This is a genomic window from Desulfomicrobium salsuginis (assembly GCF_054657795.1).
The window spans coordinates 1,104,854-1,160,424 of the sequence record NZ_BAAHYA010000001.1 but is presented as its reverse complement, the minus strand read 5'-3'; the positions used below and the strand labels follow the sequence as shown (position 1 = coordinate 1,160,424).

Below are 55,571 nucleotides of genomic sequence, written 5' to 3'. Positions count from 1 at the left end.
CCGACAGCGCCGAAGCCAGGGCCCTGCACCGCGAGATGTGCGCGAAGCTGGGGCTTGAATGCAGTTCAAAGGTGAAATCATGAAAATTCTGAAGATATTTCTGGTTCTGGCAGTCCTGGGCGCCTTGCTGGCGGGCGGAGCTGGGGTGGGCCTGTACTACTGGGCCCAGGAGGATCTGCCCGGGTTCACGAAGCTGAGCGACTATTCCCCGGCGCTGGCCACCACGGTCAGGGCCAGGGACGGGCGGATTCTGGGCTATTTCTATCGCGAGAAGCGTTTTCTCATCCCGCTGTCCATGATGAGCCCCATCACGGTCAAGGCCTTCCTGGCCGCCGAGGACTCGGGATTCTACCAGCACGAGGGCGTGGATCTGCCGGGCATTTTCAGGGCCGCGGTCAAGAATCTCGTGGCCGGGGGCATCGTCCAGGGCGGCAGCACCATCACCCAGCAGGTCATCAAGTCCATGCTGCTCACGCCGGAACGCAGCTACGAGCGCAAGATCAAGGAGATCATCCTGGCCTACCGCCTGGAGAAATACCTGAGCAAGGACGAGATCCTGACCATCTACCTCAACCAGATCTACCTCGGGGCCAAGGCCTACGGCGTGGAGGCTGCTGCCAGGGAGTACTTCGGCGTGAACGCCTCCCAGCTGACCCTGGCCCAGGCGGCCCTGCTGGCCGGCCTGCCCAAGGCCCCGTCGCGCTACTCGCCCTATGGCAACCCCGAACGGGCCAGGGAGCGGCAGCTCTATGTCCTCTCTCGTCTGCGGGAGCTGGGCTGGGTCGATCAGGCCGCGTACGAGGCCGCCGTCAACGAGCCGCTGGTCTACGGCGCCCAGGAGGACCCGTCCTGGAAGGTCGGACCGTACTACCTGGAGGAAGTCCGCCGCCAGCTCGTCGAGATGTACGGCGAGGACAAGGTCTACGCCGGAGGCTTGCAGGTCCGAACGGCCATGGACATGGACCATCAGGTCGTCGCCGACCAGGTCCTGCGCGAGGGCCTGCGCGAAACCTCCAAACGCCACGGCTGGCAGGGGCCCGTCACGACCATCGAGCCGGGCGGTTACGAGGAATTTCTGCGCGGCCAGAACATCGGCGACCTCAAGGTCGGGGACCGGACTCAGGTCCTGGTGACCGGCGTGGAAAAGGTCGGTGCCAAGGTGCGCTTCGGCGGTCATGCCGGCGTGCTGCCCGTGTCCACCATGTCCTGGGCCAGGCGCCCCAACCCCAAACTCGCCCCCGAGGAGGCGGGCAAGGTGGGCGATGCGGGCAAGGTGGTCAGGCCCGGCGACGTGGTCTGGGCCGTCGTGGACGCGACGGGCAAGGATAAGCCCTGGCAGCTTTCCCTGGACCAGGAGCCCAAGGTCGAGGGCGCCCTGGTGTCCATGGACCCGCGTTCGGGAGAGGTCCTGGCCCTGTGCGGCGGCTACGATTTCTTCCGCAGCCAGTTCAACCGCGCCACCCAGGCCCTGCGCCAGCCCGGCTCGGCTTTCAAACCCATCGTCTACTCGGCGGCCCTGGACAACGGCTACACCGCGGCCAGCATCGTCCTCGACGCCCCCATCGTCTTCGAGGACGGCAGCGGCGAGACGTGGAAGCCCGAGAATTTCGAGGGCATCTTCTACGGTCCCACGCTGCTGCGCACGGCACTGGTCAAGTCCCGCAACCTGGTGACCATCCGCGTGGCCCAGGACATCGGCATCGGCAAGATCATCGAGCGCGGCAAGGCCATGGGCCTGACGGGCATCATGGAGCCCAATCTGTCCCTGGCCCTGGGTTCCGGGCAGTTCTCTCCCCTCAACATGTGTGAGGCCTACTCGGCCTTCGCCAGGGGCGGCACGTCCATCAAGCCCCGTTTCATCGAGAACGTGGTCTCGCCCTGGGGCGAGCAGCTCTACTCCTCGACGCCGGAGACGAGGGAGGCCATGTCGCCGGAAACCGCCTACGTCGTGACCAACCTGCTGCAGCAGGTCGTCCAGGAGGGCACCGGCGCCCGGGCCAAGTCCCTGGGTCGGCCCGTGGCCGGCAAGACCGGCACCACCAACGATGAACAGGACGCCTGGTTCATGGGCTTCTCCCCATACCTGCTGACCGGCGTCTGGGTCGGCTACGACCAGGTCAGGCCCATGGGCAAGTTCGAGACCGGGGCCCGGGCCGCACTGCCCATCTGGATCGATTACCGCGCCAAGGTCGAGCCGGGATATCCCGTGGAGAACTTCACGGTGCCGCCGGGCATCGTCATGGCCCGTGTGGACGCGCGCACCGGACGGCTGGCCGGGCCGGACGCGGCCGAAGCGTACATGCTGCCCTTCGTCAACGGCACGGAGCCGACCATGACCGCCATGCCGGATGAACTCGACGCGGCGCCTGGCTCCTCCAACGCCGGCGGGGAAAGCCTGCTCAAGCAGATATTCTAGACGGCTGCTGCTTTGGTCCGCTCGGGACCGGGGCCGCAACCGCAATCTCCATTCAGACGGGAAGAGCATGCACCTCCTCGAAGAAGCCAAGGCCGTGCTGCGGCGTTCGGTCAGCATCAGCCTCGAACTCTACAAGATCATGATCCCCATCGTGATCGCGGTCAAAATTCTGCAGGAACTGGGCCTCATCGCCTGGCTGGCGCTGCCGCTGGCGCCCGTCATGCATCTGGTCGGCCTGCCCGGCGAGATGGGTCTGGTCTGGGCCACGGCCATGATCAACAACATCTACAGCGGCATGATCGTCTTCGTGTCCCTGGCCGGACAGCACGAGCTGAGCGTGGCCCAAGTCACGGTGCTGTGCACCATGATACTGGTGGCCCACTCCATGCCCGTGGAACTGCAGATCGTGCGCAAATCGGGCCCCAGGATCGGCTTCCAGGCGCTGCTGCGCATCGGCGGGGCCCTGGTCCTCGGTTTTCTCCTGGCCCGCGTCTATGCGTGGGGCGGATGGCTGCAGGAGCCGAACGTGCTCATGTGGCGGCCCGAGCCCGAGAGCGCAAGCCTCGTGGCCTGGTCCGTGGAACAGGTCCGCAACCTGGCCATGGTCTTCGTCATCATCACGGCCCTCAACGCCTTCATGCGGGTGCTGACGGCCGTGGGCCTGACGGCCCTGTGCGTGCGGCTGCTTTCCCCGGTGCTGCGGCTGCTGGGCATCGGGCCCGAGGCCGGGACCCTGACCATCGTCGGCATGGTCATGGGCCTGTCCTACGGCGGGGGCATGATCATGCACGAGGCCCACTCGGGCAAGGTCCCGCCCAAGGACATCTTTTCCTCCTTGAGCCTCATGAGCCTGTCGCACTCGGTCTTCGAGGACACCTTCCTCATGGCCGTTCTCGGCGGGCACTCGTCGGGCCTGCTGGCGGGCCGTGTGGCCTTCACGCTGGTCGTCGTGGCCCTGCTCGTGCGCGTGGTGAACCGGCTGGGGGACGAGTTTTTCTTCAGGCGCCTGTTCAAGCCCGTGGAGGTCTACACCCCGCCCGGTCCCTGCTGTCCGGGCGCGCCGACGGCGGACAGGCCGTGACGGGTATTTCGGATTTTTCCAAAGGAGAGGACATGCCGCAACGCATCGACGCGCTCAAGGAGCTCATGCGGCGGCAGGGCGTCGGCGCCCTGCTCGTCATCCACCCGGCCAACCGCTTCTACCTGTCCGGCTTCGAGCTGCATGACGGGCAGTGCAACGAGAGTTCGGGCTGCCTGCTGCTGCGCACGGAAGGTCCGGACTGGCTGCTGACCGACGCCCGTTTCACGGTTGAGGCCTGGAGGCACTGGCCCGAGGAGCACGTGCACGTCTACGGCTCGCCGCGGGTGGAGAAGATCGCGGAGTTCGTGAAGAGCCTCGGACTGCGCGAGCTTTGGGTCGAGACCCACGCCATGTGCGCCGAGACGTATCTGGAGCTGGGGAAATCCCTGGAGTTGCGCACCGCGCCGCGCCTGGTCGAGGAGCTGCGCACGGTCAAGGACGAAGGGGAGCTGGCTGCGCTGCGGGCGTCCTGCGCCCTGAACCACCGTGTCTACGAAGCGCTTGAATCGGCTTTGGCGCCCGGCATGACCGAGCGCGACGTGGCCTGGATGCTGGAGCGGCTTTTCCGGGATGGCGGGGCCGAGGCCCTGAGCTTCGCGCCCATCGTCGGTTTCGGCCCCAACGGGGCCCTGCCCCACGCCACGCCGGGCGAGGCCCGTTTGCAGCCCGAGACGCCGGTGCTCATCGACATGGGCGGGCGCCTCGGCGGTTACTGCTCGGACCAGACCCGCACTTGGTGGGTCGGCGAGCGACCCTCGGACGAGTTCCGGCGCACCCTGGACCTGGTCCGCGAGGCCCAGGGTCTGGCCATCGCCAGGGTTGCGCCCGGCGTGTCTACGGACGAGCTGCACGCCACGGCCAGGGAACATTTCGCGCGCCACGGCGTGGCGGACCGTTTCACCCACTCCCTGGGCCACGGCATCGGCCTGGAAACCCACGAGGCCCCCGGCGTCGGTCCCGTCCGGCCGACGATCCTGCGGCCCGGCATGGTCATCACCGTCGAGCCCGGGCTCTACTACCCGTCCTGGGGCGGCGTGCGCTGGGAGCACATGGTGGTCGTGACCGAGGACGGCCATGAGGTGCTCTGACACGAGGGGCGGGCGCAGGCGAAAGCCGCGCGACCGCGGCCTTCTTCCCCCCTGCACGCAGAGCCGGGTGCTGTACGCCGAGATCCCGCGCCGCCAGATCGCCCTCTACCGCTTCCTGCTCGAAGGCTACGACAACCTGGCCGTCATGAGCGTGGTGGACCGCTACCGCGCGGTCATCAAGCTGCGCTTCACGCCCGACGCGGAGCATACCCTGCGCGGGATGCTCCTGGCCCAGGGCGCGAAGCTCGTCGAACCGCCGATTCTTTCAGATTAGGCCGAAAAATTCCCGCGCGTTGTCCCCGCAGCGTTGCCACAATTCCCGCACGTCCTCGCCGCGCAGGAGGGCGATCTCCCGGGCCGTGAAGCCGAGCAGGGCGGGTTCGTTGCGTTTGCCGCGCCAGGGTTCGGGGGAGAGGTAGGGGCAGTCGGTCTCCAGGAGCAGCCGGTCGGGGGGGATGATTTTCACGGCCTCGCGCAGCTCCTGGGCTCTGGCGTAGGTCACGGTGCCGGGCACGGAGACGTGCCAGCCCCGTTCGACGATGAGTCTGGCCCAGTCGGGCCCGAGGCCGAAGCAGTGCCACAGCAGCGGGCGTCCGCCGAAGCCCATGGAGTCGAGGGTGGCCAGGCAGTCGTCCTCGGCGTCGCGGCAGTGGATGACCACGCGCTGGTCCAGTTCTCTGGCCAGGGACAGCTGCCGGCGGAACCAGCGCTGCTGGTCCTCGCGCGGCGAGAAGTCGTAATAGTAGTCCAGGCCGATCTCCCCCACGGCGCGCAGCCTGGTGTCGGCCGTGAAGGCTTCGCGCATCCCGGCCAGGTCGTCCTCCGTCATCTTGGCCGCGTCGTGGGGATGCACGCCGAGCAGGAAAAAGACGTCTGGATGGCCCTCGAAGAGGCCGCGTCCTTCACGGTAGGCCGCGGGGCCCAGGAAGACGTTGCCCACGGTGCGCACCCCGCAGGCCAGGGCTCGGGCCAGGACTTCGTCCACGTCGTAGTCCCGGCCGTCGAGGTGGGTGTGGCTATCCGCGCCCACGGGCGGAAGGTTCAGGGTCTCGGGGAGCTCGCGTTCCCGCTTTTTGCTCACGCCTTGTTCTCGCGCACGCCCTGTTCCCATTTGGCCACGGGCACGGCTTCATCGACGAGCATGACCGGGATCTCCTCGCGCACGGGGTAGACGAGGCCGCAGGCGGCGCATTTGAGGCCTTCCTCGCGGTCCAGAAGTTCCAGACCGCCCTTGCATTTGGGGCAGGCCAGGATCTGCAGCAGTTCCTTGTTCAGAGCCATGTTTCCTCCGGTGTGCATGGTGTGATGATGGACACGGCCTTACCCCGATCGATACCGCGTTACAAGCGCGCAAACGCCACCCGGTTCTTGAGTTTTCGAACCAATGGGGTACAAACGCACCCATGATGCACGGCGCAAAGAATCCATCCGCGGGACCTGTCCTGCTCTTCGACGTGGGCAACACCAACGTGAAGCTCTGCCTGGCCGACGAAAACGGCCTCGGCCGGACCTACTCCCTGCCCTCCACCAACCGCGAGACCGCGGATTCGCTGGGGCTGACCATCGCGGGCATCTGCGCCCGCGAGGGCGTGGCCGAGGGCGCGGTGCGGGCCTGGGTGCTGTCCTCGGTGGTGCCGCCTCTGAACAGCCTGCTCAAGGCGGCCTGCGGCAGCTACTTTTCCTGTCCGGCCCTGTTCGTGCCTGGCGATATCGTCCTGCCCCTGGAAAACCGCTACGCCCGGCCGCAGGAGGTGGGCGCCGACCGGCTGCTCGGCGGCTTCGCGGCGCGGCAGCGCTTCGACGACCCGACCCTCATTGTCGTGGATTTCGGCACGGCCACCACCTTCGACTGCGTGCAGGGCAACGCCTATCTGGGCGGCCTCATCTGCCCCGGCGTGCTCAGCTCTGTCACGGCCCTGGGCACCCAGACCGCCAAGCTGCCGCAGATCAGCCTGGAGCTGGACTCGGACGAACTGGACATCGGCACCAGCACGCGCCAAAGCCTCAACCACGGCGTGCTTTTCGGGTTCGCCTCCATGCTGGAGGGGCTGACCGCGCGGCTCAAGAAGCGCCTGAACGACCCGCACGCCCGCGTCGTGGCCACGGGGGGCTTCGCCCGCCAGCTGGCCGCCATCACCGACTGCATCGACGACCTGGCCCCGGACCTGCTCATGCAGGGACTGGCGGCCGCATATTTCCAGAAACATTCACCGGATACATCCAGGGAGCAATCATGAGCACCATCACAGGCATTTGGGCCAGGGAAATTCTCGACTCCAGAGGCAACCCCACCGTCGAGGTCGAGGTCACCCTCGAGTCCGGCGCCACGGGCCGCGCCGCCGTGCCTTCGGGCGCGTCCACCGGCACCCGCGAGGCCCTCGAACTGCGCGACGGCGACGCCGACCGCTACCTCGGCAAGGGCGTGGAGCAGGCCGTGCGCAACGTCATGGAGGAGATCGCCTCCGAGGTCGTGGGGCTCGAAGCCATCCGCCAGGTGGAGGTGGACCAGGCCCTCATCGACCTCGACGGCACCGAGAACAAGTCCCGCCTGGGCGCCAACGCCATGCTCGGCGTGTCCATGGCCACGGCCAAGGCCGCGGCCGAGTTCCTGGGCCTGCCGCTCTACAAGTACATCGGCGGCATCAACGCCAAGGTCCTGCCCGCACCCATGATGAACATCATCAACGGCGGGGCGCACGCGGCCAACAACCTGGACATCCAGGAGTTCATGATCATGCCCCTGGGCGCGGCCAGCTTCCGCGAGGCCCTGCGCATGGGCGCCGAGACCTTCCACTCCCTGAAGAAGATCCTGCACAAGGACGGCCTGGCCACCTCCGTGGGCGACGAGGGCGGTTTCGCTCCCAACTTCGCCAGCCACGAGCAGGCCTTCAAGTACATCATGAAGGCCATCGAGGAGACCGGCTATGAGCCCGGCAGCCAGATCGCCCTGGCCATCGACGCAGCGGCTTCGGAGTTCTACAAGGACGGCAAGTACCACTTCGTCGGTGAGAACAAAATCCTGACCGCGCGCGAACTGACCGACTACTACGCCGACCTGGCCGGCAAGTTCCCCATCGTGTCCATCGAGGACGGCCTGGCCGAGGCCGACTGGGACGGCTGGGAAGTGCTGTCCGACGTGCTGGGCGACCGGCTGCAGCTGGTCGGCGACGACATCTTCGTCACCAACCCCGCGCTTCTGGCCGACGGCATCATGCGCGGCGTGGGCAACTCCATCCTCATCAAGCTGAACCAGATCGGCACCCTGACCGAGACCATGGACTGCATCGAGATGGCCAAGGAGGCCTCCTACGCCACGGTCATTTCCCACCGCTCCGGCGAGACCGAGGACAGCTTCATTGCCGACCTGGCCGTGGCCGTGAACGCCGGGCAGATCAAGACCGGCTCCCTGTGCCGCTCGGACCGCATGGCCAAGTACAACCAGCTCCTGCGCATCGAGGAGGACCTCGACTCCCAGGGCGTGTACTTCGGACCGGCCATGGCCGCCAACTGGTTCGACGAGGAAGAGTAACCGAAAGGGCGCACCTCGGTGCGCCTTTTTTCATCAGCAGAGGACACCATGCGCATCATCGACGGAAAAAAGACGGCCGCCATCATCCGTCAGGAACTGAAAGACCAGGTCGCGGTCCTGGCCGCTCGGCACGGCAGGGCCCCTGGGCTGGCCGTGATCCTGGTGGGCGACAATCCGGCCTCGCAGGTCTATGTCCGCAACAAGGAGCGCGCCTGCGCCGACGTCGGCATCGTCTCCAAGGGCTTCCGCCTGCCGGCGGACATCCCCCAGGAGCAGCTCGAAGACACCATCACCTTCCTGAACTCCGACCCGGCCATCGACGGCATCCTGCTGCAGCTGCCGCTGCCCAAGGGGCTGGACAGCCAGCGCTGCCTGGACCTCATCGACCCGTCCAAGGACGTGGACGGCTTCCACCCGGTGAACATGGGCCGCCTGGCCCTTGGGCTGCCGTGCCTGCGCTCCTGCACCCCGGCCGGCATCATGACCCTGCTTGACCGCCACGGCATCGACGTGGCCGGCAAGAAGGCCGTGGTCATCGGCCGCAGCAACATCGTCGGCAAGCCCCTGGCGCTCATGCTCCTGCAGAAGAACGCCACGGTCACGGTCTGCCATTCCCGGACCAGGGACATCGCCGAGGAGGTCCGCACCGCCGACATCGTGCTGGCCGCCGTGGGCATCCCCAAGTTCGTGACCGCGGACATGGTCAAGCCGGGAGCCGTGGTCATCGACGTGGGCATCAACCGCACGGAGCTCGGCCTGGTCGGCGACTGCGACTTTTCGGGCCTGCAGGACACTGCCTCGGCCATGACCCCGGTGCCGGGCGGCGTCGGCCCCATGACCATCGCCCAGCTCTTGGTCAACACCCTCGAAGCCTACGTCGAACACGTGGGCTGACGGCAACAAAAAAGGGGGCTTTGGCCCCCTCTTCATGACCGCTTTCGGCGCGGCACCTATTCGATGATGACCCCGGCGTAGCCCACCACCCTCGACATGTCCCCGTTGACGTCGCCCGACGTGGCGTAGGCCACGAGCTCGGCCTTCTTGGCGCCAAGGATGTTGGCCAGGTGCATGCCCATGGTCATGGGCAGCACGCCGCACATGGAGATGTTGTCCTCGCGCACCGTGCCGTAGAAGCCCATGGGATCCAGGGCCAGGATGCGGTCCAGGGCCTTCTGGTCCACGATGCGGGTCACGGCGTCCGAGGCGAAGTGGTTCATGTCCGAGCTGACAACCACGGAGACGTCCCGGCCCAAGGCGTTCAGCACTTCGGCGATCTTGGCGGCCGCCCCGGCGAGCTTGTGGGGACGCGGGTCGCCTACGGCGATGGGCACGATGCGCATGTCGGGGTTCTTGGCCCACAGGAAGGGCAGGACCACCTCCAGGGAATGCTCCTGCATGTGGGCGGCGCGGTCGGCCGTCAGGGCCGGCTCCGCCGCCAGGATGGCCGCGGCCAGCTCGGCGTCGACCGCAAGGCCGGCCCCGGGCAGATGCCATGTCCCGTCGGGCCACACGGCCAGGGGCGCGCCCATGCCGGTGTGGTTTGGGCCCAGCAGCAGCACGGTGTCCGTCAGCCGGGCCCGGGCCAGGGTCTGTCCCGCCACGCCGCCGGAAAACACGTGCCCGGCGTGGGGCACCATGGCCAGTCTGGTCACCGCCTCGCGCTCCGTTTCCCCGCGCATGCAGGACCTGACCGAGGCCAGCCACTGGTCGTGGCGTCCGGCGTAAAACTGTCCCGCGACAACGGGCTCGCGATCAATGCTCATCTCTCCCTCCTAGCGAAATTTCTCGACTTCCCGCTCGATGCGCACGCCTTCGAGCTCTGCGGCAGCCATACGGCCATACAGCGTGTTTGGGAAGCGCTCTTTGAGGCCCAGAAGCGTTTCCCGCCACCTCTTCATGTCGTCATTCCTGCGGAAAAGGACGGCCTTGCGGTAGGTGTGCGCGGGCCAGTCCCGGTCCTCGGGCGTGACGTAGCCGTCGTATTCGAGGCTCCAGGCCAGGGCTTCCTGGTTCCGGCCGCGCCGTTCGGCGGCCTGAACGAGCAGTTCCAACGTCTCCTTGAGCTTGGGGATGTCGTCCTTTTCCTTTTTCAGCAGTTCCAGGGCCTCCTGGCCCAGGATGGTGGCGCGTTCGAACTCGCCCGCGGCCAACGCAGCCCGGCCGAGAAAATAGTGGGCGTAGCCGCGCTGCGTGTCCGTCAGGCCCAGGTCCGTGGCCAGCCGGTCCCACAGGGGCTTGGCCATTCCTGCCTGGTTCAGCTTCTCGTTGGCCAGGGCCGCGGCATAGTCGACCTGGCGCCGACGCTCGGCGTTCAGGTTCCAGGGCGCAACCCTGCGGGCCAGTTCGAGGATGTCCTTCCATTCCTGTAGTTCCACGAGCATGGCCAGGGTCAGGTCCATGCCCGGCTCGGAATGCTCCCCTCTGGGGACGGAGCCGAAGACGAAGGGTTTGGCCATCTCCAGGGCCTCCCTGGATCGGCCCGTGCGCATCATGGCCGTGGCCACGACCAGCCTGGTCTGCGGGTCCGGCTCCCTGTCCGTGTAGAGGTCCTGGTGGTCCGACCAGTTCTGGACGATGCCCTCGAAGTTCCCCTGCTCCAGGTCGCGCATGATCCAGTCCCGCAGGGCCTTGTCCGCGACTTCCCGCGCCTTGGGCAGCAGCTCGTGCTCGGGGTAGTCCTGTTCGAAGCGGCGCACGTCCTCCAGGCTTTCCGGGAATTTCCCTTTCCACAGCCGCCACATGGCCAGCTTCAGTCTGGCAATCGGGGCCAGGGGGCTGTCCGCGTGTTCGAGGATGCGGGTGTAGATCTCTTCGGGGTTGGCGTCCGGGCGGTCGAAGACCGGGGCCATGTCCCCGAGGGAGGGCTTGTCGAGCACGCCTTCCTCGGCCAGGCGCATCTGGGCGATGAGGCCGCCTTCCCTGTCCGGAAAAGCCTCGGCCGTGCGGTGGTAGAGTTCGCGTGCGGCATTGGGCTTGTTCTGCTTGAGGTGGATGTCGCCGATGCGGGCCATGGCCACATCGGCGTCGGGCGCATCCGGCACGATGTTGACGTACGTCCAGAAAAAATCCCGCGCCCGGTCGTCGTTGCCGCTGAGCATGGCCGCATACCCCGCGGCCATGAGGAACGACGGGTCTTCGAGGTAGTAGCGGGGCCAGCGTTTTTCGATGGTGTTCACGATGTCCATGGCCTTGTCGAAAAAACCCAGCTCCGTGTATGCCTTGAGAAGGCCGACGTTGGCAGGCTTGACCGCCGGGCTCATGGGGAAATTCTCGATGACGTAGCGGTAGTGCTCGGCGGCCTTGGCGAATTTTTTCTCGCGCAGGAAGTGGTCGCCCCAGAACGTATCGATCATGGCCACGCGCGGGTTGTCCGGGTACTTGCGGCGCAGCAGGTCGAAATTGCCCTTGGCTTCGGGCAGGTTGCCCACCGCGAGCTGCAGGAAGCCGATGCGGTACAGGGCCTCGGGCATGTTGGTTGATGCGGGGTTGGCGTACATGGCCGTTTGGTAGGCGTCGAGGATGGCCGTGTAGTTCCCCGCGAAGTCACCCTTGCCCTGCTGCATGGTGATGTCAGCCAGATTGTAGAGCAGCTCCTCGCGCAGGGCTTCGGGCACCTTCGGGTGCTCGATCATGGCGGTTATGGCCTGCCGGCTGGCCGGCAGATCGCCCGCGGCCACCGCAACCTGGGCCAGTCTGTACAGTTCCTCCAGTTCGGCCGTGCTGTTGTCCTCGGTCATGTTGCCGGTGACAGCCGTGGGAGTTTCGGAGGAGGCGTTGACCGTCATGGCCGCCTCCTGCGCCGGGGCGTCGGTGCCGGTCGCGTTGCCGGGTTCGTCGTGCGATGCGCTCGCGTTCGTCGCCTCGGCGTCGTGTGCGGAGTCTGTCTCCGGCGCCGAGGAGGTCGCGTTTCCGTCGGGCGCGCCGGCCTCCTGGGCCTCGTGGTCCGGTCGGGCGGTGATGGCTTGGGGCGCGTTAGCCGGCAGGGCCTGCGCACTGGTCGCGTTGTCCGCCGCATGTCCTTCGGCTGCGTCCGGGCCTGGCCCCGTTGCTTGCTCCGTAGGAGTCTCCTCGGACGCCGTTTCAGGTTCGGTCTGCGGCAAGGGCGCTGTCGCGTTGCGTTCGATGGGCATCCGCAGTCGAAATGCGTCTCGCGGCTTCGGTTCCGCTGCGGCGCCGAGGCCGGCCTCCCGTTGTCCGGGGGCCATCGTTCCTGCCTGGTCGGGAGTTGCGGGACGGCTGATCCGTCCGCGCAGGGAGGCCGTGCCCGAGAGCGTATCCTGCGGCGATCCGCCCGTGGCGTTCCCTTGCGCCGCGATATTGTCTTCGGGTTTCGTCGCATTGACATCCGCCGTCGGGGCCGCGTCCCGCTCTTCCTCCTGCACGGACGCGGAGGAGGCCGTTTCGTTGCCGGGCGTCGATGCATTGGCGGGCGTTTCCGCGGAGGAGTTCGTTCCGTCCAGCGCCGCGGGCTCCGTAGCCGGGGGCGCATTGTGCGGCGGCGGGGGGGCCTGTGTCGGCGGCGGGTAGAGGATGACGTTCAGTTCCTGCAGGGCGGGGTGCGCGGCCGAGGAAAAGATGAAGTCCCCGTTGCGGGTATCGATCAGAATGCCGTCGTCTGTGACTGAGACGCCCTTGATGAGCGCCGAGCCGGTGAAATCTGGGATTTTGGGTTTGGCCTCGTTCGCCCAGAAGTCCGCGGAGATGGGGATGATGATCCGCGTCAGCCCGCGTTGTCTGGGCTCGGCGACGGGCAGGGAGGAGGAGAACGAGAACAGGAGGCGTTCGTGGTCGGCCGCCCGATTCCACGTCAAGACCGCCCCAGAGGCGCTCTGGTGGGGGAGGACGCCCAGAAAGGCGGCAAGGAGGAACCAGATCAGTCTGGCAGGTGTGTGTGCGCGCACGGTCTGCTGTTAGCAAGAATCGGGCAGAACATCACAACATATTCTTCTTTTTCAGTTTTTCAATCAGGGTGGTGCGCTTGATGCCCAAAACTTCGGCGGCCTTGTTCTTGACCCCGTCGACCTCTCCCAGGGCCTCGTTCAACAGCCGCTCTTCGACCTGATCGAGAAACTCCTTGAGGCCCATGCACTGTTCGCGAAGGTCCTTGAGTTCCGGCCAACGGAACAAAGCGTCCGCCAGGACCGGGGCGCGCTTAGGCACCTCCACGCCGGTCTCCCGCAGGATCTTGTCCGGCAGGTCCACCAGGCCGATGCTTTCGCCGTCGCACAGGATCGACATGCGCTCCATGAAGTTCTCGAGCTCGCGCACGTTGCCCGGCCAGGAGTAGCGGGCCAGGATGTCGGCCACCTCTTCGGCCATGCCCAGGGTCGCGGCGCGGTTGTTGGCGCAGAAATTCCGCAGGAAATACCTGGCCAGGACGAGCACGTCCTCGCCGCGGTCGCGCAGGGGGGGCAGGGTGATGGGGATGACGTTCAAGCGGTAGAAGAGGTCCTCGCGAAAGGTGCCCTTGCGCACCTCCTCCTCCAGATCGCGGTTGGTGGCCGCCACCACGCGCACGTCGGCCTTGATGGTCTTGCCCCCGCCGACGCGCTCGAACTCGCGCTCCTGCAGCACGCGCAGGATCTTGACCTGCAGGGACAGCTCCATTTCCCCAATTTCATCCAGAAAGACCGTGCCGCCCTGGGCCATCTCGAAGCGGCCGATCTTGGTGCGGATGGCGTGGGTGAAGGCGCCCTTCTCGTGCCCGAAAAGCTCCGATTCGAGCAGTTCCCGCGGGATGGCCCCGCAATTGATGGGCACGAAGGGCTTGTCGGCCCGCCGGCTGTTGCGGTGCAGGGCCCGAACCAGCAATTCCTTGCCCGTCCCGGACTCGCCCGTGACCAGGATGGTGCTGTCCGAGGGGGCCACTTTGGCCAACACCCGAAATACCTCTTGCAGGGCGGAACTCTTTCCAATTATTCCACAGGTATCAAACGACATAGCCTCTCCTGGAACGGGGATGGTCTCGATGCTGTTCCGATTCTGCCTAACTGTCAAGAATATGACAGAAACGCAACCCGAAATATGCCGTATCTCCTGAAATTTCCGCAGGGAAGCCGTCCGGCCCTTTTTGTCGCCCGCGAGAAGCGCTTCCTGATCCACCTCCTGCTGGACGGTCGACCCGTGACCGCGCACACCAACAACTCCGGGTCCATGCTTGGCCTCCTGCGGCCCGGCATGGAGGTCTTTCTCTCCCCGGCCGCCTCGCCGGGACGGAGGCTGCCGTACACCCTGGAGTTGGTGCGCCCGAGCGGGGACTGGATCGGCGTCAACACCCTCACGCCCAACCGGCTCCTCAAGAGAGCCTGGGAAACCCGCGCCCTGAAGGAACTCGATGCGTACACGGATTTCACCGCCGAGGCCAAATGGGGGGATTCTCGCCTGGACGCGAAGCTCACCGGCCCCGACGGGGAGTTCTGGATCGAGGCCAAGAACGTGACCATGGTCGAGGACGGCGTGGCCTGCTTCCCCGACGCAGTGACCGAGCGCGGCCAGAAGCACCTGCTCGAACTCATGGCGCTGGCGAAGCGGGGCGTGCGCGTGGGCGTCTTCCTGGCCGTCCAGCGCCCCGACGGACAGTGCTTCGGCCCCGCCGACTTCATCGACCCCCGTTTCGCCGAACTTTTCTGGCAGGCCCTGGACAGGGGAGTGGAGTTTTTTCCCCATGTGGTGCACGCAACCCCTGAGGGCATCGCCCTGGGCCGCCGTCTCCCCCTTGTCCCGCGGCCCTGATCTTCAACACCGAACTTCCGGAATCACGACCATGAACGACCATCTCATCCGCGTCATCTCCGACGAGGCCAACGTCCGCGCCATGGCCTGTCTTACCACGGCCACGGTCGGCGAAGCCTGCGCCCGGCACCGCACCAGCCCCACCGCCTCCGTGGCTCTCGGCCGCGCCCTGACCGGCGGCGTGCTCCTGGGCGCGCTCCTCAAAGGCCGCCAGCGCGTGGCTCTCAAGTTCGAGGGCAATGGGCCCCTGGGCAAGATCGTCGTCGAGGCCGACCCCATGTGCCTGGTCCACGGCTACGTGAGCAACCCCGGTGCCGACCTGCCCCTGCGGGACGGCCGCTTCGACATCCCCGGCGCCCTGGGGCGCGCCGGCCTGCTGACCGTGACCAAGGACCTGCAGCTCAAAATCCCCTACCAGGGCGTGGTCAACCTCGTGTCCAGCGAGATCGCCGAGGACATCGCCTACTACCTGACCGAGTCCGAGCAGACCCCCTCGGCCATGGGCCTGACCACCATCCCCGACGACCAGGGTGGCATCGCCGTGGCCGGCGGCTTCCTCATCCAGTCCCTCCCGCCGGCCAACGACGCGGCCCTGGAAACCCTCACGGCCCGCATCGCGGCCATGCCGCCCCTGGCCAGGCTCCTCTTCGACGGGGCCGGCCCCAAGGACATCCTGGACCGCATCTTCGGCGACATCCCCTACGAAATCCTCGGACACCAGGACGTGGCCTTCCACTGCGGCTGCTCCCGCGACCGCATCGAACAGGCCCTCATCACGCTCGGCGTGGGCGAAATCAAAAGTTTGGCCGAGCGCGGCGAAGACACTGTCATCACCTGCGAATTCTGTCGGGAGCCGTACGCGTTCACCCCGGAGGACTTGCGGCGGTTGGCGGACGAGAGGCATTAGCGGAGGGTGATGAAGATGCCTCCGGCGGGCAGGGGGCGCGGCCCCCTGCACCCCTTTTGGGGGGGGCTGGCCGGGCATGCTCTTTGGTGGAGACGCTTCTCGTGTTCGGAAATGTCAGTGGATCCCCGCCTTCGCGGGGATGACGCTTGCCGGAGAGGATGTGTATTTTTCTTCCAATCTGATGGATACGGACAGGTTGACAGTACGAACACGGTGTCATCCCCGCGAAGGCGGGGATCCATGTCTTTGAGGCGATGCCGGTCGATGGACGTGAAAAAAGGCCGCCTCCTTTCGGAAAGCGGCCTTGCAGCATCCCGTCTTCAAAAAAATCAGACCATCATGTCGATGAGCACGCCCGTCATGTCGAAGTTCGTGTGCAGGGCCGCGACGTTGGCGGCGAAGGCCTGCTCGTTCTCCATCATTTGCACCATCTCCGCGGCCAGGTCCGTGTTGGAGCCTTCGACCAGGATTTCCTCGTAGCGCAGGCCCTCTTCGGTCTCGACGTATTCGCCGCCTTGGACCAGAGGGCCGGGAGCGGTGTTTTCGTATATGTCGGACACCCGCACGCCGCGGTCGTTCGGGCCGGTTTCGTATTCCACGCGGCTGGAGCGGAACTCGTTCGTGTTCACGTTGGCCACGTTGTTGGCCGCGACCTGCTGGGAAACGGAAATGGCCTGCAGGGCCTGCACGTTCTCGATCATGGGGCACCTCCGGTCATGGGTTCACAATATCCCGGCCGGATGTTTCGTCAACCCCCATCTGGTCGATGCGGGCGTAGGCGCTGTGGTTGTGGATGGACTCGAAGGACTCCACCTCGACCCTGAAGCCGCGCACCTTCGGGTGGGCCGCCAGACGGGAGGCCGTGTTGCGGACCACGTCCTCGACGAAGGTCGGCGAGGCGAAGGCCGACTCGGTCACGAACTTTTCGTCCTCGCGCTTCAGCAAGGCATAGACCGGGGATGAGCCGGACTCCTGGGCGATGGCGATGAGGTCTTCCAGCCAGAGCATGCCCGAGCACCCAGCCTCGATGCGGACCATGGCCCGCTGACTGTGGGCGCCCTCGGCGGAAATGGCCTTGGAGCAGGGGCAGACCGTCATGACCGGCACCTCCACGCCCAGGACCAGCTCGACGCCCCCGTCCATCAGCGTGCCGCGCAGGAAGCAGGCGTAGTCCATCAGGGCCGGGCTGCCCGTGACCGGGGCGCGCTGCTCCAGAAAATACGTGAAGTGGAAACACAGGTGCGAGCTTCTGGCCTGCAGGCGGTCGCGCAGGTCCTGGAGCAGGCGTCCGCAGCTGGCCGTGTCCAGGGTCGTCTCCATGTCGCGCAGGGCTTCGAGGAAGCGGCTCATGTGCGTGCCCTTGAACTCGGCCGGCAGGTCCACGCTCAGATCCACGCGTGCCACGGTCTGCTGGCGGCCTCTGGCCCTGTCGCGGACCGTCAGGGGCACCGAGAGGTTCTTGACCCCGACCCGGTCGATGCGCAGGGCCACGTCGGCCGGACCGCTCTGCACATCGCGCATCACTTCAGGTCCTGCCCGGTGGTGGCCAGGGTCAGCTTGCCGTGCTTGACGCCCTTGGTGGAGATGAGCCGCTCGGCCGTGGCCTTGATGTCCTGTCCGGGGCCGCGCAGGATGAGCACCTCCATGCAGTTGTGGTGGTCCAGGTGGATGTGCAGGGACGAGTGGACGACGTCCAGGGAGGAATGCTGGATCTCGGTCATCTTCTGGGCCAGGTCCGAGTGATGGTGGTCGAAGACCAGGGTCAGTGTGCCGACCATCTCCTTGTTCAGGTCCTCCCATTCCTTCTGCACCAGAGTGCCGCGGATGAGGTCGCGGATGGCCTCGGAGCGGGTCTGGTAGCAGCGCTCCTCGCACAGGGCGTCGAATTTCTCCAGCAGGTCGGAGTCCAGGGACACTCCGAAACGTATTGTCTGACCCATGTTTCCTCCTAACAGGCCGTTGAAAAACGGCAATCTGCTGCGTCAGCGAAAAAATTCAGACCGCTTATGTATGTGCAATACACCGCGCGCCCTGGATTTTTTCACTTCCTTGCATCTCACCATTTTTGAACGGCCTGCGAATTCTGAATTTTTCAACAGCCAGCTAAATGTCGTCCGGGCGGGAAAGTTCCCAGACGTTGACCGTCATGCGCGCCCCCTCGAAGGGCACCACCACCTGTCCTCGGCCTGCGACCCGCCAGCCGCGGCGGGCGAAGCGGGGCCACACGGCCTGGGACACGGTGCGCTCGGGGTCGCCGAACCAGACTTTGCCCCCGGGGGCAAGGCAGTGCAGCAGCAGTTTTTCCAGCGGTTCGAAAAACCGCTGCTCGTAAAAGATGTCGCCGCCCCAGACATGGTCGAAGGAACGGGGCGCGAAGCCGGGGCGGTTCCAGTCCATGCACAGCCACAGGGGCTGGGGCACGTCGTTGAGCCGGGCGTTCCTGGCGGCAAAATACAGGGCGTCCCGCTCGTAGTCCATCCCCACGACCCGCGCGCCCAGGCCGGATGCCACCAGGGCCGAAAGACCGAGCCCGCAGCCCAGGTCCAGGCAGGTGCGTCCGGCCAGGTCCTGCCGGGCCAGCCAGTCGCACAGGGCCAGGGTCGCGGGCCACAGCTCCACCCAGTAGGGGATGTGTTCCTCGGCCTCGGGGTCGTCCTCGTCCAGGGACTGCCACAGGGACTCCAGGTCCGCCGGGCGCTCCAGGGCCCAGGTCCGGCCCGCGGTCTGCACGGTGAGTTGCTGGAAGCGGTCCGCTTGATCAGTGCTCGGCATCGGGCTTCATGCCGGCCATCATCTGGCCGATGCGGTCCACGCGCTGCCGGTCGCCGGCCGGGAAGACGTCGACGATTTCGCCGCCAAACATGACCGCGATGCGGTCGGCCAGGGCCAGGGCTTCGGACAGGTCTCCGGTGACCAGCAGGATGCCGGCCTCCTCGCGGGCCGCCAGCAGGGTCGCCCAGACCTCCTCGATGGCCGAGACGTCGAGGCCCTGGGTGGGCTGCTCGGCCACGATGAGGCGCGGACGGCGGTGAAATTCGCGCGCCAGGACCATCTTCTGCAGGTTGCCGCCCGAAAGCTGCCTGGCCTGGCAGGTCACGTCGGGCGGCGAGACCTTGAACTGCTCGACGAGTTCCCGGGCCACGTCCGCAGCCTTGTCGCGCTGCAGCCAGACCGTGGAGCTGTAGCCCTGGCGGGTGGTCAGCAGAAAGTTGTCCACCAAGTCCATGCCCTTGCACACGGCCAGTCCCTGACGATCCTCGGGGACGTAGCTCAGGCCCCCCTGCCAGGACGGGTCGGCGAAGAAGGACTGCCAGCTCTTGCCGAGCACCGAGACCTCGCCGGCCTCGGGCGCCCGCAGGCCGCAGACCGTCTCGACCAGCTCCTTCTGGCCGTTGCCGGCCACGCCGACCACGGCCAGGATCTCCCCCTGCCGCAAGCTCAAAGACGCATCGCGCATGACGCCGGCCTTGACCCCGGTCAGGCGCAGTACGTTCTGGCGCAGTTCCACGGGGGCGCGGGTGACCTCCAGGAGCACCTCGCGGCCGACCATGCGCCGGGCCAGGTCCGACTGGGAATGCACCTCGGCGGCCGGGACTTCGTCCACCACCTCGCCCTTGCGCAGGATGGCGATCTCGTCGGCCAGGGCCATGACCTCGCCCAGCTTGTGGGAGATGTAGACGATGGCCTTGTCCTGGGCGGCCATGCTGCGCAGGGCCGCGAAGAGCTGCTCGGATTCCTGGGGCGTGAGCACGGCCGTGGGCTCGTCGAAGATGAGGATGCGGCTCTTGCGCTGCAGAAGCTTCAGGATCTCCACGCGCTGCTTTTCGCCCATGGACAGGTCGGCCACGCGGGCTGACGGGTCCACATCGAGGCCGAAGGCGGCGCCCAGGGCCCGGACCTGCTCCCGCATGGCCTTGGGCGAGAGCAGGAAGCCCGGCTCCTGGCCCAGGAACACGTTCTCGGCTACGGTCATGGCCTCGACCAGCATGAAGTGCTGGTAGACCATGCCGATGCCGGCGCGGATGGCGTCCTTGGTGGAGCGCAGGTGGCACGGGCGGCCGTCGATCAAAATCTCGCCGGCGTCGGGCAGGTAGTGGCCCGCCAGGATGGACATGAGGGTGCTCTTGCCCGCCCCGTTCTCGCCCAGCAGGGCCTTGATCCGCCCGGCGTGGATGTCCAGGCTGATGGCGTTGTTGGCCCGGACCGAGCCGAAGACCTTGGTGATGCCGCGCAGGCCGACCGCTGGCGTGGACGGGGTCACGACCTATCCCTGCCGCTTCCCGGCCAGGGGCTGCACGAACTGCGACTCGGCGTCCCAGGGGAAGAGGATCCAGGTGTCCTGGCTGACCTCGGTGATGAAGGTGTCCACCAGGGGGCGGCCGGCGGGTTTGGCGTAGACGCAGGCGAAGTGGGCCTTGGGCAGCAGTTCGCGGATGAGCTTGCCCGTGCGGCCCGTATCCACCAGATCGTCGACGATGAGCCAGCCCTGGCCGTCGCCTTCGATGCCCTTCAGCAGCTTCACCTCGCCCTTCTGGTTCTGCCAGTCGTAGCTGGACACGCAGATGGTGTCGACGAGGCGGATGTCGAGTTCGCGGGCGATGATGGCCGCGGGCACGAGGCCGCCGCGGGTCACGGCGATGATGCCCTTGAAGAAGTCCTTGTCCAGGAGGCGCCAGGCCAGGGCCTTGGCGTCGCGGTGCAGCTGGTCCCAGGAGATGGGGTAGGTGCGCTGGTATCTGTTTTCGCTCATTGAGTTTTCCTATTCGGAGGGTTCCACGTTCACGCCCAGCGCGGCCGGGGCCTCGGTGCGCTGGCTGCGCCACGAGGAGAAGGCCAGGGCCGCGATGGTCAACACATAGGGCAGCATGAGCAGGATGGACGACGGCAGGGCCGTGCCCATGGCCTGCAGGCGGAGCTGGAAGGCCATGACCCCGCCGAAGAGATAGGCCCCGAGCATGGCCCGGGACGGACGCCAGAAGGCGAAGATGACCAGGGCCACGGCGATCCAGCCGCGCCCCGAGGACAGGCCGTTGGTCCAGAGGTGGGTGTAGGCCAGACTCAGGTAGCTGCCGCCGAAGCCCACCAACACCCCGCCGCCAAGGAGCGCGGCCCAGCGAAAACCCAGGACGTTCAGGCCCGCGGCCCGCGTGGCCGCCGGGCTCTCGCCCGCGGCGCGCACACCCAGGCCCCACCGCGTGTAGCGGAAGAAGGCCCACATGAGCGGCGGGACGAGGTATGAGACGTAGACCAGGGCGTCCTGCTGGAAAAAGATGTCGCCCACGAACGGGATATCGCCCAGCACGGGCAGGGGGAACTTGTCGAAGCCGGGGGCGGTGCGGCCGACATAGGGCGTGCCGAAGAACCCGGCCAGGCCCGTGCCGAAGATGGTCAGGGCCAGGCCCGAGACGGTCTGGTTGCCCTGGAACCAGATGCAGACCACGCCGTGCAGGGCCGCCATGCCCGCGCCGGCCAGGCCGCCGGCCATGAAGGCCAGGACCGGGGAGCCCGTGTGCAGGGCGGTCAGGAACCCGGCCAGGGCGCCGACGAGCATCATGCCCTCCACGCCAAGGTTCAGGACGCCGCCCTTCTCGGTCAGGATCTCGCCCAGGGTGGCGTAGAGGATCGGGGTGCCGGCCTGCACCGTGGCTGCCAGGAGGGCCAGGAGGATTTCGAGGCTCATGCGGCCCTCCGCAGGTGCAGGCGGTAGCGGGAGAAGAAGCCCCCGGCCAGCACGGCCAGGAGGATGGAGCCCTCCATGATGCCGCCGAAGGCCGCGGGCACCTGCAGGTCGAGCTGCAGGGTCTCCATGCCGACGCGCACGCCCGCCAGGAGGAAGGAGGCCACGGCGATGACGAGGGGGTTCAGGTTGGCCAGCCAGGCCACGACGATGGCCGTGTAGCCGTAGCCGGACATGATGCTCGGCTGCAGCCGGCCCAGGGTGGCCGAGGCCTCCAGGAACCCGGCCCAGCCGGCCAGTGCCCCGCTGACGACCATGACCAGCACCACCAGGAGGGAGTAGGGCATGCGGGCGTAACGGGCGGCGCGCACGTTTTCGCCGCAGGCGCGCAGTTCGAAGCCCAGGCGGGTGGAACGCAGGAACACGGACATGAGCACGCCCACGGCCAGGCACAGGAGCAGGCCCCAGTTCAGGCGGGTATCGCCGATGCGCGCCACCACGGCCGCCGGGACGAACTCGCTGGTCATGGGGAAGCCGAAGCTGGCCGGGTCCTTCCATACGCCGTAGACGAGAAATTCGAGGATGAGGATGCCGACGTAGTTGAGCATCAGGGTGACGATGATCTCGTTGGCCTTGAGCTTCAGGCGCAGCACGGCCGGAATGGCGCCCCACAGGCCGCCTGCCGCCGAGGCGCACAGCAGCATGACGGGCAGCAGGGCGTACCAGGGCCAGGTCGGGAAGGTCAGGGCCGCCCAGGTCGCGCCCACGGCGCCCAGGGCGAACTGGCCCTCGGCCCCGATGTTCCAGACCTGCAGGCGGAAGGTCAGCCCCACGCCCAGGGAGCAGAGAAAAATGGGCACGGCCTTGATGAGGCAGTCCTCAAGGGCGTAGCGGGAACCGAAGGCGCTCTCGACCAGGAGCCACAAGGCTTGCAGGGCCGGCTTGCCCTGCACGGCCAGGAGCGTCCCGCTGACCGTGAAGGCCAGGGCGAGGGCGGCCAGAAAAACAAGACAGGAGCCCCAGCCAAGGGGCTCCTGTCGACGAACGGCGGACAAGACGGGCATGTGCGACCCTTATTCCAGGGTGCCGACGACGCCCTGAACGAACCAGTTGAAACCGAGCAGTTCCTCGTCGGGCATGACGGCGTCGGCGGCGACTCTCTCCGCGCCGGCCTGGTCCTTGATGGGACCGCTGAAGACCTTGTAGGCGCCTGAGGCGATCTCGGCCTTCTTGGCCAGGACGGTCTTCTGCACGTCTTCGGGAACCATGGGGCCGAAGGGGGCGATGTCGACGACGCCGTGATCCAGACCGTACCAGTAGAACTGGGCTTTCCAGGTGCCGTCTTTGATCTGCTGGACCATCTCCTTGTAGAAGGGGCCCCAGTTCCAGACGGCCGAGGTCAGGTGGGACTTGGGCGCGAAGGCGGACATGTCGGAGTTGTAGCCGATGGACCACACGCCGCGTTCCTGGGCGGCCTCCTGGGGGCCGGGAGAGTCCTGATGCTGGGCGATGACGTCGCAGCCCACGTCCAGCAGGGACTTGGCGGCTTCCTTCTCCGTGGCCGGGTCATACCAGGTCTTGGTCCAGACCACGCGCACTTCGACGTCGGGGTTCACGGACTGGGCGCCCAGGGTGAAGGCGTTGATGCCGCGGATGACTTCGGGGATGGGGAAGGCCGCCACGTAGCCCAGGACCTTGGACTTGGTCATGGCGCCGGCGACCATGCCGGTCAGGTAGCGGGCCTGGTAGATGCGGCCGAAGTAGTTGGCCATGTTCTCGGCGTTCTTGTAGCCGGAGCAGTGCAGGAATTTGACCTTGGGGAATTCCTTGGCGACCTTCAGCGTGGGGTCCATGTACCCGTAGCTGGTGGTGAAGATGATGTCGTAGCCTTTGCGGGCCATGTTCATGATGACGCGTTCGGAATCCTGGCCTTCGGCCACGGACTCCACGAAGGAAGTGGTCACGCCGTCCATGGCCTCCACGGCCAGACGGCCCTGGTCATGGGCGTAGGAGTATCCGGCGTCTCCCACCGGCGACACGTAGACGAAACCGACCTTGGTGTCCTCGGCGAAGGCGGTCGCTCCCAGGGCCAGGAACGCCAGCAGGAACAGGGACAAACATTTGCGCATCATCCTTCCTCCGTATCATGATTCTGATTGGGGTTTGTATGACGGACACCGCGTCCGCCAAAGGTGAGAGTGCCAAGCACAAGGCACATAGCCAATACCCGCCAGCCTGGCAACAGTCAGGGGGCGGTCCAGCCGTCCGGAAAAGATGGACATATGTCAGACATTGGTTGATACTATAAAAGATAATCCGGAAAAACCGGACGAAAGGCGGCGGCCTTGATCGTCGTTTCTGGGGTTTGAAGCGTATAACATGCTCATTTAAAAGAATCTTGAGGCAGTCGGCATGCTTCTTCTAATATGTCAGACGGTTTTCGACGAAGATCATATGACGATACGGAGGACCTCATGTCCAAAGACACCATGATAAGTTTCCGGACCACGGAAGAGTTCAGCAAGTCGCTGAAGCGGCTTGCCAAGAAGAACAAGACGACCCTTTCCGGCTTTATCGATGCCGTGCTGCAGGATTTTCTCCAATCCCAGGCCGGACAGGATATTCTCATGCAGGACCGCCGGAGGTTTCCGCGCCAGCACAAGACCATCCCGGCCATCATCAGCGGCACGAATGGCGCCCGCAAGCATTTCCACGCCAGCAAGATCACCAATCTCTCCCTGGGGGGGATCAATCTCGTGGTGCCCAAGAACGAGCACAACGGCGCCCTGGAAGAGGAGAGCCTGGATGCGTTCGACGTGGTCTTCGCCCTGCCCCAGGAGGACCGGCCCATCACCATCCAATGCCAGGGCAAGCGGATCTTCCAGACCCAGGACAGCTACCAGGTCGGCGCCAGCTTCGACGACGCGGACCTCGACAGCTATCAGGCCCTGCAGAGCTACCTGTACTGATTTTCCGGGCAGGCCCGACTCTCATCGCCCCGGGGTACGGTTGTGCCCCGGGGCGAGTTTTTTGGGGCGGGGTGCTATGGACCGTCTGGACGAGGTGGACTGTATGGACGTGGTGGACGGCGGGGTTAGCCTTCCAGCCATCTGCGCAGTCTGGTTGTTTCCTCTTTCCAGTGGGGGCTGAAGCGCAGGTCGAGGAAGCGGGCGTAGGCCGTGTCCACGTAGGCCATGCATTTTTCCGTGAGGTAGACCTTTTCGAGGATTCGGGCGTCGGGGTCCTCGCCCTCTTCCAGCTTGGTGTCCACCTTGGGGGTCTTGAGGCCCTGGAGGGTGAAGGTCGCGGCGTCGAGCAGGACCTGCCAGGCGGCTTCGTCCTTTTCGATGCGCACCTTGACCTTGTTGACCTTCTTGCCGGTGGCCAGGCCCATGCGGGCTTCCCGCAGCTCGGCCATGGGGCCGCTGCACACGGCCGTTTCCTTGGCTTCGCCCTCGCCGCCCTGAACCGAGACCTTCTGTTCCACGGTCACGGAAAAGGCCTCGCCGTCCTTGGTTCTGAAGAGGCCGCTGCTGGTTTCGCTGGCGAACCACAGCCAGGTCAGGAATTCCTGGCCGAGCATGAGGCTGACTGTCTGCGCGTGATCCAGATCCATCATGCACCTCCCTGGGCGAAAACGGTGGGTTCGAACTCGTCCAGTTCGGCCTGGCGGTCTTTGCCGAGGAGCTGCAGGGCGAGAAAGTACGGGGTCAGGGGTTCGAGCGTCAGGCCGAAGGTGTGGGTGAAGAGCTCCTCGAAGAGCTCCGTCAGCTTGGACTGCGTCGAGGCGATGGACACGATCTGCCTGTCCGTGTCCCAGATGACGTCGAAGCAGGCCGGGATGGGCAGGGTTCTGGCCCGCAGGCGCAGTTCGACCTGGTCGCGGATTTCGGCCTTCTGCTCCTTGGTCACGAATTTCTTGCCCTGCTCGCGCATGGCCTGCATGGCCTCGTTCATGGCCACGAGGAGGTGCTTCTTCATGACCGCCGGGGGGATGCGCCGGGTGTCCAGGCGCAGGGTGAAGGCCAGGTAGGGGCCTTTTTCCGGGGGGCAGAGGGCGAAATCGGGGTCGAGCATGTTGTCGAAGGAGACCCAGCCGAAGCTGCGCTCCTCGGCGCTGCCGTCGATGTCGCGGAAGGCGTTGCGTTTGAGCCGGTCCTCGATCTCGTGCCACAGGGTCGAGGGGATGTCCTCTTCGACGATGCGGTAGCGGGTGAGGCCGACGCTGGCTGACATGAATCCCAAGGTATCCTCCCTTGCGCCGCCTTTGACGGCATCATGGTTTTGTTTCAAGGTCCATCAACTGCAATCAGAAAATTTCGGAGCGACCATGTCCAAAGCGTTGTGCATCCATGGCCATTTCTATCAGCCACCCCGTTTCGACCCCTGGCTCGAGGCCGTCCTGCCCGAAGGCAGCGCCGCGCCGGAGCACGACTGGAACGCGCGCATCACCAGGGAGTGCTACGCCCCCCTGGCCTGGGCCCGCAGGCTGGACGGGCGGGGCCGCATCCACGAGCTGGTGAACTGCTACGCCTGGATGAGCTTCAACTTCGGCCCGACCCTGCTGCGCTGGATGGAACTGCACGCGCCGCAGACCTATGCACGCGTCCTTGAAGGGGACAGGCTGAGCCTTGCGCGTCTGGGGCACGGCAACGCCCTGGCCCAAGTGTACCACCACGCCATCATGCCCCTGGCCACGGATTTGGACAAGGACCTGGAGGTGGCTTGGGCCGTCCAGGATTTCCGGACTCGCTTCGGCCGCGACCCAGAGGGCATGTGGCTGGCCGAGACGGCCGTCGACCTGCCGACCCTTTCGGCCCTGGCCAGGGCCGGCATCCGCTTCACCATCCTCGCCCCGCGACAGGCCAGGGCCGTGCGCGCAGGCAGCGGGGAGTTCGTGGCCGTGACCGAGGACAGCCTCGACACTACGCGGCCCTATCTGGTCAGGCTCCCGGAAGGCAAGAGCATAAATGTGTATTTCTATGACGGAGCCGTGTCGCGGGCCGTGGCTTTCGAGCGCCTGCTGGCCAGCGGCGAGAATTTCTGGACCCGCCTGACCGGCTCCCTGCCGGGCGGCCTGCGCAACATCGCCACGGACGGCGAGTCCTACGGGCATCACTTCATGTTCGGCGAGATGGCCCTGGCCTACGTCATCGAGCAGGCCCGCCAGGGCCGCGACGACGTGGTCTTGACCAACTACGCCGCCCATCTCGCGGCCCACCCGGCCACGGACGAGGCGCTCATCAACGAGAACACGTCCTGGAGCTGCGTGCACGGGGTGGAGCGCTGGAAGACCCACTGCGGCTGCTCCGACGGCGGCCACCCGGACTGGATGCAGGACTGGCGGCGCCCACTGCGTCGCTGCCTCAACTATCTCAAATACTATGTCGACGAGCACTACTCGCGGCGCGGGGCGGCCCTCTTCGGCGATCCCGGTCCGGCCCTGCGGGAGTACGGTCTGGTCCTGGCGGGGGCCGAGCCCCTGACCGCCTACCTGGGGCGTCACTGCAAGTCCGGCCTGGACGCCTCCGACCGCACCGACGCCGCCCGGCTCCTCCTCATGCAGAGGTTGTCGCTGGCCGCGTTCGCCAGCTGCGCCTGGTTCTTCGACGAAGTGACCCGCATCGAGCCCCTCAATGCGCTGACCTCGGCCCGGCGCGCCTTGGACCTGCTTTCGGGCACGGGCGGGCCCGACGTGGAGGCCGGATTCGTGCGCGTCCTGTCCGAGGCCCACTCCAACATCCGGGACGACTGGGACGGCGAGGCCATCTGGAAGACGCTGGTAACGCCGAGGCGTCCGTCCCTGGCGGAGCTTTCGGAATACGCCGTGAACTTCCCGGATTCGTCCGGGCTGATGAGGGCGCAGTGGCCCGGCCTGCGCCTGGAGGTCGAGAACGGTGCCGCCGGCAGAAGGGTCAGGGGCTTCTGGACGCAGACCCTGGAAGAGGAAGCGGCGCTCCTGCCGGCCGGGCCCGCTCATCGCTCGCGCTTCAGGACAGAGGTCTCCTACCGTCTTTCGCGGGAGATGGAGCGCGGACTGCTGGCCGAGTCAGGCCGGCGGGCCGAAATTCTGGACCCGCTCCTGGCCGGTTTCGACGAGGGGCAGAAGGTTCCGCAGGAACGTCTGGCCCTGCTGGCCCCCGGGCTGGTCTGGAACTGGCTTTTCGGGGGGCGGACATTACCCGCCGACGTGCTGGGTTTTCTGAACGCCTGGCTGTCGGCCAACAAGGACATGCGCAACCTGTTGGAGGGGCTGGCCGAGGAGCGCGGCACGGGCATGGCCCGCGACATCACGGCCAATTCCCATGCGCTGACGGAGCTCATCGCCCGCACGCGCCGTCTGGGCATGTCCATCTACTGGTGGGAGGTCCAGAACCTGGTCATGGCCGAGCCCAAGCGCTGCGTGCACGAGGAACTCTGCCTGCTCCTCAACCTGTCCCTGCCCGAGGCCTGACAGTCCGTCCCAAAACGGCGATCTGCTGCGTCAGCGAAAAAAGCCAAACCGCTTATGTATGCGAGAGTACACTGCGCGTCCTGGCTTTTTTCGCTTCCTTGCATCTCACCATTTTTGAACGGCCTGCGAATTTTGAGTTTTTTCAGCAGTCAGCTAACGTACCGCATATCGCCTGCCCTTCGCAGGGTCAGTAAACATACAGGGGGTGCAGGGGGCGGGGCCCCTGCCCGCCGGAGGCATGCCTTTCCCAACCCCTTGAGCAATCCGTACTCATCGACCCGTCTTTGCCGATCCAACAACCCTGCAAGGGATGCAGGGGGCGAGCCCCCTGCCCGCCGGAGGCATGCCTTCCTGCCCCCCTCAGCCTTCCGCGCCTCCCTTCTCCATCCACGCTTTCCAAACCTCCCGCGCCCGCTGGGCGTAGAGTTCCTTGCGTTTCTTCTTGGGCGCTTTCCTGTTCAGGGCGGGCATGAGGCCGAAGTGGACGTTGGAGGGCTGGAAGTGTTTGGCCGGGGTGCGCAGGTGCGAGAGGAGGGCGCCCAGGGCGGTTTCCTGCGGGGGCAGGTCCGCGTTGCCGGCGAGGTGCAGGCCCAGCCAGAGGCCGGTGGCGGCGGATTCGAGGTAGCCTTCCACGCCGCTGATCTGTCCGGCGAGGTAGGTGCGGGGGCGGTTTTTGAGTTCGAGGGTCGGGGTAAGGGCTTCGGGGGCCAGGACGTAGGTGTTGCGGTGGATGCTGCCCAGGCGCAGGAATTCGGCGTGTTCGAGGCCGGGGATCATGGCGAAGATGCGTTTCTGTTCGCCGTATTTGAGCTTGGTCTGGAACCCGACCATGTTCATGGCCGTCTTTTCCAGGTTCTCGGCGCGCAGCTGGACCACGGCGAAGGGCTGGCGACCGGTGCGCGGGTCCGTGAGTCCTACGGGCTTGAGGGGTCCGAAGGCCAGGGTCATCTCGCCGCGTTCGGCCATGACCTCGATGGGCAGGCAGCCCTCGAAGTGCATTTCCTTCTCGAACTCCCTGGGGGCGACCTTCTCGCCGTCGATCAGGGCGTGCACGAAGTTCAGGTACTGCTCTTCGCTCATGGGGCAGTTGAGGTAGTCCTTGTCTTCAGGGGCGTAGCGCGAGGCCCAGAAGGCCGTGTCCGTGTCCACGGATTCGGTCAGCACGATGGGCGCGATGGCGTCGTAGAAGGCCAGGGAGTCGCGGCCGACGATGCGGGCCAGGTCGGCGGACAGGGAGTTGGAGGCCAGGGGGCCGGCGGCGACGATGAGGGCTTCGTGCCCCTGGGCGTCGAGTTCGTCCAGGCTTCCGATTTCGCGGCGCACCAGGGTGATGCGCGGGTGTTCCAGGACGCGCCGGGTCACTTCGCGGGCAAAGCGTTCGCGGTCCACGGCCAGGGCCTTGCCTGCGGGCACTTCGGTGCCTTTGGCCACGTCCATGACCAGGCTGCCCAGTTCGGCCATTTCGAGCTTCAAAAGGCCGATGCCCGTTTCGGGCTCGGCCGAGCGGAAGGAGTTGGAGCAGACCAGTTCGGCCAGGTCCTCGCTGTGGTGGGCCGGGGAGAAGCGGTGGGGCTTCATCTCGTAGAGCACGACGTCATGCCCGGCCTGGGCCAGCTGCCAGGCGGCCTCGCAGCCGGCCAGCCCGGCGCCGATGATTCCGTAGGTTTTCACGGCATTCCCCTCCTGATGGTGAAAGACGGGCTTGTGACCCAAGGCTGCGGCGGGGTCAATCCCGGTGTTCGAGGCGTGCGGCTGGTTTGGGTGAAGGAAGGGCGGACGCCGAAGCGCCCGCCCGGGATTTCAGGCCGCTGCCTGTCGGCTGCGGATCTTCTTTTCGGCCTCGATGATCAGGTAGGCGACCAGGGAGGCGGCGATGATCTTGACCCACGGCAGCAGCCCGATGGGTGCGCTGCCGAAGAGGGTGTTCATGAAGGGGACGTAGGTGAAGGCCAGCTGCAGGACGACCATGATCACGAAGCCGGCGGTGACCCAGGGGTTGGTCCAAAAGCCCAGTTCGAAGGGCGAGCGGGTGAAGGAGCGGCTGTTGAAGAGGTAGAAGGCCTCGACCATGACGAAGACGTTGACGGCCACGGTGCGGGCCTGTTCCGGCACGCCGGTGGTCCGCAGTTCCCACTCGTAGAGGCCGAAGGCCGTGACGAGGAGGATGGCGCCCACGAGGAGGATGCGGATGTAGAGTTCCGTGTCGAGGATGGGCATGGCCGGGTCGCGGGGGGGGCGGTCCATGATGCCGGGTTCCTTGGGCTCGAAGGCGAGCATGAGACCCAGACAGCCGGCCGTGGTCATGTTGATCCACAGGATCTGCACCGGCAGGATGGGCAGGGCCACGCCGAGGAGGATGGCCAGGAGGATGACCAGGCCTTCGCCGACGTTGGTCGGCAGGGTCCAGACGATGAACTTGAGGAGGTTGTCGTACACGCCGCGCCCTTCTTCCACGGCGGCTTCGATGGTGGCGAAGTTGTCGTCGGTCAGGATCATGTCCGCCGCTTCCTTGGCCGCCTCGGTGCCGCCCTTGCCCATGGCCACGCCGATGTCGGCCTGCTTGAGGGCCGGGGCGTCGTTGACGCCGTCGCCGGTCATGGCCACGATCTCGCCGCGACCCTGCAGGGCCATGACCAGGCGGAGCTTCTGGTCCGGGGCCACGCGGGCGAAGACTGCGGTTTCGGCGGCCTTGCGGGTCAGTTCGTCGTCGGACAGCAGGGCCATGTCCGAGCCCGTCATGACCTGGCAGGTGGGCCGGCCGGGGCAGGTGCTGATGCCCAGGCCCAGCTGCACCCCGATGGCCGCGGCCGTGACGGCATGGTCGCCGGTGATCATCTTGACCTTGACCCCGGCGCGCTTGAAGGCGTCCACGGCCAGGACGGCCTCGGGGCGCGGCGGGTCTATCATGGCCTGCAGGCCGATGAAGATGAGGTCCGCGGCCACGTCGTCATGGGTCAGCGTGCCCGTGTCCGCGGGCAGTTCCTTGCAGGCCATGGCCAGGACGCGCATGCCTTCCATGCCCAGGCGTTCGACCTCGGCCCGGATCAGGTCCTGGTCCAGGGGCGCCAGGGAGCCATCGGCCTGGAGTTCGCGGGCGGCGCGCTGCAGGACGGATTCCACCGAGCCCTTGAAGAAGGCCAGGCGCGGCGCGCCCTTGCCCTGGTCGTGCAGGGTGCCCATGTACTGGTGTTCGGACTCGAAAGGCAGGGTGTCGAGGCGCGGCAGGCGCCGGCCCTCGGCGTGGGCTTCCAGCTCGGCCTTGGCGGCGGAGACCAGCAGGGCGGCCTCGGTCGGGTCGCCGATGACTTTTTCCGTGCCGTCCTCGTACTCGATGCGCGTGTCGTTGCACAAGAGACCTGCCAGGAGCGCGCTGGCGAGGGCCTCGTTGCCATCGTCCAGCCCGTCGATGCGGCCCTCCGGGCGGTAGCCCGTGCCGTGCACGGCGTGGGTGCGGCGGCCGGCGAAGATGGCGGTCACGGTCATCTGGTTTTCGGTCAGGGTGCCGGTCTTGTCCGAGCAGATGACCGAGGCGCCGCCCAGTGTCTCCACGGCCGGAAGCTTGCGGATGATGGCCCCGCGTGCGGCCATGCGCGAGACGCCCATGGCCAGGATGACGGTCACGGCGGCGGGCAGGCCTTCGGGGATGGCGCCCACGGCCAGGGCCACGGCGGCCATGAACACGTCGGCCGGGTTTTCGCCGTGCAGCAGGCCGGCCACGAAGGTCAGGCCGGCCAGGGCGAGGATGGCCCACAGGAGCAGGTGGCTGAATTTCGATATCTTGCGGGTCAGGGGTGTGGCCAGTTCGTCGGCCTCGGAGACCATGGTCGAGATGCGGCCGATCTCGGTGTTGTCGCCCGTGGCCACGACCACGCCCGTGGCCTGGCCGTAGGTGACCAGGGTCGAGGCGTAGGCCATGTTGCGGCGGTCGGCCAGGACCGTGTCGCGGGCCAGGATGTCCTCTTTCTTGCCGACGGGCACGGATTCGCCCGTCAGGGCCGATTCGTCCACGCGCAGGTCCTTGATGGCCGTGAGGCGCACGTCGGCCGGGACCTTGTCGCCGGAGCGCAGCACGACCACGTCGCCGGGCACGAGCTCCACGGCGTTGACGCGGCGCGTCGCGCCGGAGCGGATGACCACGGCCTCGGTGACCATGGCCCGGGCCAGGGCCTCCAGGGCGCCTGCGGCCTTGGCTTCCTGGATGTAGCCGACGATGGCGTTGACCAAGACCACGCCGACGATGACCGCCGAGTCGACGACCTCGCCCAGCACGGCGGTGACGATGCCGGCCGCGATGAGGATGTAGACCAGGGGTTGGTGGAACTGGAGCAGGAAGCGTTCGAGCTTGCTCTTGCCCTTGGTCGCGGTCAGGGAGTTGGGGCCGAAGTGCTCGGCTCGGCGTTTGACCTCGAAGGAGTCGAGGCCTTTTTCCAGGTCCGTCTGCAACAGTTCCGCGGCTTCCCCAGGTGGGAGATGGTGCCAGAGTTTTCCGAGAAAGGATTCCATAACATCGCTCCTTGACGGTTTGTCTGCAATTTTTTCACGGCAAGCGGGGAAAAGACAAGTATTTACTGAGTAGTGCACATGGTGGCAAACTTCAAGCCGGAGTTCGGATTCACCTGTACATCTTCAACATCGGCCGGACGGCGCTGAGCACAGGCCTTTGGCCTGTGGCCTATCCTGGCGGGGTTTGTTCATGATATCATTATCCTGTAAGAGTTTCATGCGATGGGTGTCCATGGCCGGGATGCTTTCGGCCCTGGCCTTCGCGCTGGCGATGATCTTCTCGAACACGGGGCTTGCGCCCTGGTACGCCGGGATCAGGTTGCCGATGCTCGGCGTTTCCTATGGAGACGTGACCCTCGGGCGGCCAGCGCTTGTCTGGATCAACCTGGCGCTCATGAGCGCGGTCCTCTTTGCGGTCGCCCTGGAGTGCACGCGCGGCGTGATCGAGGAGGAACTGGACGGTCCCGACCGCCTGCGGCTTCCTGTCTTCGGCGCATTGGGCGGGATGCTCGCCGCGGGGGCGGTCCATGCTCTTTTGTCCGGGGCGCAGGGTGGCCTGGAGCCGTGGTGGGTCGCGTCCCTGGGCACGGATGCGGCCTTGGGTCTGGCCGTGCTGTCGCTCTTGGGGGAACGCGTGCCCGGAGCGTTGAAATCCCTGTTCGCGACCATGGCCATGTTTTCCCTGATCGGGTCGTCGGTCGTCCTGGTCGGGGTGCAGGGCGGGTTGCCATCCTGGCCCGTACTGGCCATCGGCGGCACCTGCGTGGCCGTTTTCGTGCTCCTGCGTCTTGCGGGCGTTGAGTCCGTATCGCCGTATCTGCTGACGGGCGCCGTCCTGTGGGCTGCGGCTGCGGGCGAAGGCTCCCTGGCCGTGCTGGCCGGTCCCCTGACGGCTCTTTGTATTCCGGGCCGGAGCAGGGAGGCGAACCCTTCCCCGCTTCTGGGGCTGGAACAGGATTTGCTGCCTACGGTGTGCTGCGTTGCGCTGCCGCTTCTGGTTTTCGCGAGCGCCGGCTTTTCGCCCGTGGAGGCTCCCGCAGGCTTCGCGACGGCTCGGGAGGCGTTGCCGGCCTTCCTGGGCATGTTCCCGGCCAAGGCGGCGGGGATCTTCGGGATGTGCTGGGCCGGGACACGGTTGCGGCTGTGCGCCCTGCCAGCCGGGATAGGCTGGAAGGAATTCGGCGGGGTTGCGCTGCTGGGCGGGGCCGGGTTCACGGTGAACGTTTTTCTCGGCCTCGCCCTCGCCGGGCACGACGGGCCGGCCGTGAACGGAATTCGCATGGCGGCCATGGCGGCGACGGCGCTGTCTGTCTCATGCGGGTATGCAATTCTGCGCTACGCCCTTGCCCGTCGACGCAACAAGGTTATACAGAGAGCATGATGGGAGGTTGTCATGAAAATACGATACGTCCTGATTCTCCTCACGCTTGTGTTTTTGACGCAGGCCTGCGTCATCGCGCCCGCTCCGCCGGTATATCGCGACGACGTATACAGGCAGGGACCTCCGCCCCATGCCCCGGCCCATGGGTATCGCCACAAGCAGCGGTATTACAGATATTACTATTACCCTGAAGTGGGTGTGTATTTCGACCTGGACCGCCGGCTCTACTTCTATCTTGACGGCGGTTGGCGCGTTTCGACCCGCTTGCCCGGAAGCCTGCGCGTTGGCCTGTACGGGCCGGTGACGCTGGAAATGGATCTGGCTGAACCGTACCGCCGCTACGACGAACATCGCCACAACTACCCTCCGGGCAAGCCGAAGAAAAAGAACAAGAAATGGTAAATTCAGGATTCTCCCTTGTGGCTGACGGGCCCGGATTTGTTGTCGTGGACAAGGATCCGGGCCTCGATTTTCACGACTGCGAGGGCCTCCCCGGGCTGTGCACGCTGGCTGGGCGGCATCTGGGGCGACCCGTGTTCCCGGTGCACCGGTTGGACAAGGCCACGTCCGGGCTTCTGCTCCTGGCCACGGACCGCCGCCGGGCCGCTGACCTGGCCGCCCTGTTCCGGGAGCGGCTCGTGGAGAAGTTCTACATCGCCCTTTCCGATTCCCCGCCGCGCAAGAAGCAGGGGCTGGTGCAGGGGGACATGGTCCGCTCCAGGCGCGGGACGTGGAAACTGACCCGGACCATGGAGCGTCCGGCCGGGACGCGTTTCTTCAGCTTTTCCGTGGGGCCGGGCCTGCGCCTTTTCGTCCTCAAGCCCCTGACCGGGCGCACGCATCAGCTGCGCGTGGCCATGAAGAGCCTGGGCTCCCCCATCCTGGGCGACGAACTCTACCATCCCCGCTTGCCGGCCTGGCCGGACCGCATGTACCTGCACGCCCACACCCTGCGCTTCTGCCTGGAGGGAACGGAGTTCGGCTACGCGTGTGCGCCGAAGGTCGGAAAACTGTTTCTGGATGGACGGTTCAGGCAGGTTTTCGAAAGTCTGGGGCCCTTGGAAACCCTCCCCTGGCCGGGGCGATGAGCTCCGCCTATCCTTGCCGAACGCGCACACAAAGGGGTGCCGCCGCGAATGGTCTTATCTGGACACTTGTGCTTGAGAAGCAAATCAATAGAGTAGCCGGGGCTTCGAATCGGGCCGGCTGCGGTGTCCTTTTTCCGGCCCCTGGCGAGAGGTAACCGATCAATCGCCCCCATCTTTCACGGCGCGAGTCCCGCAGCCGTCGCCGCATTGTTGTTGCCATGGAGTAAGCGTGAAGACTCGAAGGAAAACTGCAAATTGGGCCAAACTGCTCACGAAAGATTTTACCCTGCAGATTCGGCGGGAAGGCAAGCGGCTGTACGAGGCCGGCGCGGTGACCCTGCAGGACGCCACGGATTTCAGGATCAAGGCCAACGTGCAGGACGAGGATACGGACGAGGTTGTCATCGAGCTTGGCGAACAGTCCGTGCGGGCGGAGTGCGGGTGCCGCTTCTGGCACAATGGAACTCCTTGTCCTCACATGTGGGCGGCTATCCTGGCCGCGGACGACAGGTTGGCCGAAGGGGGTATCTCGGCCAGGGTGCCGCGCCTGCGGGCTGACGCCCCCGGAAACGGGGACGGAGCCACAGAGTCGGATGTGTCGGCAGGACCGCCCAGCCCTCCCGCCTGGCGCGGTCTCATGTTTCCCGAAGTGGGCGCAGTGTTCGAAGGACGGCCTGCAGTGGGTGACTACGTTCCGAGCTATGAGCTGCAGGTTGATCGGGGCGCGGTGTGGTTCAAGGCCGTCAAGCGCCGGGTGCTCAAATCCGGGGGGCTGGGGCAGCCCGTACGAATCGGCCAGGATATGTTGCGAAACGAGAGACTGGCGTTTCGGGACCGGGCCATTTTGAATATCGCGCTAGGGGCGATGCTGCAGGCCGAGTATCTGCGGCATGGTTACGTCTACAAATTGCAGGACCAGGGATTCGACCATTTTCGCCCAGATATCATGACGCTGGCGCAGCTGTTGCCAGCCCTTGCTTCGTCGGGTCGGTGCGGATTGCGCATGAACGGGGACGTCCTTTTCGATACGCTGCGCCCCGGAGGGCTTGCCCGTGTGGCGTGGGCGGCTGAATCCGGGGGGAGGGGTGGCCTGAAATACGAAGCTCGCCTGCAGGTGGGGGAGCGCGAGATGGCCTTCAGCGAAGTGCCCGTATATTTTGGCACCTCTCCCGTCATGTTCGTGCACGAGGGGCGTGTACATTCCCTGCCGGACGTGAGTTTTGACTGGGTCACCGACATGCGCAGGCGCAAGGGCCGCGTTCGTGTCGACAAGGCAGAGGTGCGGGACTTGGTACGGGCAGTTTTGGAAGAGCCCCGGCATTCGCCTGTCGAGATTCCGGACGGCATGATGCCTCCGGTGCGCGCGCAGGCAGGCATCGTGCCCTGCCTGGAGCTGACCGTGGAGCAGAGCGGTGTGTGGAGCCGGGTATGGTTTGACTACGACGGGTTTGAAGTGGCCGGCGCGGACCCGCGTTCCCAGATCCTCGACGTCGAAACCTGGGTCCGGTTCGAACGGGACTTTGCCCGTGAACGCGAGTTGACCGAGGATATAGAGGCGCTTGGTTTCGCCCCTGGAGGCGAAGCCCCTTTGGATCAGACGGGGTTCTGGGAGCGTCTGGAACAGGCCGCGCAGCGGGGCTGGACCCTGCGCGGTCGGGACAAGCGTCGGATTCATGCCGGCCGGATGGGCTCCATCAGGGTCAGCAGCGGGGTGGACTGGTTCGACCTGGAAGGCGAGGTGGACTTCGGCGGGGTCGTCGTTCCCTTGCCCGTGGCGGTGCGCGCCTATCTGCGTGGCGAAACGATGGTCGACCTGGGCAACGGCGAAACCGGGCTCCTGCCGCGCGAATGGCTGGCCAGGCATTCAAGGCTGCTGGCCCTGGGGGAAGCGGTCCGCGGTCATGGGGAGTCGCTGCATTTCCATGCAGCCCACGCCCGTCTGCTGGACGAACTTCTCGAACAGTGCCCACAGCAGCCTTCCGATTTCCTGGAGTTGCGGCGCAAGCTCGCATCGTTCGAGGGGGTGTCGCAACTGGACCCGCCGCCGGGTTTCATCGGGACCTTGAGGCCATACCAGCGCGAAGCCCTGGGGTGGTTCGACTTTCTCGCGTCTTTCGGATTCGGCGGCGTTCTGGCCGATGACATGGGACTTGGCAAGACGGTTCAGGCATTGGCTTGGCTGGCCACGCTCCAGGCACGGGGGAGGCGAGGTCCGAGCCTTGTCGTGGGGCCGACTTCGCTGCTGTTCAACTGGCGGGAGGAGGCCGGCCGGTTCGTGCCGGGATTGCGTGTCCTGACGTACGCCGGGACTGGTCGAAGTGGGCTGGACGGCCGGTTTCAGGACCATGACCTCGTACTGACCACCTACGGCCTGCTGCGCCGAGACGCGGACATCATGCGCCGGACGCACTGGGAGTGTGTCATCCTCGATGAAAGTCAGGTCATCAAAAACCCGGACTCCCAGACCGCCAAGGCAGCCAGGCTGCTCCCGGCCGCGCACAGGCTTTGCCTGACCGGCACGCCGCTGGAGAATCGCCTGTCGGAACTCTGGTCGCAGATGCACTTCCTGAATCCCGGCTTGCTCGGTTCCAGAAGGAGCTTCGAGAGCCGCTTCGTCAGGCCGCTGGATCAGGGTGACGGCGAAGCCCGGGAGTTGCTCCGGCAGAGTCTCAAGCCCTTTTTGCTGAGAAGGACCAAGGCTGCCGTGGCCAAGGATCTGCCGGACAAGCAGGAATCGGTCATCCGGTGCGAAATGACCCCGGCCCAGGCGAAGGTCTATGAGCGCCTGCATGCTCATTACCGGGCGGAGATTCTCTCCGCCGTGGACAGACAGGGCATGGACCGGTCGCAGCTGAAAGTATTGGAGGGTTTGCTGCGGCTGCGGCAGGCGGCCTGTCATCCCGCAATGGTCGGGTACGAAGGGACGGGATCGGGCAAGCTGGAAGAGCTGGGCGCCCGCATCGCCGATGTGGTGGCCGAGGGGCACAAAGCGCTGATTTTTTCGCAATTCACCCGTTTCTTGAGCCATGTCCGTGAAAAGTTGCGGGAACTCGGCGTTGCCCACGAGTATCTTGACGGCCGCACCCCGGCCGCGACCAGGGAAAAACGCGTGGCCTCCTTCCAAAGTCCAAGCGGTCCTCCGGTCTTCTGCATCAGCCTCAAGGCCGGAGGCGTTGGCCTCAATCTGACGGCCGCCGAATATGTGTTCATCATGGACCCGTGGTGGAATCCGGCAGTGGAGGCCCAGGCCGTGAACCGGGCGCACCGCATAGGGCAGGGCAGGACGGTTTTCGCCTATCGGCTGATCGCCAGGGACACCATCGACGAGAAGGTCCTGGCCCTGCAACAGGACAAGAAAGAGCTTGCCGACTCTTTGCTTGAGGGTGCCGCTTCTTCCGTCGGGGCGCTGACCTTGGAGGATCTGGAACGGTTGTTGGGGTGATGCGGTTCGACGGGCCGACGTCGCTCACGTATCGAGCAGATTGTTGCCCTTGACCCGCATGCGGGCGTTCAGGGCGTCGATGCGCTCCTGCAGGCGGGCGCGGCGGTGTTCGTTCTTTTCGCCGTAGAAGGCGCGCAGCAGGAAGTTGCGGCAGTGGAAGAGGGTGTGGGACTCCTGGTCGATGTCGACCAGTTTGCCGCAGATGGCGCAGGTGCTGAATTTGGCCATGCCTCATTTCCCCTTCTGCGGGTTGAAGACGGCCTTGGGATCCTCGTCCCATGACACCCCTGACAGCAGGCGGAACATCTTGAGGGCCTCGATGTGCTCTGGGGCCAGGGACAGGGCGAGGCGGATGCATTCCAGGGACTTTTCGAGCTGATTGTCGCAGAAATAGGCCTTGGCCATGTTGTAGTGGATGTTCTCGTCCTTGGGGCTCAGCTCGATAGCCTGGAAATAGGCCTGGATGGCCTCCTTGTACTGCTTTTCCTGGCGCAGCCGGATGCCCAGTGTGTTGTAGGGGTTGGGCGCGTTGACGTCGTATTTGACGATCTCGACGAAGATCTTTTTGACCTTGGCGAAATTGTTCAGCTTTGCATACTCTTCGGCCGCCTTCTGCAGATAGAAGCGGTAGCGGTCCGTGTCGTTCTTGCCCAGGTATGCCCTTGCCAGCCCTTCGTAGGCCTTGATGAAGGTCTGGTTGCGGGACAGGGACTGGTTGAAGGCCAGGATGGCCTCGGACCACTTCTTCTCCACCAGCAGCTGGCAGCCCTGGAAAAAATACTTGCTGGCCAGGTCCTCCTGGTGGCTAACGACCATGGTCAGGTCGCCGATGGCGTCCTCGTAGCGGCCCTGGGTGATCATGGTGTCGGCCAGGTCTATGGTTTCCCGTTCGCCGTGCTGGAAATGGTCGAGCTTTTCGGACTGCAGCATGTGGTTCTTGAGGGACGCCAGACTGTAGGGCCGCAGGACCAGGCCCGAGCAGCCGGCAGAGATCATGGACAGCACGAACTCCTCGGTGCGCTCGGAGGCGACGACCAGGATGTGCAGGAACTCCGCCGTGCGGACGTCGCGCAGGGCCGTGACGAATTCGGCCAGGGAGAGGTCTTCGACCTCGGTGTCGACGATGATGATCCGCGAGGGGTTGTATTTGATGAACTCTGCGGCGGCCTTGCCAGACGAGAAGCGGGCGCAGTTGGTGTAGCCCAGCTTGGCGAGGTTGCCCCTGGTCTCCTGGAACAAGGCGTCCTGGCTCGTGGCCACGAAAACGAGATCCGACATGTTCATCCTGGATGGTCCCGGTAAGCGCGTGAGGGAGTGAGTACGTATCAATTTCGTACGATATTCCCGGACAAGGCACAAGGGCGGCCCTTTGGCCTTGACATGACCCCGGCCCGTCGGGCTACCCCGGAACCGTTCGCCTGCCTCCTCATCGACCGTTGTACGCAGCAGCGCCGCCAGCCTCCCGCCGGCGGGCATCAAAGCACGGCCTTTGGCCCTTGGTCTTCACATGGAAATCGAAAAAAAGACTGAAATCCTCGCCCCTGCCGGCGACACCGACAGCTTTCTGGCGGCTGTGGCGGCCGGAGCCGACGCCGTCTACTGCGGCCTCAAGAATTTTTCCGCGCGCATGGAGGCGGAGAACTTCTCCCTGACCGAACTCGCGGCCCTGACCGAACTGGCCCATGCCCGGGGCGTGCGGGTGCACGTGGCCGTGAACAACCTGCTCAAGGCGCCCGAACTGGCCCAGGCCGGGCGCCTCATCGACCGACTGGCGCAGCAGGTGCGGCCCGACGCCCTCATCGTGCAGGACCTTGGCCTGCCGGCCCTGGCCCGCCAGGCGGGCTTCAAGGGCGAACTGCACCTCTCGACCCTGGCCAACGGAGGGACCATCTCCGGCCTGCCGCAGATCCTGGCCCTGGGCGTGAACCGCCTGGTCCTGCCGCGCGAACTGTCCATCGACGAGATCAAGGCCGTGGCCGCCAACTGCCCCGAAGGCCTGAGCCTGGAGGTCTTCGTGCACGGCGCCCTGTGCTACGCCGTCTCGGGCCGCTGCTACTGGTCCAGCTATCTGGGCGGCAAGAGCGGTCTGCGCGGGCGCTGCGTACAGCCCTGCCGGAGACAGTACGTGCAGAAGAACCAGAAGGGCGCGTTCTTCTCCTGCGACGACCTGTCCCTGGACGTGCTGGTGCGGCCCCTGAGCGGCGTGGACAAGGTCGAGTCCTGGAAGATCGAGGGCCGCAAGAAGGGGCCGCACTACGTCTTCTACACGGTCAAGGCCTATCGCATGCTGCGCGATGCGGGGGGCGACCCGGCCCAGCGCAAGGCGGCCCAGGAACTGCTGGAGATGGCCCTGGGCCGGCCGGGCTCGCACTACAACTTTCTCGGCCACCGGCCCTCGAACCCCATCGCCGACCGCGAGCAGACGGCGTCGGGGCACATGGTCGGCAAGGTCCAGGGCGGCATGAAAGCCTTCATCTCGCCGCGTGAGCCCCTCAAGAGCGGCGACCTGCTGCGTATCGGCTACGAGGACCAGGCCGGACACCAGACGGTCAAGGTTCGTCGCGACGTGCCCAAGGGCGGCCGGCTGGACCTGCCCAAGGGGCCGGGAAGACCCGCACCCTCGGGCGCGCCCGTCTTCCTGGTTGACCGGCGCGAGCGCGAGCTGCAGACCATCATCGCGGACCTGCGGCAGGAGCTGGCCACGGACCGGCCGAGCCGGGAGTCCACGTTCGCGCCGACCCTGCCCAAGCGGGCCAAAGTCAAGGGCCGACCCCGCGAAATGGACGTGTGGCGCAAGCTGCCCAGGCGCATCGGCAACCAGAGCGAGCAGGCCGTGTGGCTGACGCCCGGCGTGGAGCGGGACATCTCGCGCAACATCTTCGGCCGCATCTGGTGGTGGCTGCCGCCCGTGGTCTGGCCGGCCGAGGAGAAAGCCTGGACCGAGTGCCTGGACAACATGACCCGCCTCGGCGCCCGGCAGTTCGTGCTGAACGCGCCCTGGCAGCTGGGCCTCTTCGCCAAACCCGAACGCCAGACCTTCTGGGCCGGCCCCATGTGCAACACCGCCAACCCCCTGGCTCTGGCCGAGCTGGCCAGGATGGGCTTCGTCGGGGCCTTCGTCAGCCCGGAGCTGGACCGGGATGGCTTCCTGGAGCTGCCGTCCCTGTCGCCGCTGCCCCTTGGCGTCCTGGTCCGTGGCATCCACCCCCTGTGCGTCTCGCGCATCCGTTCGGAAAACCTGAAGGAGCGCGACCCCTTCCAGAGCCCCAAGGGCGAACAGTTCTGGTCCCGGACCTACGGCAACCTGGTCTGGACCTTCCCCACCTGGGAGCTGGACCTGAGCGAAAAATGGACGGAACTGGAAAAGGCCGGCTACGCCCTGCTGGCCAGGCTGCACGAGCCCGTGCCGGACAAGGTGGTCATCAAGGAACGGCAGGGGCTCTGGAACTGGGACCTGAAGATGCTGTGAAGCCGCCTGAAAAAACCGTTCTGGACAGCGTGCTCCCCGATTTTCGAGGGTTCATGGAGGCGGCGGCACTTCATCCCCGAAAATCCGCCCGAGCCTTGGTAGAACGGGTTTTGAACGGCTCGGAATACGTGCATTTTCGTCATGAGTGCGTCAGCAATAGCTCAATCCGGCTGGAGCCGAAGAGATGCGGGCCTGAGAGATCAGGCCCGCTTTTTTTATATCGATGTAATGTGCAATAAGTAGTCGATGTGCCGCATAAGTGCTCTTGTATTGCCTGAAGAGAGAGGAATATAGTGGAAATTTCGGCAGTACATTTGCGCGATGAGTGCTTCATTGCGTGCTCATTGTGCGTAATTATATGGGAAATAAAATCAATATTGAACAAAGTAAAAATTTGATGCTAGCAGTTTCGGAAATTCACAAGGAGGTTGTTGGATGAAGAAACTGTTCCATGTCATGATCTGTGTGTTGCTCTTCGGTCTCCTGCTCGGCGCGCCGTCCTTTGCCGCCGACCTCATCAACGTCAACACCGCCACGGTGGAGGAACTGACATCCCTCCCCGGCATCGGTCCCGCCACGGCGGCCAAGATCGTGGAGTACCGCGAGGCGCACCCCTTTGCCACGGTCGAGGAGGTCCTCGAGGTCAAAGGCATCGGTCCCGCCAAGTTCGAGTCCATCAAGGATCGCATTTCCGTCGGCGAGCCGCCGGCCAAGAAGGAATAACTCCAGGCGGTTGCGCTCTTCCTCCAGCGCGGTCTCGGTCGTTCGGCCGGGGCCGCGTTTTTTTTGCGTAAAAATTTCCGTCGTCTTGCATATCGTTCAAAATATCTGTACGAAGTCGCCATGCTTTCACAGCTTTTCACCTCCAAGACGCGCATCCAGCTTCTCCTGAAGCTCTTCCTCAACCCCGACGTCTCCTGCTATCTGCGGGAGTTGGCCACGGAATTCGCCGTGTCCCCCAACGCCGTCAAGGAAGAGCTCGATAGCCTGACCGAAGCCGGCTATCTCGAAAAGAGGAAGCAGGGCCGCTCCCTTTTCTTTCGGGCCAATACCAGTCACCCCATTTTTCCGGAACTGCATTCCATCGTCAAAAAGAGCCTGGGCATCGACCGGGTCATCGAGCAAGTCCGGGCGGACCTGGGCGACGTGAACGCGGTGTACATCCTGGATGATTACGCCCTGGGCAAGGACTCGGGACTCATCGACCTGCTCATCGTCGGCGAGGTCAAGGCTGACCGGCTGCGGGAGTACGTCCGCATCACGGAAGAGAAGATAAGGCGCAAGCTGCGGGTGATGGTTGTCGGGGTGGAGGAGTTCGCGGGTTCGAAGCGGACTTTTTTGCAAAGACCGCATTGGAAGGTGGTTTAGGCGAGAGGTGACAATGGGAAACAAGTTTGATTTTTGGCTGATATCTGCTGAGAATGATTGGGATGTCGCCGGTCACCTTTTTGAAAAAGGCGATTATTCCTACGCACTTTTTTTTGGGCATTTGGCTTTGGAAAAGATGCTGAAAGCTTATTTTGTCCTGGTCCATGGCGAGACACCACCGCTGACGCATAGGCTTGTCTTTCTGGCCGAAAAGAGCGGACTTGCACTCTCCCCAGAACAACAGGAATTGCTGGAAACTGTGACCGACTTCAATCTTGAAGCACGCTATCCAGATGAAAAATTTTCTTTCAGAAAAAGATGCACTCGTGAATTTACGCTGCATTATCTGGATTCAATCAGGGAGATGCAAGCATGGATTGCCAAAAAGCTTCCGTGATTCAGGATGTCAGGAAGTATATAGCAGTACTTCGAGAAAATGGGATTTTTGTGGATAAAGCGCTGCTTTTTGGATCTTGGGCCAAAGGAACGGCAAGGGAGGAAAGCGACGTGGATGTGGCTTTAATTTCCTCTTTTTTTACAGGTGACCGGTTTATGGACAGGCGCAAAATTGTTCCGCTTCGCAGAAAGATCAACAATAATATTGAGCCGATTCCTTTCAGCCCGGAAGATTTCGCCGCAGGAGGCATGCTTGTGGAAGAAATCAGAAAGTATGGTGAGGAAATTGTGTAAGAGTTATGTGTATGTTAAGATCAAGACAGGGTGGGATATATGCAGTCAATTGAAGTCACGCGGATGAATACACCCAAGAAAGCCCTCATCACCGGCATCACCGGCCAGGACGGAGCCTATCTGGCCGAATTTCTGCTGGCCAAGGGCTACGAGGTCCACGGCATCAAGCGGCGGGCCTCGCTCTTCAACACGGACCGCATCGATCACCTCTATCAGGATCCGCACGAGAAGAGTCGTCGCTTCTTCCTGCACTACGGGGACCTGACGGACGCGTCCAACCTCATCCGCATCATCCAGCAGGTCCAGCCCGACGAAATCTACAACCTGGCGGCCCAGTCCCACGTACAGGTGTCCTTCGAGACGCCGGAATACACGGCCAATGTCGACGCGTTGGGCGCCCTGCGCATGCTTGAGGCCATCCGCATTCTGGGGTTGGAGAAGAAGACGCGCTTCTATCAGGCCTCGACGTCTGAGCTCTACGGACTGGTGCAGGAAGTCCCCCAGACCGAGAAGACCCCCTTCTACCCGCGCTCGCCCTACGCCTGCGCCAAGCTCTACGCCTACTGGATAGCGGTCAACTATCGCGAGGCCTACGGCATGTACGCCTGCAACGGCATCCTCTTCAATCACGAGTCCCCCATCCGCGGCGAGACTTTCGTCACCCGCAAGATCACCCGCGCCCTGGCCCGCATCCACCTCGGCCTGCAGGACTGCCTGTTCCTGGGCAATTTGAACGCCCTGCGCGACTGGGGCCACGCCAAGGACTATGTGGAGATGCAGTGGCTCATGCTCCAGCAGGACGCCCCGGACGACTACGTCATTGCCACGGGCGAGCAGCACTCGGTGCGCGAATTCGTGCAGGCCGCGGCGAGCGAACTGGGCATGACCATCGAATTTTCCGGCCAAGGAGTGGATGAGAAGGGCGTCAACCCGGCCAACGGCAAGACCGTGGTGGCCGTTGACCCGCGCTATTTCCGTCCCACCGAGGTGGAGACCCTGCTGGGCGACCCGTCCAAGGGCAAGGAGAGGCTTGGATGGAAACCGAGGATCACGTTTCGTGAATTGGTCGGTGAGATGGTCCGGGCTGATCTGGAAGACGCGAAAAAGGAAGAACTGTGCGTGCGGGCGGGGTTTTGCGTCAATACGCCGCAGGAATGAGGCAAACAGATAAATGAACGAAGCTGAGCTCACGGTAATCATTGCCAGAGGCGAGGATAGCCGCCACCAATTCAAGCGAGATTTCAGCAATATCGACTCATTGGCTGCGGAATTGATCGCTTTTGCGAATACGAGTGGTGGAGTGCTGCTGATCGGCGTCGACGATAGCGGGAATGTCTGCGGCTTGGACGCGGCGGATGTGTCCCGGCTCAATCAGTTGTTGTCGAATGCTTCCTCGCAGCATGTTCGTCCGCCCATTAATCCGACAACCAGCAATGTCATGACTAAAAGTGGCCTTGTCGTGGTGATTGATGTGGCTGAGGGATTGAACAAACCCTACGTGGACGCCCAGGGCCGGATTTGGGTCAAAAGCGGAGCGGACAAGCGCCACGTCACCGCACGAGAAGAGATGCAGCGACTGTTTCAATCCTCCGGTCTCGTGTATGCGGACGAGGTTCCGGTACAATCGGCCACTCTCAACGATCTCGATCAGGACGCCTTGGGTAAATACTTTGGCAGGCGCTATCAGCGATCTTTCGAGAGTACCGGACTGGCCCTGCCGCAATTGCTCGCAAACCTTAATTTGGCGCGTGATGGCGTTCCCAACCTGGCGGCTTTGATGTTGTTCGGCAAGTCGCCGCATGTGTATAAGCCATCTTTCATTGTCAAATCCGTCGCTTTTCCTGGCACGGTGCTGTATGACAATCGCTACTTGGACAGCGAGGACATAGATGGTGATCTGTTCGAGCAGTATCGACGCGCCATGGCCTTTCTCAAACGCAACCTGCGGCATGTACAGGGCGATCAAGGTTTCAACAGCCCTGGATTGCTGGAGATACCTGAGGACGTTTTTGAAGAGTTGCTCGTTAACGCCCTGGTGCATCGTGACTATTTCCTGAACGCCCCTATTCGGCTGCTGGTTTTTTCCGATCGGGTCGAGATCATCAGCCCCGGGCATCTGCCCAACCATTTGGATACCGAAAAGATACGCTACGGCATTTCAAATCTTCGAAATCCCGCCCTGGCCTCCCACGCGTTTCACATATTGCCCTATCGTGGACTTGGGAGCGGCATTCCGCGAGCCTTGGCGAATTGGCCCGAAATTGAGCTGGTCGATGATCGTGCAGGCAATCAATTCAAAGCGGTCGTCCGTCGACGGGTTAAAGACAATGCACAGCCAGAGTCGCAGCCAGAGTCACAGCCAGAGTCACAGCCAGAGTCGTTGGAAAACGCTGTACTGCGTATTCTGGCGGAAGGGCCCGCAGGAAAGGCCGAGATTTCAGCTCGGCTTGGGCAGAAGCGAGTTTCAGGGCAGCTCAACAAGGTCGTGCGCGTCTTGCTTGATGCCGGAATGATAGAACATACCATTCCGGAGAAGCCTACGAGTCGCTTGCAAAAATATCGTATTAGATCAATAGGGTAGGGCGAGATGGATGGTGCATGGTGATGACACGCAGATGAAAACAACAGACAAAATTCTCGTGGCAGGAGCGGCCGGCATGGTTGGCAGCGCCCTTGTGCGCGCTCTTCTGGCCCAAGGGTTCGAGAACATTGTCGGCACCATCCACCGCAAGGCGCCGGATTTCGGCCCCGAGGCCGCAGGCCGCGTTCGCCTGGAACCCCTGGATCTCATGGACCAGGGCGCGGTGCGCTCTTTCTTCGAACGCCGGCGGCCCGAGTACGTCTTCCTGGCCGCGGCCAAGGTCGGCGGCATCCACGCCAACAACACCTACCCGGCGGATTTCATCCACGCCAACCTGGCCATCCAGACCAACGTCATCCACAGCGCCTATGCGTCCGGCGTGCAGCGCCTCCTTTTTCTGGGCTCAAGTTGCATCTATCCCCGCGAATGTCCGCAGCCCATCCGCGAATCCTATCTGCTGACCGGCCCCCTGGAGGCCACGAACCGCCCCTACGCCCTGGCCAAGATCGCGGGCATCGAGATGTGCTGGGCGTACAACCGCCAGTACGGCACACGATATCTCGCGGTCATGCCGACCAATCTCTACGGCCCGGGCGACAACTACGACCTGCAGACCAGCCACGTCCTGCCCGCCCTGATCCGCAAGGCGCACGAGGCCAAGGAGCGGGGCGACAGGAGCTTTACCGTTTGGGGCACGGGCACCCCGCGCCGCGAATTCCTCTACAGCGACGATCTGGCCGGCGCCTGTGTGTATCTGATGGGCGAGGCCGGGAAGACCGAAGCGCTGTTCAACAACCACGAACCGCCCTTGGTCAACATCGGCTGCGGCCAGGACGTGACTATCGCCGAACTGGCGCGGATGGTGGCGGAAGTTGTAGGGTTTGAAGGGGAGATTGTCTTTGATGCCGGGAAGCCCGACGGGACGCCGCAGAAGCTTCTCGATGTTTCGAGGATGCGGGGAATGGGTTGGCGGCCGAGTGTTGCGCTTACGGAAGGGATCGGGTTGGCGTGTGGGGATTATGTTGGGAAGTGGCTGCCGGAGTGCTCCTGATGGAAACAGAGAGCATGGTCCGTGCTATCAGGCAAACCCTGGCCGATCCGGATATTAGGCTGGCCATTTTGTTCGGCTCCCAGGCGTCAGGAAAAACCCATGCCGGTTCGGATGCCGACGTGGCTGTGGCGCTGGACGGCAAGATGTCGCCAGGTCGCCGTGGAGAATTGAGTGCACGGTTGTCTGAAGCGCTGGGGTGCGAGGTAGATGTCGCCGATCTGCGCGAAGCCCAGGGCGAGTTTTTGGCGCAGATCGTCCTTGGCGGCGAGGTTGCGGTAAAGCGGGACGCTTCCCTCCTGGCCGAACTCGCCATTCGGGCGCTGGGATACCGGGCAGACTTGCGGCCAATGGTGCTTCGGGCGCTCAAGGACAAGGTGAGGGGAAGCCTGCATGGATGAAATGCTCGTTTTGCGGAAAATGGAGTCTCTTGGCAGATGCGTGGACAGAATCCGCTCCAAGCGAGGTTTCACGCACGAAGAACTGCTTCGCAACTATGATCTGCAGGATATCTTGAGCGTGAATCTCCAACGCGCGGTGCAACTGAGTGTGGACATCGCCTTGCACATGCTCTCCGATCTCGCCGGAACGCTCCCAGACACGATGGGGGCGGCCTTCATCGCGCTACGAGATCACGGAGTCATTTCAGAGCGCACGGCCAACGCCCTTCGCAGCAGCGTCGGCCTGCGCAATATCGCCGTGCATGATTATGTTGCCGTGAATTGGCAGATTGTTCAGGATGTTGTTGACGGACATGTGGAAGTTTTTGTGGATTTCATGCGTGAAGTTGAGGGCTGGCTCGGTAGCCGCGGTGTGAAGAAGTGACCCTGGCGCGAGGAGGGGGCATGCGTATCACGGAAACAGAGCGTCGAGTGTTGCGCGACGAGGCACAAAAAGCTTTCGGGGCAGACTCCAAGGTTTTTCTTTTCGGTTCACGTGTGGATGATGCTCTGCGGGGTGGAGACATCGATCTGTTGGTGGAGACTGGAAAGATGGGGCATGCCGCCATTTTCGAAGCTCAACTCCGTTTTTTGGCCAGGGTTAAGTTGACTCTTGGAGAACGAAAAATCGATGTGCTCGTGGACTACCCGGATCGCAAGGATCGTCCGAACATTTTGCGTCTCGCACGGAGTCAGGGGGTACAATTGTGATTTCGACAAACAGCGATGTCGATGCATTGCGGTTTTCTGATGCGTGGCAGGAATGTTGTACTCATCTGGTCCACGCCAGGTATGCCCTCAAATCAATGGACGCGTTTTTGCCGCTTGATGGGCAAAAATTATCGAGCCTTGATTTAGAGTCCATTCAAGACATCGATCAGCTTGTGTATCGATATTCCAAGCTGCAAGACAGCATGGGTAGCAAGCTTTTTCCAGCGCTTCTCAAAGTTCTTATGGAACCGTTGGAAGAGAGCCCCATGTTGGACAAGCTCAATAAGCTGGAGAAACTCGGGGTTCTCCCCAGCGTTCAGCGTTGGCAGGAAATCCGGGAAATTCGCAACAAATTTGCACATGACTATCCCGAAGGAGACGAGATGAAGGCCGCGGTATTGAATGCTGCATGTTCCAGCATCGAAGAACTGGCCGAAGTCTTGGATCGTGTGGGCAAGGCAGGTGGAGCGCTCTAGGCGAAAAACTTTATTCGAATGATGCGAGCAAGGAATGCGTCCGGAAGAGGCTACGGTTGGTGCGTTTAGCCAAGCTTAAAATGTTTCTCAGTGAAAAAATGGACGGGATTGGTATTTAAAATGGAAGAATCGTCAAAGGAAGACTTGGCCCCATGCCTCTGACCAGATGCGTGGGCAGAATCCGCTCCAAGCGAGGGTTCACGCACGAAGAACAGAGACAATGAGGAACTGCTTGCTCACATTGGACGGGTTGGGAAGACTGTTTTCCGCAGACAAAGGTAGTGAGAGGGGATCGGTTTTGAAAATGAATGAATCGTCAACGGATGACGTGCCCCCATGTCTCCATGTCTTCTTCGCATAGGACAGGTGACGCGTGCGACTCGGTGGCCGTGAACGGCACATCATCCGGAACGCGGCGGAGGAAGTTTTTGGATCCGAGGCCAGGGTTCTGCTTTTCGGCAGCCGGGTGGATGACGCGCGGCGCGGAGGGGACATCGACCTGCTGATCCTCCTGGACGACAGCTCGGACAATGCGGACATGATGACGCTTGGAGAAAAGCGAGTGCGATATCTGGTCATGCTTGAAAAAGCGATTGGAGAGCAAAAAATCGATCTGATCACGGCCTTGCCGGGAGATGATCGCGCCATCGTCGCAATAGCCGTGGCCACGGGGGTGGAGTTGTGAGCATGGAAACAGAGCGGATGAAGTTCGGGCGAGCCCTTGAAGTCTGCCTGGGGCACGCGGACGCCCTGCAGGATGCTCTGAACGATCTGGGGGACAAGCATTTCTCCGCAGCGGACCTGCTCGCACTTTCGAGCCATGAACGGCGGCTGCTGGACCAATTTGCCTACAGGTTCACGCGGTTGCAGGACGATATGGGCGGACGTCTTTTCCCGGCTCTGCTGGGGGCGCTTGGCGAGGAGGTCGCCGCAATGTCCGTGATCGACCGGCTGAATCGGCTGGAGCAGCTCGGATGGATTCCGTTGGCGGACGAGTGGCTGGAGTTGCGCCGCATCCGCAACGAATTCGCTCACGATTACCCGGAAAATCCCGAATTGCACCTCGTGCGACTACGCAAGGCCATGGCGGCGGGCCGGAGGCTGATGGAAATCCTGGAATCCATCGCAAAGGGCCGGAAGAATGTCTGGCATGACGGATGACAGGACCCCCGAATCCTTTTCCTGCCAGCCTTGCTCACCGATGCAGAGGGTGCCTCATATCGCTGGAAAACTCTGGCTGAAAATGTTCTCTACCAAGAGTATGCATGAATGAAAGCGGAAGAATCGATAAAGGAAGATTTGATAACCATGTCCTGATCGGTGGGAGGCTCAATGCGGCTGAGTCTGGAACAGAAGGATGCCTTGGTAAGGATAGTCAGGAAGCATCTTGGCCAAAAGTCGGATGTATATCTTTTCGGTTCGCGTCTCGACGATGCGGCCAAAGGCGGGGACGTTGACATCCTGGTCGAGGTCGAACGACCGGTATCGAAAATTGCGCATGTACGCCTTATGCTGGATTTGGAGGAGGCCCTCGGACTGCCTGTGGATGCGGCGTTCCGCGTCAAGGGGGAGGATTTCTCGGCGTTTCAGAAGATGATTGTTTCCAATGCGAAACGGTTGGAGGTGGCATGAACGGGTCCTTGAGGGCGGGGGAAGAATATCTGGCCGAACTCGTCGAGGCGATTCAGCGCTGCACGTACTTTCTTGACGGATCCATTTCTCGGTTGAAGTGGCCGCTCACCCCGGAGTTCCTGGAAAGTCGAAAGATGGATGTCGATGTGTTTGAGACGGTGGCTGCCATAAATGAACGCTTCGCCAAGCTTCAGGACACTCTTGGCACCGCCATGCGATGCGCGGCTGTTTTGTCGGGCGAGCAGGCAGTGACTTTTTTGCGCGTTTTGACTTTCTATGAGAAAATCGGAGTGCTTGAATCGGTGCGGCAATGGCAGGAGTGTCGAACTGCACGTAACCTAGCTGCACATGACTACGACATTAACTACGCGGCCATTGCCGATCATTTCAACACGCTGCATGCCATGACCCCTTTTTTGTATGGCTCGGCGTGGCGCTTTGCGGATTACTGTCAGAATATATTAGGTGTTTTCCCGAAGTCCAAGGATTTTGAGCCCGGATTTACCCAAGTGGCGAGACCGTTCGGCGCGCAAAGCATTTTTCGCAGATAGGGGTAGCGGGTAGCTAGTGGAAAGGGCGATGGGTTGCATAATCATGAGATTTAATTGAGAAAAATTGTGTATAAATATAAGTATCGTCAAAGGAAGATTTGACTCAATGTCTTCCAAGTTGACCCCATGTCTTCGCTGAAAACGGAAAAATCGACAAAGAAAGACTTGGGCCCATGCTTACATGGGTGATGTCTTGTTTTGCTCTTAAAGTGATGCAAGATTTTGTGTGAGTCAAGTTTCTCCGCTATGGGAAAAAAAACATGAAGATCAGTAATAGGAAGCGTGTTCTCGTCACGGGAGGCGCAGGTTTCCTGGGTTCACATTTGTGCGAAAAATTGCTAAAAGATGGATGCGATGTGCTGTGTGTGGATAATTTTTACAGCGGAACTAAAGATAATATCGCACATTTTGTGGGAAATCCGCATTTTAAAATGATGCGGCACGATGTCACCTTTCCCTTGTATGTAGAGGTGGACGAAATTTATAATTTGGCCTGCCCCGCCTCGCCAATCCACTATCAGTTTGATCCCGTCCAAACGACCAAAACATCGGTCCATGGTGCCATCAACATGTTGGGGCTGGCCAAGCGGACCAAAGCCAAAATATTGCAGGCTTCTACAAGCGAAGTGTATGGCGATCCGAAAGTCCATCCTCAGACCGAGGCCTACTGGGGCCATGTTAACCCCATTGGACTGCGCTCTTGTTACGACGAGGGAAAACGATGCGCGGAAACGCTTTTCTTTGACTACCACCGCCAACATGGTCTTGACATTCGAGTGGCCCGAATCTTCAATACCTATGGACCGCGCATGCACCCTAACGATGGAAGGGTCGTTAGCAACTTCATCGTGCAGGCACTCAGCAACGAAGACATTACTTTGTATGGTGATGGTGAGCAGACTCGCAGTTTTTGCTTTGTGGACGATCAGATCGAAGGGTTTCTGCGGTTTATGGCCCTTCCGACTGGTGACAACGGCCAACCCGGCTTCCCTGGCCCCGTCAATCTTGGCAATCCATGCGAGTTCACCATTCGTCAGTTGGCAGAACTCGTCATTGAATTGACTGGGTCGAAATCAAAACTTGTGTTCCATCCTTTGCCTGTCGATGACCCCAAGCAGCGGCAGCCCGACATATCACTGGCCAAAAGATTATTGAACTGGGAGCCTAATATCTCGCTGGAGACTGGTCTAAAGAGGACCATTGGTTACTTTGAGTCAGTACTTCTGTCTGGGTCATGAAACGGCGAGCGTCCCTGACATCGTTTCTCGAGCAGGCGCTAGGACCGCTCTCATCGTTGACGGCACGCAATGCTGCGTCCAGTTTTATTGCGCTGGCGTGGTTGAGCCTGCTGTCAATGCTGACCATTCCAGTCTACATCCGACTGCTTGGCGTGTCGGAGTGGGGATTGGTGGCTGCTTGTGCAAGCCTGCAGATCTTGTCGAATTTCATCGACGCCGGCTTCAGCCAGATCGTTCCCCGATGGGCCGCACAAGAAGCCCATCATCCAGTACGCCTTCGACAGTACGTGGCCCAGTTCCTTCGTATGTACATCAGCCTAGGTCTACTGCTGTTCATGGTGTTACAGATCTCTGCCGGTTACCTATCGCACCATTGGTTTCAAGTGCCCATCCATCGGGCTGATGACCTAGAGTTGGCAATTCGCATCGTCAGCTTTCAGTTATTGTTCCAGTTTCTTAACAACCTGCACATTGGCCTATGGAATGGTCTGCAGCGCCAAGTACTGGCCAACGTTAGGGCGTGTGGTTTCGGAACGCTCAAACACGCCGTAGCGCTGATGGCCCTGACGATGGGCCCCGCTCAGGCCTGGCTGTATACCTTGGCATTCGCAGCTATCGCCTTTCTGGAGGTTTGCTCCAACGCAATTACGGTGCGCCATATGCTTGGCAAAGGCTCCTCCGACGCGACTGATGACACGGTCGCGTTGGGCCCCTTATTGAAGGATGTATCCGTACTGTCTAGCGGTATTCTTATTGGCCTATTTGTCAGTCAACTCGATCGGGTCATCCTTAGTCGAACAGTCGACGTCGAGTCTTTCGGTATCTACACCGTCGTCGCCACCTTGGCTTTGGCGTTCTTAAGTTTGCAAGCACCGGTGATTCGCGCCTACTTTCCAATCATCGTCCATGACATTCAGTCCCAAGGCCGCGTTTCGAATATCCACATGAAGCGGATGCTGGCTGGTACCGTCTTCTTCTCAACCTTGCCAGCCTTGCTCGCATGCGCTTTTGCCCCGCAGATTCTATCCATCTGGCTGCACGACCCTAAAATTGTTAGCGTCGGCGCCGGTCCACTTCGGGTTCTGCTGTTGGCAATCGCCCTGAACAGTTTATATAACTGTATTTACAACATCATAATCGCAATCGGGCAGTCGAAACGAGTGCTCCAATTCAATTTGATCGTACTCTTGGTGGCGACACTAATAGTGATATTCCAAAAAATTGCCACGGGAATTTTACTTGGTGGAGTAATCTGGTTAGCCAATACATCAACTCAACTTTTGCTAGGCTTAGCTTGGCTGATTGGTCAGCATAGGCTAAACAGTAAATATTCATAAAATTATGTTTCTTCCTGAATACATCAAGTTTATCAATTTGATATGCAAGGTTATAGATGTTGGTCCATGCTCTATCCCTCGTCTCCGAGAAGACGAATTTCTTGAGTACAGATACCGTGACTTAGAAGCCGCGATTAGTCTGCGTGTTCGCGTCCTAACAAACCCGGAATTCGGTCAATGTAAATTGACTTACTACGATGGCGGTCGTTTTCTGTTTCAGGACAATGAATTCAACTATGTCATCGTATCTCACATTGTCGAGCACACGCCTGCTCCAAAAAGTTTCAGAGTCGAGGTTTTTAGGGTCGCGGGTGACCGGGGTTATCTGGAGTTCCCCCTTCCTCCGTATGAATATCTTTTTGATCTGGACGTGCACCGGATCTATGTTTGGTTTGATGACGCCATCCGAGAGTTCCGGTATATAAAAAAACAGCACGCAATAGTAGATGAATTTGCCAGCATCACCAGAGAGCTTCGACGAGAACTAGAACTCGGAGGGGACGATCTTGTGCGCAATAACCTGCCGTACTTCATACAAGGTTTCGAGTTCTCCGGACCCTTCGAGGTTTACGAAGTTCCATCGTCGAAGGCTTATCAATGCAGCTGGGATAACCCAGGCAACGGCTTTTCCCGTCAAATCGTGCGCAAGGTGGAGAAGTTGTTTCCGCCAAAAAGAGAGTCCCTGCCATGATCGCCTTTCAGACACAGGGTGGTCTCGGCAACCAACTGTTCCAGTACGCCACTGCCCGTCGGCTGGCCTTGCAACACGGCTGTCCACTGGTCGCAGATCTGCACTGGTTCAAGTACCATCGCGCCGAGGAGACGCCCCGGCCGCTGGAACTCAACCATTATCAGGTGATCATGCGCTGTGCCACCCGGCGTGAGCAAATGCTGTGGGCTCCCATGCGTTTTCGTTGGGCGAGATTTCTCCAGCCCTTGCTACCATTGCATGTTGTGCGCGAGCACGGATTTGGTGTTAACCCGGAGGTGCTTTCGGCCCCTCCAAACAGCTACTTGGTCGGCTTCTGGCAGAGCGAGGCGTACTTTGCTGACATCCGCGACCAGTTACTGACGGAACTCAGCCCGGTCGTTCCGCCGGGCTCGGAAGACCTTCGCGTGATTGAGCGCATGCGGCATGGCGATGCGGTGTCGGTGCACGTACGGCGGGGCGACTACGTGAGCTTGGCGTCAGCATCTGCTTATCACGGTCTATGCTCGCTCGACTATTACCATAAGGCAATTCAATATATCGTCAGGCGCGTGGCGAATCCCATTTTATTTGTTTTTTCGGACGATCCTGCATGGACCAAGGCCAACTTGCATTCGTCGCTTCCGACCTGCTACGTCGATCACAACTCGGCGGGTAATGCCTTTCAGGACTTGCATTTAATGTCCTTGTGCCGTCACCACATTCTGGCTAACAGCAGCTTTAGTTGGTGGGGAGCATGGTTGTCGCGCTCTACAGGTGGCTTGGTGATTGCGCCCGAGCGGTGGTACGCAGTGGATCGTCCAACGCCCGATCTCATCCCCTCGCGATGGATTCGGATGGCAGGATGAAACCATGATTACGGAACACCATGCCGATCTCACTGTTGTCATTCCCACATTCAACCGAAGCCAGGAACTCATCCGGTCGCTCGACAGCCTAGTGGCGCAGTCGAATCCCAATTTCGAGGTCATCGTATGTGACGATGGCTCAACAGAGGACATCGCATCGGCGATCAATGGCTTC

The 55,571-nt window shown here is 63.1% G+C and carries 57 protein-coding genes (2 of these 57 running past the window's edge); 37 read left to right on the top strand and 20 right to left on the bottom strand.

The genetic code is table 11. The features are described 5' to 3' along the window. The 5 genes from ACYQ3G_RS05260 to ACYQ3G_RS05240 all read left to right on the top strand — a co-directional run. Positions 1-83 carry the final stretch of a YkgJ family cysteine cluster protein gene (locus ACYQ3G_RS05260; protein WP_459823206.1) on the top strand. Its footprint begins 460 nt before the window's first position, so 83 of the gene's 543 nt are visible here — the last part of the coding sequence; the start codon falls outside the window, past its left edge; its stop codon occupies positions 81-83. Beyond that, complete coding sequence (locus tag ACYQ3G_RS05255) at positions 80-2,416, top strand: penicillin-binding protein 1A (protein ID WP_459823204.1); 2,337 nt, start codon at positions 80-82, stop codon at positions 2,414-2,416. The genes ACYQ3G_RS05260 and ACYQ3G_RS05255 overlap by 4 nt, the downstream gene beginning before the upstream one ends. 67 nt (positions 2,417-2,483) lie before the next feature. Continuing rightward, positions 2,484-3,497, top strand: a complete 1,014-nt coding sequence (locus ACYQ3G_RS05250; protein WP_459823201.1) for a nucleoside recognition domain-containing protein — start codon at positions 2,484-2,486, stop codon at positions 3,495-3,497. A gap of 32 nt (positions 3,498-3,529) precedes the next feature. Next, positions 3,530-4,585: a M24 family metallopeptidase gene (locus ACYQ3G_RS05245; protein ID WP_459823199.1), complete on the top strand. Its 1,056-nt coding sequence runs from the start codon at positions 3,530-3,532 to the stop codon at positions 4,583-4,585. Next, positions 4,572-4,859, top strand: coding sequence for a DUF4911 domain-containing protein (locus tag ACYQ3G_RS05240; protein WP_459823197.1), 288 nt, complete (start codon positions 4,572-4,574; stop codon positions 4,857-4,859). The genes ACYQ3G_RS05245 and ACYQ3G_RS05240 overlap by 14 nt, the downstream gene beginning before the upstream one ends. On the opposite strand, the gene ACYQ3G_RS05235 is transcribed toward ACYQ3G_RS05240, so the two are convergent. After that, positions 4,851-5,666: a TatD family hydrolase gene (locus ACYQ3G_RS05235; protein ID WP_459823194.1), complete on the bottom strand. Its 816-nt coding sequence runs from the start codon at positions 5,664-5,666 to the stop codon at positions 4,851-4,853. The genes ACYQ3G_RS05240 and ACYQ3G_RS05235 overlap by 9 nt on opposite strands. Further along, positions 5,663-5,866 carry a Trm112 family protein gene (locus ACYQ3G_RS05230; protein ID WP_459823192.1) on the bottom strand — a complete coding sequence of 68 codons (204 nt, stop codon included), beginning with the start codon at positions 5,864-5,866 and terminating at the stop codon, positions 5,663-5,665. The genes ACYQ3G_RS05235 and ACYQ3G_RS05230 overlap by 4 nt, the downstream gene beginning before the upstream one ends. Positions 5,867-5,988: 122 nt before the next feature. On the opposite strand from ACYQ3G_RS05230, the gene ACYQ3G_RS05225 reads away from it, so the two are divergent. Genes ACYQ3G_RS05225 through folD form a run of 3 tightly spaced genes read left to right on the top strand, consistent with a single transcriptional unit; the run spans position 5,989 to position 9,008 of the window. Continuing rightward, positions 5,989-6,822, top strand: coding sequence for a type III pantothenate kinase (locus tag ACYQ3G_RS05225; protein WP_459823190.1), 834 nt, complete (start codon positions 5,989-5,991; stop codon positions 6,820-6,822). Beyond that, the gene (gene eno / locus ACYQ3G_RS05220; RefSeq protein WP_459823188.1) at positions 6,819-8,114 is read left to right on the top strand and encodes a phosphopyruvate hydratase; all 1,296 of its coding nucleotides are present in this window, start codon (positions 6,819-6,821) and stop codon (positions 8,112-8,114) included. Before ACYQ3G_RS05225 ends, eno begins: the two co-directional genes overlap by 4 nt. 48 nt (positions 8,115-8,162) lie before the next feature. Next, the gene (gene folD / locus ACYQ3G_RS05215; protein WP_459823186.1) at positions 8,163-9,008 is read left to right on the top strand and encodes a bifunctional methylenetetrahydrofolate dehydrogenase/methenyltetrahydrofolate cyclohydrolase FolD; all 846 of its coding nucleotides are present in this window, start codon (positions 8,163-8,165) and stop codon (positions 9,006-9,008) included. Between the two features lie 56 nt (positions 9,009-9,064). Here folD and amrB read toward each other — a convergent pair whose 3' ends face one another. From amrB to ACYQ3G_RS05200, 3 genes are all read right to left on the bottom strand, one after another. After that, complete coding sequence (gene amrB / locus ACYQ3G_RS05210) at positions 9,065-9,877, bottom strand: AmmeMemoRadiSam system protein B (protein WP_459823183.1); 813 nt, start codon at positions 9,875-9,877, stop codon at positions 9,065-9,067. A 9-nt stretch (positions 9,878-9,886) separates the two neighbouring features. After that, complete coding sequence (locus ACYQ3G_RS05205; protein WP_459823180.1) at positions 9,887-12,925, bottom strand: tetratricopeptide repeat protein; 3,039 nt, start codon at positions 12,923-12,925, stop codon at positions 9,887-9,889. A gap of 121 nt (positions 12,926-13,046) precedes the next feature. Then, positions 13,047-14,054 (bottom strand): sigma-54 interaction domain-containing protein, encoded by a 1,008-nt coding sequence (locus ACYQ3G_RS05200; RefSeq protein WP_459823178.1) that lies wholly within the window; start codon positions 14,052-14,054, stop codon positions 13,047-13,049. Positions 14,055-14,138: 84 nt separating this feature from the next. On the opposite strand from ACYQ3G_RS05200, the gene sfsA reads away from it, so the two are divergent. Together sfsA and hslO are read left to right on the top strand one after the other, a co-directional pair. Next, positions 14,139-14,846, top strand: a complete 708-nt coding sequence (gene sfsA / locus ACYQ3G_RS05195) for a DNA/RNA nuclease SfsA (protein WP_459823175.1) — start codon at positions 14,139-14,141, stop codon at positions 14,844-14,846. Positions 14,847-14,877: 31 nt separating this feature from the next. Further along, entirely contained in the window at positions 14,878-15,753 is an 876-nt protein-coding gene (gene hslO / locus ACYQ3G_RS05190; protein WP_459823172.1) for an Hsp33 family molecular chaperone HslO, read from the top strand. Positions 15,754-16,082: 329 nt separating this feature from the next. Here hslO and ACYQ3G_RS05185 read toward each other — a convergent pair whose 3' ends face one another. From ACYQ3G_RS05185 to ACYQ3G_RS05145, 9 genes are all read right to left on the bottom strand, one after another. Further along, entirely contained in the window at positions 16,083-16,454 is a 372-nt protein-coding gene (locus ACYQ3G_RS05185) for a flagellar basal body rod C-terminal domain-containing protein (protein WP_459823169.1), read from the bottom strand. Positions 16,455-16,467: 13 nt separating this feature from the next. Next, positions 16,468-17,274: a GTP cyclohydrolase FolE2 gene (gene folE2, locus ACYQ3G_RS05180; RefSeq protein ID WP_459823166.1), complete on the bottom strand. Its 807-nt coding sequence runs from the start codon at positions 17,272-17,274 to the stop codon at positions 16,468-16,470. Further along, the gene (nikR, locus tag ACYQ3G_RS05175) at positions 17,274-17,693 is read right to left on the bottom strand and encodes a nickel-responsive transcriptional regulator NikR (protein WP_028578140.1); all 420 of its coding nucleotides are present in this window, start codon (positions 17,691-17,693) and stop codon (positions 17,274-17,276) included. Before nikR ends, folE2 begins: the two co-directional genes overlap by 1 nt. A 163-nt stretch (positions 17,694-17,856) precedes the next feature. Next, positions 17,857-18,525 carry a class I SAM-dependent methyltransferase gene (locus ACYQ3G_RS05170; RefSeq protein ID WP_459823162.1) on the bottom strand — a complete coding sequence of 223 codons (669 nt, stop codon included), beginning with the start codon at positions 18,523-18,525 and terminating at the stop codon, positions 17,857-17,859. Then, the gene (locus ACYQ3G_RS05165) at positions 18,512-20,014 is read right to left on the bottom strand and encodes an ABC transporter ATP-binding protein (protein WP_459823159.1); all 1,503 of its coding nucleotides are present in this window, start codon (positions 20,012-20,014) and stop codon (positions 18,512-18,514) included. Before ACYQ3G_RS05165 ends, ACYQ3G_RS05170 begins: the two co-directional genes overlap by 14 nt. 3 nt (positions 20,015-20,017) lie before the next feature. Further along, positions 20,018-20,503, bottom strand: coding sequence for a xanthine phosphoribosyltransferase (gene gpt / locus ACYQ3G_RS05160; protein ID WP_459823157.1), 486 nt, complete (start codon positions 20,501-20,503; stop codon positions 20,018-20,020). A 9-nt stretch (positions 20,504-20,512) separates the two neighbouring features. Further along, entirely contained in the window at positions 20,513-21,433 is a 921-nt protein-coding gene (locus ACYQ3G_RS05155; protein ID WP_459823154.1) for an ABC transporter permease, read from the bottom strand. Next, positions 21,430-22,494 carry an ABC transporter permease gene (locus tag ACYQ3G_RS05150; RefSeq protein ID WP_459823151.1) on the bottom strand — a complete coding sequence of 355 codons (1,065 nt, stop codon included), beginning with the start codon at positions 22,492-22,494 and terminating at the stop codon, positions 21,430-21,432. The genes ACYQ3G_RS05155 and ACYQ3G_RS05150 overlap by 4 nt, the downstream gene beginning before the upstream one ends. A 9-nt stretch (positions 22,495-22,503) precedes the next feature. Beyond that, positions 22,504-23,559: a BMP family ABC transporter substrate-binding protein gene (locus ACYQ3G_RS05145; RefSeq protein WP_459824188.1), complete on the bottom strand. Its 1,056-nt coding sequence runs from the start codon at positions 23,557-23,559 to the stop codon at positions 22,504-22,506. A 345-nt stretch (positions 23,560-23,904) separates the two neighbouring features. On the opposite strand from ACYQ3G_RS05145, the gene ACYQ3G_RS05140 reads away from it, so the two are divergent. Then, entirely contained in the window at positions 23,905-24,399 is a 495-nt protein-coding gene (locus ACYQ3G_RS05140) for a PilZ domain-containing protein (protein WP_028578134.1), read from the top strand. Positions 24,400-24,524: 125 nt separating this feature from the next. On the opposite strand, the gene ACYQ3G_RS05135 is transcribed toward ACYQ3G_RS05140, so the two are convergent. Continuing rightward, positions 24,525-25,046: a hypothetical protein gene (locus tag ACYQ3G_RS05135; protein ID WP_028578133.1), complete on the bottom strand. Its 522-nt coding sequence runs from the start codon at positions 25,044-25,046 to the stop codon at positions 24,525-24,527. Then, positions 25,046-25,675, bottom strand: a complete 630-nt coding sequence (gene rdgC, locus ACYQ3G_RS05130; protein ID WP_459823146.1) for a recombination-associated protein RdgC — start codon at positions 25,673-25,675, stop codon at positions 25,046-25,048. The genes ACYQ3G_RS05135 and rdgC overlap by 1 nt, the downstream gene beginning before the upstream one ends. A gap of 85 nt (positions 25,676-25,760) precedes the next feature. Here rdgC and ACYQ3G_RS05125 point away from each other — a divergent pair, with 85 nt between their 5' ends. Beyond that, complete coding sequence (locus ACYQ3G_RS05125) at positions 25,761-27,884, top strand: DUF3536 domain-containing protein (RefSeq protein WP_459823143.1); 2,124 nt, start codon at positions 25,761-25,763, stop codon at positions 27,882-27,884. Positions 27,885-28,244: 360 nt separating this feature from the next. Here ACYQ3G_RS05125 and trmFO read toward each other — a convergent pair whose 3' ends face one another. Both trmFO and ACYQ3G_RS05115 read right to left on the bottom strand, forming a co-directional pair. After that, a complete protein-coding gene (trmFO, locus tag ACYQ3G_RS05120; RefSeq protein ID WP_459823140.1) occupies positions 28,245-29,555 on the bottom strand; it encodes a methylenetetrahydrofolate--tRNA-(uracil(54)-C(5))-methyltransferase (FADH(2)-oxidizing) TrmFO in 1,311 nt (436 codons plus the stop codon). Positions 29,556-29,684: 129 nt separating this feature from the next. Then, a complete protein-coding gene (locus tag ACYQ3G_RS05115) occupies positions 29,685-32,387 on the bottom strand; it encodes a cation-transporting P-type ATPase (protein WP_459823137.1) in 2,703 nt (900 codons plus the stop codon). A gap of 217 nt (positions 32,388-32,604) precedes the next feature. Here ACYQ3G_RS05115 and ACYQ3G_RS05110 point away from each other — a divergent pair, with 217 nt between their 5' ends. From ACYQ3G_RS05110 to ACYQ3G_RS05095, 4 genes are all read left to right on the top strand, one after another. After that, a complete protein-coding gene (locus ACYQ3G_RS05110) occupies positions 32,605-33,768 on the top strand; it encodes a Na+/H+ antiporter NhaA (protein WP_459823134.1) in 1,164 nt (387 codons plus the stop codon). A 12-nt stretch (positions 33,769-33,780) separates the two neighbouring features. Then, complete coding sequence (locus ACYQ3G_RS05105; RefSeq protein WP_459823131.1) at positions 33,781-34,170, top strand: hypothetical protein; 390 nt, start codon at positions 33,781-33,783, stop codon at positions 34,168-34,170. 17 nt (positions 34,171-34,187) lie between these two features. Continuing rightward, a complete protein-coding gene (locus tag ACYQ3G_RS05100; RefSeq protein ID WP_459823128.1) occupies positions 34,188-34,856 on the top strand; it encodes a pseudouridine synthase in 669 nt (222 codons plus the stop codon). A gap of 229 nt (positions 34,857-35,085) precedes the next feature. Then, positions 35,086-38,298 (top strand): DEAD/DEAH box helicase, encoded by a 3,213-nt coding sequence (locus tag ACYQ3G_RS05095; protein ID WP_459823125.1) that lies wholly within the window; start codon positions 35,086-35,088, stop codon positions 38,296-38,298. A 24-nt stretch (positions 38,299-38,322) separates the two neighbouring features. On the opposite strand, the gene ACYQ3G_RS05090 is transcribed toward ACYQ3G_RS05095, so the two are convergent. Next, complete coding sequence (locus ACYQ3G_RS05090; RefSeq protein WP_028578126.1) at positions 38,323-38,526, bottom strand: hypothetical protein; 204 nt, start codon at positions 38,524-38,526, stop codon at positions 38,323-38,325. Positions 38,527-38,529: 3 nt separating this feature from the next. Continuing rightward, entirely contained in the window at positions 38,530-39,576 is a 1,047-nt protein-coding gene (locus ACYQ3G_RS05085; RefSeq protein WP_459823122.1) for a tetratricopeptide repeat protein, read from the bottom strand. Positions 39,577-39,805: 229 nt separating this feature from the next. On the opposite strand from ACYQ3G_RS05085, the gene ACYQ3G_RS05080 reads away from it, so the two are divergent. The 21 genes from ACYQ3G_RS05080 to ACYQ3G_RS04980 all read left to right on the top strand — a co-directional run. Further along, the gene (locus ACYQ3G_RS05080; RefSeq protein WP_459823119.1) at positions 39,806-41,767 is read left to right on the top strand and encodes a peptidase U32 family protein; all 1,962 of its coding nucleotides are present in this window, start codon (positions 39,806-39,808) and stop codon (positions 41,765-41,767) included. 435 nt (positions 41,768-42,202) lie between these two features. Next, positions 42,203-42,490, top strand: coding sequence for a ComEA family DNA-binding protein (locus tag ACYQ3G_RS05075; RefSeq protein WP_459823116.1), 288 nt, complete (start codon positions 42,203-42,205; stop codon positions 42,488-42,490). Between the two features lie 120 nt (positions 42,491-42,610). Then, positions 42,611-43,135, top strand: a complete 525-nt coding sequence (locus ACYQ3G_RS05070; protein ID WP_028578122.1) for a winged helix-turn-helix domain-containing protein — start codon at positions 42,611-42,613, stop codon at positions 43,133-43,135. 13 nt (positions 43,136-43,148) lie between these two features. After that, entirely contained in the window at positions 43,149-43,532 is a 384-nt protein-coding gene (locus ACYQ3G_RS05065) for a HEPN domain-containing protein (RefSeq protein WP_459823113.1), read from the top strand. Continuing rightward, positions 43,508-43,825: a nucleotidyltransferase domain-containing protein gene (locus ACYQ3G_RS05060; RefSeq protein WP_459823110.1), complete on the top strand. Its 318-nt coding sequence runs from the start codon at positions 43,508-43,510 to the stop codon at positions 43,823-43,825. Before ACYQ3G_RS05065 ends, ACYQ3G_RS05060 begins: the two co-directional genes overlap by 25 nt. A gap of 39 nt (positions 43,826-43,864) precedes the next feature. After that, positions 43,865-44,983, top strand: coding sequence for a GDP-mannose 4,6-dehydratase (gmd, locus tag ACYQ3G_RS05055; protein ID WP_459823107.1), 1,119 nt, complete (start codon positions 43,865-43,867; stop codon positions 44,981-44,983). Positions 44,984-44,996: 13 nt separating this feature from the next. Further along, positions 44,997-46,406, top strand: a complete 1,410-nt coding sequence (locus ACYQ3G_RS05050; protein ID WP_459823104.1) for an RNA/DNA-binding domain-containing protein — start codon at positions 44,997-44,999, stop codon at positions 46,404-46,406. 34 nt (positions 46,407-46,440) lie between these two features. Further along, positions 46,441-47,457 (top strand): GDP-L-fucose synthase family protein, encoded by a 1,017-nt coding sequence (locus ACYQ3G_RS05045; RefSeq protein ID WP_459823101.1) that lies wholly within the window; start codon positions 46,441-46,443, stop codon positions 47,455-47,457. Next, positions 47,457-47,855, top strand: a complete 399-nt coding sequence (mntA, locus tag ACYQ3G_RS05040; protein ID WP_459823098.1) for a type VII toxin-antitoxin system MntA family adenylyltransferase antitoxin — start codon at positions 47,457-47,459, stop codon at positions 47,853-47,855. The genes ACYQ3G_RS05045 and mntA overlap by 1 nt, the downstream gene beginning before the upstream one ends. Then, positions 47,848-48,279 carry a type VII toxin-antitoxin system HepT family RNase toxin gene (gene hepT, locus ACYQ3G_RS05035; protein WP_459823095.1) on the top strand — a complete coding sequence of 144 codons (432 nt, stop codon included), beginning with the start codon at positions 47,848-47,850 and terminating at the stop codon, positions 48,277-48,279. The genes mntA and hepT overlap by 8 nt, the downstream gene beginning before the upstream one ends. A gap of 20 nt (positions 48,280-48,299) precedes the next feature. Then, positions 48,300-48,605, top strand: a complete 306-nt coding sequence (locus ACYQ3G_RS05030; RefSeq protein WP_459823092.1) for a nucleotidyltransferase domain-containing protein — start codon at positions 48,300-48,302, stop codon at positions 48,603-48,605. After that, positions 48,602-49,081, top strand: a complete 480-nt coding sequence (locus tag ACYQ3G_RS05025; RefSeq protein WP_459823089.1) for a hypothetical protein — start codon at positions 48,602-48,604, stop codon at positions 49,079-49,081. The genes ACYQ3G_RS05030 and ACYQ3G_RS05025 overlap by 4 nt, the downstream gene beginning before the upstream one ends. 373 nt (positions 49,082-49,454) lie before the next feature. Then, positions 49,455-49,766: a nucleotidyltransferase domain-containing protein gene (locus tag ACYQ3G_RS05020; RefSeq protein WP_459823086.1), complete on the top strand. Its 312-nt coding sequence runs from the start codon at positions 49,455-49,457 to the stop codon at positions 49,764-49,766. Positions 49,767-49,768: 2 nt separating this feature from the next. Then, complete coding sequence (locus tag ACYQ3G_RS05015) at positions 49,769-50,242, top strand: hypothetical protein (RefSeq protein ID WP_459823083.1); 474 nt, start codon at positions 49,769-49,771, stop codon at positions 50,240-50,242. Between the two features lie 171 nt (positions 50,243-50,413). Continuing rightward, a complete protein-coding gene (locus tag ACYQ3G_RS05010) occupies positions 50,414-50,713 on the top strand; it encodes a nucleotidyltransferase family protein (protein WP_459823080.1) in 300 nt (99 codons plus the stop codon). Then, the gene (locus ACYQ3G_RS05005; RefSeq protein WP_459823077.1) at positions 50,710-51,264 is read left to right on the top strand and encodes a hypothetical protein; all 555 of its coding nucleotides are present in this window, start codon (positions 50,710-50,712) and stop codon (positions 51,262-51,264) included. Before ACYQ3G_RS05010 ends, ACYQ3G_RS05005 begins: the two co-directional genes overlap by 4 nt. A 260-nt stretch (positions 51,265-51,524) precedes the next feature. Then, positions 51,525-52,502 (top strand): UDP-glucuronic acid decarboxylase family protein, encoded by a 978-nt coding sequence (locus ACYQ3G_RS05000; protein WP_459823075.1) that lies wholly within the window; start codon positions 51,525-51,527, stop codon positions 52,500-52,502. A gap of 56 nt (positions 52,503-52,558) precedes the next feature. Beyond that, positions 52,559-53,839, top strand: a complete 1,281-nt coding sequence (locus ACYQ3G_RS04995) for a lipopolysaccharide biosynthesis protein (RefSeq protein ID WP_459823072.1) — start codon at positions 52,559-52,561, stop codon at positions 53,837-53,839. A gap of 184 nt (positions 53,840-54,023) precedes the next feature. Further along, positions 54,024-54,530 carry a hypothetical protein gene (locus tag ACYQ3G_RS04990; RefSeq protein ID WP_459823069.1) on the top strand — a complete coding sequence of 169 codons (507 nt, stop codon included), beginning with the start codon at positions 54,024-54,026 and terminating at the stop codon, positions 54,528-54,530. Beyond that, positions 54,527-55,396, top strand: a complete 870-nt coding sequence (locus ACYQ3G_RS04985) for an alpha-1,2-fucosyltransferase (RefSeq protein ID WP_459823066.1) — start codon at positions 54,527-54,529, stop codon at positions 55,394-55,396. Before ACYQ3G_RS04990 ends, ACYQ3G_RS04985 begins: the two co-directional genes overlap by 4 nt. 4 nt (positions 55,397-55,400) lie before the next feature. Further along, a protein-coding gene (locus tag ACYQ3G_RS04980) for a glycosyltransferase family 2 protein (RefSeq protein WP_459823063.1) crosses the window boundary here: on the top strand, positions 55,401-55,571 show its 5' portion. Its footprint extends 258 nt past the window's final position; 171 of the gene's 429 nt are visible here — the first part of the coding sequence; its start codon is at positions 55,401-55,403; its stop codon lies beyond the right edge, outside the window.

Bases quoted from the DNA above. Each gene is read 5' to 3' on its own strand.
- ACYQ3G_RS05255 (WP_459823204.1), top strand. From the start codon at position 80: ATGAAAATTCTGAAGATATTTCTGGTTCTGGCAGTCCTGGGCGCCTTG.
- ACYQ3G_RS05250 (WP_459823201.1), top strand. From the start codon at position 2,484: ATGCACCTCCTCGAAGAAGCCAAGGCCGTGCTGCGGCGTTCGGTCAGC.
- ACYQ3G_RS05245 (WP_459823199.1), top strand. From the start codon at position 3,530: ATGCCGCAACGCATCGACGCGCTCAAGGAGCTCATGCGGCGGCAGGGC.
- ACYQ3G_RS05240 (WP_459823197.1), top strand. From the start codon at position 4,572: ATGAGGTGCTCTGACACGAGGGGCGGGCGCAGGCGAAAGCCGCGCGAC.
- ACYQ3G_RS05230 (WP_459823192.1), bottom strand. From the start codon at position 5,866: ATGGCTCTGAACAAGGAACTGCTGCAGATCCTGGCCTGCCCCAAATGC.
- ACYQ3G_RS05225 (WP_459823190.1), top strand. From the start codon at position 5,989: ATGATGCACGGCGCAAAGAATCCATCCGCGGGACCTGTCCTGCTCTTC.
- eno (WP_459823188.1), top strand. From the start codon at position 6,819: ATGAGCACCATCACAGGCATTTGGGCCAGGGAAATTCTCGACTCCAGA.
- folD (WP_459823186.1), top strand. From the start codon at position 8,163: ATGCGCATCATCGACGGAAAAAAGACGGCCGCCATCATCCGTCAGGAA.
- amrB (WP_459823183.1), bottom strand. From the start codon at position 9,877: ATGAGCATTGATCGCGAGCCCGTTGTCGCGGGACAGTTTTACGCCGGA.
- ACYQ3G_RS05200 (WP_459823178.1), bottom strand. From the start codon at position 14,054: ATGTCGTTTGATACCTGTGGAATAATTGGAAAGAGTTCCGCCCTGCAA.
- sfsA (WP_459823175.1), top strand. From the start codon at position 14,139: ATGCCGTATCTCCTGAAATTTCCGCAGGGAAGCCGTCCGGCCCTTTTT.
- hslO (WP_459823172.1), top strand. From the start codon at position 14,878: ATGAACGACCATCTCATCCGCGTCATCTCCGACGAGGCCAACGTCCGC.
- ACYQ3G_RS05185 (WP_459823169.1), bottom strand. From the start codon at position 16,454: ATGATCGAGAACGTGCAGGCCCTGCAGGCCATTTCCGTTTCCCAGCAG.
- folE2 (WP_459823166.1), bottom strand. From the start codon at position 17,274: ATGCGCGATGTGCAGAGCGGTCCGGCCGACGTGGCCCTGCGCATCGAC.
- nikR (WP_028578140.1), bottom strand. From the start codon at position 17,693: ATGGGTCAGACAATACGTTTCGGAGTGTCCCTGGACTCCGACCTGCTG.
- ACYQ3G_RS05170 (WP_459823162.1), bottom strand. From the start codon at position 18,525: ATGCCGAGCACTGATCAAGCGGACCGCTTCCAGCAACTCACCGTGCAG.
- gpt (WP_459823157.1), bottom strand. From the start codon at position 20,503: ATGAGCGAAAACAGATACCAGCGCACCTACCCCATCTCCTGGGACCAG.
- ACYQ3G_RS05155 (WP_459823154.1), bottom strand. From the start codon at position 21,433: ATGAGCCTCGAAATCCTCCTGGCCCTCCTGGCAGCCACGGTGCAGGCC.
- ACYQ3G_RS05150 (WP_459823151.1), bottom strand. From the start codon at position 22,494: ATGCCCGTCTTGTCCGCCGTTCGTCGACAGGAGCCCCTTGGCTGGGGC.
- ACYQ3G_RS05145 (WP_459824188.1), bottom strand. From the start codon at position 23,559: ATGCGCAAATGTTTGTCCCTGTTCCTGCTGGCGTTCCTGGCCCTGGGA.
- ACYQ3G_RS05140 (WP_028578134.1), top strand. From the start codon at position 23,905: ATGTCCAAAGACACCATGATAAGTTTCCGGACCACGGAAGAGTTCAGC.
- ACYQ3G_RS05135 (WP_028578133.1), bottom strand. From the start codon at position 25,046: ATGGATCTGGATCACGCGCAGACAGTCAGCCTCATGCTCGGCCAGGAA.
- ACYQ3G_RS05125 (WP_459823143.1), top strand. From the start codon at position 25,761: ATGTCCAAAGCGTTGTGCATCCATGGCCATTTCTATCAGCCACCCCGT.
- ACYQ3G_RS05115 (WP_459823137.1), bottom strand. From the start codon at position 32,387: ATGGAATCCTTTCTCGGAAAACTCTGGCACCATCTCCCACCTGGGGAA.
- ACYQ3G_RS05110 (WP_459823134.1), top strand. From the start codon at position 32,605: ATGCGATGGGTGTCCATGGCCGGGATGCTTTCGGCCCTGGCCTTCGCG.
- ACYQ3G_RS05105 (WP_459823131.1), top strand. From the start codon at position 33,781: ATGAAAATACGATACGTCCTGATTCTCCTCACGCTTGTGTTTTTGACG.
- ACYQ3G_RS05090 (WP_028578126.1), bottom strand. From the start codon at position 38,526: ATGGCCAAATTCAGCACCTGCGCCATCTGCGGCAAACTGGTCGACATC.
- ACYQ3G_RS05085 (WP_459823122.1), bottom strand. From the start codon at position 39,576: ATGTCGGATCTCGTTTTCGTGGCCACGAGCCAGGACGCCTTGTTCCAG.
- ACYQ3G_RS05080 (WP_459823119.1), top strand. From the start codon at position 39,806: ATGGAAATCGAAAAAAAGACTGAAATCCTCGCCCCTGCCGGCGACACC.
- ACYQ3G_RS05075 (WP_459823116.1), top strand. From the start codon at position 42,203: ATGAAGAAACTGTTCCATGTCATGATCTGTGTGTTGCTCTTCGGTCTC.
- ACYQ3G_RS05070 (WP_028578122.1), top strand. From the start codon at position 42,611: ATGCTTTCACAGCTTTTCACCTCCAAGACGCGCATCCAGCTTCTCCTG.
- ACYQ3G_RS05065 (WP_459823113.1), top strand. From the start codon at position 43,149: ATGGGAAACAAGTTTGATTTTTGGCTGATATCTGCTGAGAATGATTGG.
- ACYQ3G_RS05060 (WP_459823110.1), top strand. From the start codon at position 43,508: ATGGATTGCCAAAAAGCTTCCGTGATTCAGGATGTCAGGAAGTATATA.
- gmd (WP_459823107.1), top strand. From the start codon at position 43,865: ATGCAGTCAATTGAAGTCACGCGGATGAATACACCCAAGAAAGCCCTC.
- ACYQ3G_RS05050 (WP_459823104.1), top strand. From the start codon at position 44,997: ATGAACGAAGCTGAGCTCACGGTAATCATTGCCAGAGGCGAGGATAGC.
- ACYQ3G_RS05045 (WP_459823101.1), top strand. From the start codon at position 46,441: ATGAAAACAACAGACAAAATTCTCGTGGCAGGAGCGGCCGGCATGGTT.
- mntA (WP_459823098.1), top strand. From the start codon at position 47,457: ATGGAAACAGAGAGCATGGTCCGTGCTATCAGGCAAACCCTGGCCGAT.
- hepT (WP_459823095.1), top strand. From the start codon at position 47,848: ATGGATGAAATGCTCGTTTTGCGGAAAATGGAGTCTCTTGGCAGATGC.
- ACYQ3G_RS05030 (WP_459823092.1), top strand. From the start codon at position 48,300: ATGCGTATCACGGAAACAGAGCGTCGAGTGTTGCGCGACGAGGCACAA.
- ACYQ3G_RS05015 (WP_459823083.1), top strand. From the start codon at position 49,769: ATGGAAACAGAGCGGATGAAGTTCGGGCGAGCCCTTGAAGTCTGCCTG.
- ACYQ3G_RS05010 (WP_459823080.1), top strand. From the start codon at position 50,414: ATGCGGCTGAGTCTGGAACAGAAGGATGCCTTGGTAAGGATAGTCAGG.
- ACYQ3G_RS05005 (WP_459823077.1), top strand. From the start codon at position 50,710: ATGAACGGGTCCTTGAGGGCGGGGGAAGAATATCTGGCCGAACTCGTC.
- ACYQ3G_RS05000 (WP_459823075.1), top strand. From the start codon at position 51,525: ATGAAGATCAGTAATAGGAAGCGTGTTCTCGTCACGGGAGGCGCAGGT.
- ACYQ3G_RS04985 (WP_459823066.1), top strand. From the start codon at position 54,527: ATGATCGCCTTTCAGACACAGGGTGGTCTCGGCAACCAACTGTTCCAG.